The organism is Pedobacter sp. Bi27, assembly GCF_918698255.1.
In the GTDB taxonomy this organism is placed as follows: domain Bacteria; phylum Bacteroidota; class Bacteroidia; order Sphingobacteriales; family Sphingobacteriaceae; genus Pedobacter.
Window position 1 is genome coordinate 173,015 of the sequence record NZ_CAKKMW010000003.1, and the last position, 57,671, is coordinate 230,685.

General features: G+C 38.3%; 55 protein-coding genes (2 of these 55 running past the window's edge). 27 read left to right on the plus strand and 28 right to left on the minus strand.

What is annotated here, in order from left to right; all coding sequences use genetic code 11:
• The 6 genes from plsX to pdxA form a co-directional block, all read right to left on the minus strand.
• Positions 1-592, minus strand: partial view of a phosphate acyltransferase PlsX gene (gene plsX / locus LQ227_RS10855; protein WP_029274150.1) — the 5' portion only. 347 nt of this gene lie to the left of the window's left edge; only the first 592 of its 939 coding nucleotides appear in the window; its start codon is at positions 590-592; the stop codon falls past the left edge of the window.
• Positions 593-693: 101 nt separating this feature from the next.
• A complete protein-coding gene (gene rpmF / locus LQ227_RS10860) occupies positions 694-885 on the minus strand; it encodes a 50S ribosomal protein L32 (protein WP_025143959.1) in 192 nt (63 codons plus the stop codon).
• 15 nt (positions 886-900) lie between these two features.
• Positions 901-1,431: a DUF177 domain-containing protein gene (locus LQ227_RS10865; protein ID WP_230144388.1), complete on the minus strand. Its 531-nt coding sequence runs from the start codon at positions 1,429-1,431 to the stop codon at positions 901-903.
• A 159-nt stretch (positions 1,432-1,590) separates the two neighbouring features.
• On the minus strand, positions 1,591-2,433 hold the full coding sequence (locus LQ227_RS10870; protein WP_230144389.1) for a sulfurtransferase: 843 nt from the start codon (positions 2,431-2,433) through the stop codon (positions 1,591-1,593).
• A gap of 185 nt (positions 2,434-2,618) precedes the next feature.
• On the minus strand, positions 2,619-3,797 hold the full coding sequence (locus LQ227_RS10875) for a nitrate/nitrite transporter (protein WP_230144390.1): 1,179 nt from the start codon (positions 3,795-3,797) through the stop codon (positions 2,619-2,621).
• Positions 3,798-4,035: 238 nt separating this feature from the next.
• The gene (pdxA, locus tag LQ227_RS10880; protein WP_230144391.1) at positions 4,036-5,115 is read right to left on the minus strand and encodes a 4-hydroxythreonine-4-phosphate dehydrogenase PdxA; all 1,080 of its coding nucleotides are present in this window, start codon (positions 5,113-5,115) and stop codon (positions 4,036-4,038) included.
• 194 nt (positions 5,116-5,309) lie between these two features.
• Between pdxA and rsmA the strand changes: the two genes are divergently transcribed.
• Both rsmA and LQ227_RS10890 read left to right on the plus strand, forming a co-directional pair.
• Positions 5,310-6,095, plus strand: coding sequence for a 16S rRNA (adenine(1518)-N(6)/adenine(1519)-N(6))-dimethyltransferase RsmA (gene rsmA, locus LQ227_RS10885; protein WP_230144392.1), 786 nt, complete (start codon positions 5,310-5,312; stop codon positions 6,093-6,095).
• 79 nt (positions 6,096-6,174) lie between these two features.
• Positions 6,175-6,774 carry a thioredoxin family protein gene (locus tag LQ227_RS10890; RefSeq protein WP_230144393.1) on the plus strand — a complete coding sequence of 200 codons (600 nt, stop codon included), beginning with the start codon at positions 6,175-6,177 and terminating at the stop codon, positions 6,772-6,774.
• A 121-nt stretch (positions 6,775-6,895) separates the two neighbouring features.
• Here LQ227_RS10890 and LQ227_RS10895 read toward each other — a convergent pair whose 3' ends face one another.
• A complete protein-coding gene (locus LQ227_RS10895; protein ID WP_029274160.1) occupies positions 6,896-7,177 on the minus strand; it encodes an ATP-dependent Clp protease adaptor ClpS in 282 nt (93 codons plus the stop codon).
• Between the two features lie 154 nt (positions 7,178-7,331).
• Between LQ227_RS10895 and LQ227_RS10900 the strand changes: the two genes are divergently transcribed.
• The gene (locus tag LQ227_RS10900) at positions 7,332-8,378 is read left to right on the plus strand and encodes a 3-oxoacyl-ACP synthase III family protein (RefSeq protein ID WP_215124980.1); all 1,047 of its coding nucleotides are present in this window, start codon (positions 7,332-7,334) and stop codon (positions 8,376-8,378) included.
• A 138-nt stretch (positions 8,379-8,516) separates the two neighbouring features.
• On the opposite strand, the gene LQ227_RS10905 is transcribed toward LQ227_RS10900, so the two are convergent.
• On the minus strand, positions 8,517-10,973 hold the full coding sequence (locus LQ227_RS10905) for a hypothetical protein (protein ID WP_230144394.1): 2,457 nt from the start codon (positions 10,971-10,973) through the stop codon (positions 8,517-8,519).
• Positions 10,939-11,964 carry a hypothetical protein gene (locus LQ227_RS10910; protein WP_230149354.1) on the minus strand — a complete coding sequence of 342 codons (1,026 nt, stop codon included), beginning with the start codon at positions 11,962-11,964 and terminating at the stop codon, positions 10,939-10,941. The genes LQ227_RS10905 and LQ227_RS10910 overlap by 35 nt, the downstream gene beginning before the upstream one ends.
• Positions 11,965-11,994: 30 nt before the next feature.
• On the opposite strand from LQ227_RS10910, the gene dtd reads away from it, so the two are divergent.
• From dtd to LQ227_RS10925, 3 genes are all read left to right on the plus strand, one after another.
• Positions 11,995-12,447: a D-aminoacyl-tRNA deacylase gene (dtd, locus tag LQ227_RS10915; RefSeq protein ID WP_230149356.1), complete on the plus strand. Its 453-nt coding sequence runs from the start codon at positions 11,995-11,997 to the stop codon at positions 12,445-12,447.
• 89 nt (positions 12,448-12,536) lie between these two features.
• Entirely contained in the window at positions 12,537-14,078 is a 1,542-nt protein-coding gene (locus tag LQ227_RS10920) for a glycosyltransferase family 39 protein (protein ID WP_230149358.1), read from the plus strand.
• Positions 14,068-14,394: a nucleotide pyrophosphohydrolase gene (locus LQ227_RS10925; RefSeq protein WP_230144398.1), complete on the plus strand. Its 327-nt coding sequence runs from the start codon at positions 14,068-14,070 to the stop codon at positions 14,392-14,394. The genes LQ227_RS10920 and LQ227_RS10925 overlap by 11 nt, the downstream gene beginning before the upstream one ends.
• An 84-nt stretch (positions 14,395-14,478) precedes the next feature.
• Here LQ227_RS10925 and LQ227_RS10930 read toward each other — a convergent pair whose 3' ends face one another.
• Positions 14,479-14,781, minus strand: coding sequence for a DUF4286 family protein (locus tag LQ227_RS10930; protein WP_230144399.1), 303 nt, complete (start codon positions 14,779-14,781; stop codon positions 14,479-14,481).
• Between the two features lie 108 nt (positions 14,782-14,889).
• Between LQ227_RS10930 and LQ227_RS10935 the strand changes: the two genes are divergently transcribed.
• Together LQ227_RS10935 and LQ227_RS10940 are read left to right on the plus strand one after the other, a co-directional pair.
• A complete protein-coding gene (locus LQ227_RS10935) occupies positions 14,890-15,153 on the plus strand; it encodes a hypothetical protein (RefSeq protein ID WP_215124987.1) in 264 nt (87 codons plus the stop codon).
• Positions 15,146-15,727: a GNAT family N-acetyltransferase gene (locus tag LQ227_RS10940; protein ID WP_230149360.1), complete on the plus strand. Its 582-nt coding sequence runs from the start codon at positions 15,146-15,148 to the stop codon at positions 15,725-15,727. Before LQ227_RS10935 ends, LQ227_RS10940 begins: the two co-directional genes overlap by 8 nt.
• 95 nt (positions 15,728-15,822) lie before the next feature.
• On the opposite strand, the gene LQ227_RS10945 is transcribed toward LQ227_RS10940, so the two are convergent.
• Positions 15,823-17,646, minus strand: a complete 1,824-nt coding sequence (locus tag LQ227_RS10945) for a tetratricopeptide repeat protein (protein ID WP_230149362.1) — start codon at positions 17,644-17,646, stop codon at positions 15,823-15,825.
• A 228-nt stretch (positions 17,647-17,874) separates the two neighbouring features.
• Here LQ227_RS10945 and LQ227_RS10950 point away from each other — a divergent pair, with 228 nt between their 5' ends.
• The 3 genes from LQ227_RS10950 (at position 17,875) to LQ227_RS10960 (ending at position 22,216) form a co-directional block, all read left to right on the plus strand.
• Positions 17,875-19,758: a prolyl oligopeptidase family serine peptidase gene (locus LQ227_RS10950; RefSeq protein WP_230144402.1), complete on the plus strand. Its 1,884-nt coding sequence runs from the start codon at positions 17,875-17,877 to the stop codon at positions 19,756-19,758.
• A gap of 3 nt (positions 19,759-19,761) precedes the next feature.
• On the plus strand, positions 19,762-21,435 hold the full coding sequence (locus LQ227_RS10955) for a sensor histidine kinase KdpD (protein WP_230149364.1): 1,674 nt from the start codon (positions 19,762-19,764) through the stop codon (positions 21,433-21,435).
• A gap of 91 nt (positions 21,436-21,526) precedes the next feature.
• Positions 21,527-22,216 carry a response regulator transcription factor gene (locus tag LQ227_RS10960; RefSeq protein WP_029274172.1) on the plus strand — a complete coding sequence of 230 codons (690 nt, stop codon included), beginning with the start codon at positions 21,527-21,529 and terminating at the stop codon, positions 22,214-22,216.
• Positions 22,217-22,330: 114 nt separating this feature from the next.
• On the opposite strand, the gene LQ227_RS10965 is transcribed toward LQ227_RS10960, so the two are convergent.
• From LQ227_RS10965 to LQ227_RS10990, 6 genes are all read right to left on the minus strand, one after another.
• A complete protein-coding gene (locus LQ227_RS10965; RefSeq protein ID WP_230149367.1) occupies positions 22,331-23,581 on the minus strand; it encodes a metallophosphoesterase in 1,251 nt (416 codons plus the stop codon).
• Between the two features lie 59 nt (positions 23,582-23,640).
• Entirely contained in the window at positions 23,641-23,862 is a 222-nt protein-coding gene (locus LQ227_RS10970; protein ID WP_230149369.1) for a hypothetical protein, read from the minus strand.
• 37 nt (positions 23,863-23,899) lie between these two features.
• Positions 23,900-24,391 carry an AAA family ATPase gene (locus LQ227_RS10975; RefSeq protein ID WP_230149371.1) on the minus strand — a complete coding sequence of 164 codons (492 nt, stop codon included), beginning with the start codon at positions 24,389-24,391 and terminating at the stop codon, positions 23,900-23,902.
• A gap of 5 nt (positions 24,392-24,396) precedes the next feature.
• Positions 24,397-25,884, minus strand: coding sequence for a sigma 54-interacting transcriptional regulator (locus tag LQ227_RS10980; RefSeq protein WP_230144406.1), 1,488 nt, complete (start codon positions 25,882-25,884; stop codon positions 24,397-24,399).
• Between the two features lie 88 nt (positions 25,885-25,972).
• Positions 25,973-27,070: a VWA domain-containing protein gene (locus LQ227_RS10985; RefSeq protein WP_029274175.1), complete on the minus strand. Its 1,098-nt coding sequence runs from the start codon at positions 27,068-27,070 to the stop codon at positions 25,973-25,975.
• Between the two features lie 326 nt (positions 27,071-27,396).
• Positions 27,397-28,278: a carbohydrate kinase family protein gene (locus LQ227_RS10990; RefSeq protein WP_230144408.1), complete on the minus strand. Its 882-nt coding sequence runs from the start codon at positions 28,276-28,278 to the stop codon at positions 27,397-27,399.
• 93 nt (positions 28,279-28,371) lie between these two features.
• Here LQ227_RS10990 and LQ227_RS10995 point away from each other — a divergent pair, with 93 nt between their 5' ends.
• Positions 28,372-28,797: a DUF4440 domain-containing protein gene (locus LQ227_RS10995; RefSeq protein WP_230144409.1), complete on the plus strand. Its 426-nt coding sequence runs from the start codon at positions 28,372-28,374 to the stop codon at positions 28,795-28,797.
• Between the two features lie 220 nt (positions 28,798-29,017).
• Here the strand turns inward: LQ227_RS10995 and LQ227_RS11000 are convergent, their stop codons facing one another.
• From LQ227_RS11000 to hemW, 7 genes are all read right to left on the minus strand, one after another.
• Positions 29,018-29,632, minus strand: coding sequence for a sugar O-acetyltransferase (locus tag LQ227_RS11000; protein WP_230149373.1), 615 nt, complete (start codon positions 29,630-29,632; stop codon positions 29,018-29,020).
• Positions 29,633-29,733: 101 nt separating this feature from the next.
• On the minus strand, positions 29,734-30,612 hold the full coding sequence (locus LQ227_RS11005) for a cupin-like domain-containing protein (protein WP_029274179.1): 879 nt from the start codon (positions 30,610-30,612) through the stop codon (positions 29,734-29,736).
• 128 nt (positions 30,613-30,740) lie between these two features.
• Positions 30,741-31,526, minus strand: coding sequence for a DUF3050 domain-containing protein (locus tag LQ227_RS11010; protein WP_230144411.1), 786 nt, complete (start codon positions 31,524-31,526; stop codon positions 30,741-30,743).
• A gap of 135 nt (positions 31,527-31,661) precedes the next feature.
• Positions 31,662-32,543: a cupin-like domain-containing protein gene (locus tag LQ227_RS11015; RefSeq protein WP_230149375.1), complete on the minus strand. Its 882-nt coding sequence runs from the start codon at positions 32,541-32,543 to the stop codon at positions 31,662-31,664.
• 214 nt (positions 32,544-32,757) lie between these two features.
• Positions 32,758-33,309, minus strand: a complete 552-nt coding sequence (locus tag LQ227_RS11020) for a fasciclin domain-containing protein (RefSeq protein WP_230144413.1) — start codon at positions 33,307-33,309, stop codon at positions 32,758-32,760.
• Between the two features lie 324 nt (positions 33,310-33,633).
• On the minus strand, positions 33,634-34,416 hold the full coding sequence (locus tag LQ227_RS11025) for an SDR family oxidoreductase (protein ID WP_230149377.1): 783 nt from the start codon (positions 34,414-34,416) through the stop codon (positions 33,634-33,636).
• A gap of 113 nt (positions 34,417-34,529) precedes the next feature.
• Positions 34,530-35,663 (minus strand): radical SAM family heme chaperone HemW, encoded by a 1,134-nt coding sequence (gene hemW, locus LQ227_RS11030; protein ID WP_230144415.1) that lies wholly within the window; start codon positions 35,661-35,663, stop codon positions 34,530-34,532.
• A gap of 226 nt (positions 35,664-35,889) precedes the next feature.
• Between hemW and LQ227_RS11035 the strand changes: the two genes are divergently transcribed.
• The 8 genes from LQ227_RS11035 (at position 35,890) to gldN (ending at position 45,113) form a co-directional block, all read left to right on the plus strand.
• Complete coding sequence (locus LQ227_RS11035) at positions 35,890-36,150, plus strand: hypothetical protein (protein ID WP_230144416.1); 261 nt, start codon at positions 35,890-35,892, stop codon at positions 36,148-36,150.
• 307 nt (positions 36,151-36,457) lie between these two features.
• Entirely contained in the window at positions 36,458-37,804 is a 1,347-nt protein-coding gene (locus tag LQ227_RS11040) for a hypothetical protein (protein ID WP_230149379.1), read from the plus strand.
• Positions 37,805-38,458: 654 nt separating this feature from the next.
• A complete protein-coding gene (locus LQ227_RS11045; RefSeq protein ID WP_230144418.1) occupies positions 38,459-39,436 on the plus strand; it encodes a DUF4271 domain-containing protein in 978 nt (325 codons plus the stop codon).
• A gap of 14 nt (positions 39,437-39,450) precedes the next feature.
• On the plus strand, positions 39,451-40,221 hold the full coding sequence (locus LQ227_RS11050; protein WP_029274186.1) for a uroporphyrinogen-III synthase: 771 nt from the start codon (positions 39,451-39,453) through the stop codon (positions 40,219-40,221).
• Between the two features lie 225 nt (positions 40,222-40,446).
• Entirely contained in the window at positions 40,447-41,772 is a 1,326-nt protein-coding gene (locus LQ227_RS11055) for an SUMF1/EgtB/PvdO family nonheme iron enzyme (protein WP_230144419.1), read from the plus strand.
• Between the two features lie 40 nt (positions 41,773-41,812).
• The gene (gene gldL / locus LQ227_RS11060; RefSeq protein WP_230144420.1) at positions 41,813-42,616 is read left to right on the plus strand and encodes a gliding motility protein GldL; all 804 of its coding nucleotides are present in this window, start codon (positions 41,813-41,815) and stop codon (positions 42,614-42,616) included.
• Positions 42,617-42,658: 42 nt separating this feature from the next.
• Positions 42,659-44,191, plus strand: coding sequence for a gliding motility protein GldM (gene gldM, locus LQ227_RS11065; RefSeq protein ID WP_230144421.1), 1,533 nt, complete (start codon positions 42,659-42,661; stop codon positions 44,189-44,191).
• 7 nt (positions 44,192-44,198) lie between these two features.
• A complete protein-coding gene (gene gldN, locus LQ227_RS11070) occupies positions 44,199-45,113 on the plus strand; it encodes a gliding motility protein GldN (RefSeq protein WP_230144422.1) in 915 nt (304 codons plus the stop codon).
• Positions 45,114-45,330: 217 nt separating this feature from the next.
• On the opposite strand, the gene uvrC is transcribed toward gldN, so the two are convergent.
• From uvrC to LQ227_RS11090, 4 genes are all read right to left on the minus strand, one after another.
• Positions 45,331-47,133 carry an excinuclease ABC subunit UvrC gene (gene uvrC / locus LQ227_RS11075; RefSeq protein WP_230144423.1) on the minus strand — a complete coding sequence of 601 codons (1,803 nt, stop codon included), beginning with the start codon at positions 47,131-47,133 and terminating at the stop codon, positions 45,331-45,333.
• A gap of 107 nt (positions 47,134-47,240) precedes the next feature.
• The gene (locus LQ227_RS11080; protein WP_230149381.1) at positions 47,241-47,405 is read right to left on the minus strand and encodes a hypothetical protein; all 165 of its coding nucleotides are present in this window, start codon (positions 47,403-47,405) and stop codon (positions 47,241-47,243) included.
• 245 nt (positions 47,406-47,650) lie between these two features.
• On the minus strand, positions 47,651-49,870 hold the full coding sequence (locus LQ227_RS11085; protein ID WP_230144425.1) for a transglycosylase domain-containing protein: 2,220 nt from the start codon (positions 49,868-49,870) through the stop codon (positions 47,651-47,653).
• Between the two features lie 105 nt (positions 49,871-49,975).
• Positions 49,976-52,741 (minus strand): gliding motility protein, encoded by a 2,766-nt coding sequence (locus LQ227_RS11090; protein WP_230149383.1) that lies wholly within the window; start codon positions 52,739-52,741, stop codon positions 49,976-49,978.
• Between the two features lie 110 nt (positions 52,742-52,851).
• Here LQ227_RS11090 and LQ227_RS11095 point away from each other — a divergent pair, with 110 nt between their 5' ends.
• The 7 genes from LQ227_RS11095 to atpA form a co-directional block, all read left to right on the plus strand.
• The gene (locus LQ227_RS11095) at positions 52,852-53,076 is read left to right on the plus strand and encodes an AtpZ/AtpI family protein (RefSeq protein ID WP_230144427.1); all 225 of its coding nucleotides are present in this window, start codon (positions 52,852-52,854) and stop codon (positions 53,074-53,076) included.
• A gap of 293 nt (positions 53,077-53,369) precedes the next feature.
• Positions 53,370-53,759 (plus strand): hypothetical protein, encoded by a 390-nt coding sequence (locus LQ227_RS11100; protein WP_230144428.1) that lies wholly within the window; start codon positions 53,370-53,372, stop codon positions 53,757-53,759.
• Positions 53,760-53,773: 14 nt separating this feature from the next.
• Positions 53,774-54,904 (plus strand): F0F1 ATP synthase subunit A, encoded by a 1,131-nt coding sequence (gene atpB / locus LQ227_RS11105; RefSeq protein WP_230144429.1) that lies wholly within the window; start codon positions 53,774-53,776, stop codon positions 54,902-54,904.
• A 41-nt stretch (positions 54,905-54,945) separates the two neighbouring features.
• Complete coding sequence (atpE, locus tag LQ227_RS11110) at positions 54,946-55,161, plus strand: ATP synthase F0 subunit C (RefSeq protein ID WP_056087863.1); 216 nt, start codon at positions 54,946-54,948, stop codon at positions 55,159-55,161.
• An 88-nt stretch (positions 55,162-55,249) separates the two neighbouring features.
• Positions 55,250-55,744, plus strand: a complete 495-nt coding sequence (locus LQ227_RS11115; protein WP_057931912.1) for a F0F1 ATP synthase subunit B — start codon at positions 55,250-55,252, stop codon at positions 55,742-55,744.
• Positions 55,745-55,805: 61 nt separating this feature from the next.
• Positions 55,806-56,345 carry an ATP synthase F1 subunit delta gene (gene atpH, locus LQ227_RS11120; protein ID WP_230144430.1) on the plus strand — a complete coding sequence of 180 codons (540 nt, stop codon included), beginning with the start codon at positions 55,806-55,808 and terminating at the stop codon, positions 56,343-56,345.
• A gap of 141 nt (positions 56,346-56,486) precedes the next feature.
• Positions 56,487-57,671: the 5' portion of a F0F1 ATP synthase subunit alpha gene (gene atpA / locus LQ227_RS11125; RefSeq protein ID WP_029279568.1), read on the plus strand. It continues 390 nt past the right edge of the window; 1,185 of the gene's 1,575 nt are visible here — the first part of the coding sequence; its start codon is at positions 56,487-56,489; its stop codon lies off the right edge, out of view.

The window sequence follows — 57,671 nt, forward strand, 5'->3', positions numbered from 1 at the left end:
GAAAAGTAGCCATGCTTAGCATATTTCCTTTCTCATCTTCTTCGCCAATATTTATCAGGGCAACTTTCGGATCATTTATCTGCAAAAGATTTTCTGCATATAAACTGCCTAAAACACCAAATTGTAATAAAATATCGGGTTTGCAGTCGGCATTAGCACCTACATCTAACAGTAAGCCAGTACCACCTTTAATTTTTGGAAGAATTGTACATAAACAAGGGCGGATAATGCCCGGAATGGTTTTAACGCTAAAAACTGCGCCAACCAACATGGCTCCAGAGTTACCAGCACTTGCGAAAGAATCGATTTTGCCTTCTTTTAAAAGGTTAAAACCAACTGCTATGCTCGAATTTGGTTTCTGAACGATTGCTTTGGTGGGATGTTCGCCCATACCAATTACTTCATCAGTATGAACGTATTCAAAATGATCTGGATTAAAACCTTCTTCTGCAAGAATGGGTTTAATCTGTTCGGTATCGCCAATAAGAACTAAATGCTCTCCAGCGTTAAGCGATTGATGAGCAGCTATTGCTCCCAAAACAATTGCTTTGGGAGCATAGTCTCCGCCCATTATGTCGAGGCCTATTTTCATAGAAAAAATCTGTTTGTGTTAAGTCAGGTGTAATCCTGAATTTTTCAGTTGACTAAGGTATGACTAAAGCCGCTGAAAACACAAACAATTTTTTAAGAAAATTACCCTATCTGAGTATTTTCGATAACCAGTTTGCCGTTGTAGTATAAGTTACCATCAACGTTGTAAGCACGGTGAGGTACGTGAATAGCACCTGTTGCCGAGCATGTTGCTAAAGAAGGAGTAACCGCTTTATAGTGTGTTCTTCTTTTATTTTTTCTCTGTTTCGAGATTTTCCGTTTTGGATGTGCCATTGGTGTATAATCTAATTATTTTTTTAACTTATTAAGGGCTTCCCAACGTGGGTCGCTTGTTTGTTCATTTTCTTCAGCCTGCTTTTCGATCGATAATTGATTTAAACGGTCAATCATCTCCTGATCGCAATCTTTATCTGCCTGCTCGCAGTTTTTGATATAAGGTACCGCTACATTAATCATTTCGTATAGAGGACCCGATATATCAATCTCGGTATCTTTACGGCTTAGCGAAATAATTTCTTCGTCATCGCTCTCCAGTTCATCTTCAGCAAACTTTACAATCTGCCTTTCATAAAGATTTACAGGTAACGAAAACTCAGATAAACATTTATCGCAATCTAAATTAACTGTGCCAATAACTTTGAATTTTAGAAGCAACATGGTCTCTTGTTTCTCAAGTTCCAGGTCTACTTTTAAATTTCCACTTTTAATTAACGAATACTCAAATGCATTAAAAAAGGCGTCATCAAGCTCATAATCAAACTGATGAGTTCCCAATTTTAATCCGGTAAACGGTAATGAAAATTGTTTTAGTGGGTTCAAAGTACTGTAAAATTTTAGCCTGCAAATGTAGGGATAAAATAATTAGATTAAAAATGTTTTTTAAAAATTGTTGATGTTAATCGGACAGGTTTTCAGAATGTTAATCGAAATACTGAAAGACCTTACAGGTTTCTGAAACCTGTAAGGTATGTAAGAAGGTTAGTCTGCCAATACCATTTCCTTGTTATTTCTGCTCCACTCGCTCCAGGAACCAACATAAAGCTTAGGGATGGGTAAACCGGCATAATCCATAGCTAATAGCGTATGGCAGGCGGTAATGCCCGAGCCACAATGTACAATTACGTTTTCGGGTTTAACGTGGGCCAAAGCTTCAGCATATTTTTCTTTCAATATTTCAGGGGCCAGGAAAGCACCCGTAGCATCCAAATTTTCGGTATATGGAATATTTGCCGCACCAGGGATATGCCCTGCAATTAAATCGATAGGTTCGGTAAGGCCTGCAAAACGGTTGGCATCGCGCACGTCAATCACAATATAATCGTCGGTTTTGGCAACTTTTTCTACCTCATTGATATCTGATAACGGTAAGTTCCATGCTGTGATTTCGTATTTTTCGACAGATTTTGGAATTTCTACTTTATCTGTAGTCGGAAAACCTGCTTTAACAGCCGCCTGAAAGCCTCCATCAATTACCTGTATTTTTTCATGACCGATTGCTTTTAGCATCCACCACAGCCTCGCAGCGGCGTTACCGCCGTTTTTATCATCGTAAACAATCACATGGCTGTCTTTTGTGATGCCAAGTCGCTGTAAAACAGCAGAAAACTGGTCGAATGTTGGTAAGGGATGCCTTCCGCCAATGGCAAAATCGCCAATGTTGGCTAAATCGTTATTTACATCAGCAAAGAGCGCACCAGCAAGGTGTTGCTCGTCATATCTTGCTTTTGATCCGGCACTGGCATCGATAATTACGATTTCATCGTCTTGGTTTAACCAGGTTAATTCTGCTGGTTTTATAATGGGTGATAATTTTGTGTTCATCTATGTTTTTTAGGGATAACTAATGTAATTATAATTCCAGTAATTAATATTGGAAGCCATATAAAAGAATATTCTCCAGTCTTACTAACTTTAGTGTCTATTTCGTGGCGATAAGAAAAAGGCATCATAGCGAAAACCCCATCAAAACTCTTATTACAATTAATATAATCCCAAATAGGCGCATTTTAAGTTGTTTTTCTTATAAGTGCCCATAGCCCCAAAACTGGACCAACAGCCAAAACCATATAAAGATAATGCGAATTCATTTCTTTTGCCAAAAGATTAATCACCTGGATGCTAATAATCGTAATGGCAAAGCCGATACAATTTACCAGTGTTAACGAAGTTCCCCGCAGGCTTTGGGGGGCATGTTTGGCAATTAAAGAAGAAAACAAGGGCGAATCGGCCGTGCCAGACAAGCCCCAGCAAAATAAAAATACAAGAAAAGGATATATCGAGCCGCAGAATAGGAAAAGCGGCGAGAGCAGGCAGCATAAGCCCGAAATGGACAGCGCAATGGTGGCAATCCGTTTTGCACCAAATTTTTGTGAGAGCAAACCGCCGATCATGCAAGATAAACCTCCCGATGCGATAATTAAGAACGAAAACAGCGGTATATTTAAAGTTGCATGTGCATGTTTAGTATTGTAAAGCAACAGCATGCCGGGTAAAAAAGCCCAAAAGGTATAAAGTTCCCACATGTGCCCGAAATAGCCGAAAGCAGCAGATCGAAAATCAGGATTTTTAAAGCCATTAAAACAAGAGCGGAAATCGAATTTCTGTCCGGCAGTTCTAAATGGACCGTTTGGCACAAACCATAAAATAGCAATTGCACCAATCAGAGATAATCCCGAAGTAGCAAAGATTACGTAGTGCCAGGGAAAATTTGCTGTAAATGTTTTTAATAGATGAGGGAAGGCAGTGCCGAAAACCAAAGCACCAACTAAAAAACCCAACGATTTCCCTAGCCCATCTTTAAAGTAATCGGATGCTATTTTCATGCCGACAGGATAAATTCCAGCCAACATAAAACCAGTTAAAAAGCGAAAAAGCAACAATAAACGGACATCGGCTAGTTCTAAACAAATGCCCAGATTAAACAAGGCAGCTGCAATTCCGCAGATAAAGAACACTTTTGAGGGTGAAAAAATATCGGAAATGGCAAAAAAAGCGAAAACTAATGTTCCGCTGATGAAACCAAACTGTACCATGCTGGTGAGGTTGGCCAATAGATTTGTTTCTGTTGGGAAGCTTTTAACAAAATCTGGTAATACCGCATTGCCAGCAAACCACAGCGATGTACAGAGAAACTGTGCAATAACAATTGTGGGAAGAATGTAATTGGGTTTTTTAGTGCCGCTCATTTTGAATTTGATGCACAATTTTACCTAAAATAAACCTGATAGTAGTGGAAATATTTTTTGATATGGTGCTTCGACAAGCTCAGTATGAAAATCACAAAAAGATTGGAACGCATAGCAGGACTTTCGGAACCTATGAAACACAAGACCATGCTTTGCAAAAAAAAAAATGACCACCTAAGCTGCCTTACAGATCTGAGTTTAATAAAACTTTGGTCTTTCAGCTTTAGTCTTTCTACTTTTAAGAAGCATCATCTTTAATATCAAACTGCGTTTCAACCACTTTTCCACCTGTACGCAACTGATTGCCCAGCATTTCTTCTTGCTCCCTACGTTTTTTTACAATATGGATGGCCGAAAACAGTGCTTCGGTAAATGAAGTAGAATCAGCCAGGTCTTTACCCGCAATATCGTAGCCCGTTCCATGATCGGGAGAAGTACGCACGAAGTTTAAACCGGCGGTATAATTTACGCCATTATGGAAAGCTAATGTTTTGAAAGGAATTAAGCCCTGGTCATGGTACATGGCCAAAACGGCATCAAACTGTTTGTAGCTACCATTGCCGAAAAAGCCATCAGCAGGGTATGGGCCAAAACAAACAATACCTTTATCGTAGGCTTCCTGAATAGCCGGTGTAATAATTTCAGCCTCTTCGGCACCCAATAAACCATTATCGCTGGCATGTGGGTTTAAGCCTAAAACGGCAATTTTTGGTTTTTCGATCCAAAAATCTTTTTTCAGGCTTTCGTTAATCAGTTTTAGCTTACCGATAATTTTCTCTTTTGTAATCGAGGTTGGAACATCTTTCACCGGAATGTGACCAGTAACTACACCTACGCGTAAATTTTCGCTGATCAAAAACATCAGCACATCTTTACTGCCACTTTTTTCCTGCAGGTATTCGGTATGGCCGGGAAAAGCAAAAGTTTCTGATTGAATGTTATGTTTATTGATCGGAGCAGTAACCAGTGCATCGATATCGCCATTTACCAGATCGGCTGTTGCACGCTCAAGTGATAAAAGTGCATATTTTCCGCCTGTTGCCGTAACCTGCCCCAATTCGATTTTCACATCCTCTTCCCAGCAATTAATCATGTTTGCCTTTTTTGGCTGTGCCTGGTTGGCATGGCTAACTACATTAAAACTAAAATCGCCCAGGTTATTTGCTTTTCTATGAAAAGATGAAACCTTGGTATGGCCATAAACAATCGGTGTGCAATAATTTAAAATGGCAGGATTAGATAATGTTTTAATGATTACCTCTAAACCTATGCCGTTTACGTCGCCTATACTGATGCCAATTTTAAGTTTATCGCTCATAATTACTGGAAAATTTTAGCGCAAATTACTGATTTTCGTTTAAACAGGTGCTTACCGGATAAAAATTAGTTATTTTGTACAAAATAGAGTAGCCACAGAAACACGGTTTACACGGAAAAGAAATAGGATAATCTCATTCTTCGATAAAATTTTTCTGCGATTTCTGTGCCTCCGTGGCAAAATAAAAAGAAAAGATGAGTTTAGTAAAAGCGAAAAAACATTTAGGCCAACATTTTTTAACCGATAAAAGCATTGCCAACCGCATTGTAGAGGCATTGGTAAATACCGATAAATACAATCAGGTTTTAGAGGTAGGGCCAGGGATGGGAATTCTATCTGATTTTTTGCTGCAGCGTAAAGACTTAGAAACTTATCTTATCGATATCGATACCGAGTCTTTCCATTTTTTAAATGAAAAGTATCCCCAGCTTGGCGATCGATTGATTAATGGCGATTTTTTGAAACTCGATTTGAATGCTATTTTTCCAGGTCAATTTGCCATTATTGGTAATTTTCCATACAATATATCTTCGCAGATTTTATTTAAGATTTTAGATAACCGCAACAAGGTTGTAGAAATGGTTGGGATGTTTCAGAAAGAAGTTGCCCAACGTTGTGCTTCACCTGCTGGAAGTAAGGATTATGGAATTCTGAGTGTATTTCTTCAGGCCTATTATAAAATCGAATACCTGTTTACGGTTAAGCCGGGTACTTTTAATCCACCTCCAAAAGTACACTCTGCAGTAATCCGTTTAACCAGAAACGAAGTGGAGACTTTAGACTGTGATGAAAAATTATTCTGGCGGGTGGTTAAGGCGGGTTTTAACCAGCGGAGAAAAACTTTGCGTAATGCTGTTTCTGCGGTGATGCCTAAGGATAAAATGGACGATCATATTTATTTTGAGAAACGCGCAGAGCAGTTAACTGTTGCAGATTTTGTGGCTTTAACGCAGCATGTGAGTAAGTTGATGGAGGTTTAAATCCGCGAAGCGATTCTTGCAAATCCGTGATTATTTTCATTGAATTTCTCCTTTCCTTTGCGACATAATTTTAAACATCATGGTTAATTACAGCGAAATTTTCAGCACACAAGGAATGGATTATCAAACCTATCGTGCATTGATTGATCAACTTCTATTAGAGGGAAAGGCTACTGGTGATGTAACTTACGATTTGCACTATACTAAAATGAATGTGCAAAGGATGAATCGCGTGGATAAAACAGTTAGCTTAACCGATGAGTTGACTTCGACCATTGATCATCTTAAAGAAAATTATAAATTTTTAGTGATTACCGAAGGCTGGTGTGGCGATGCTGCCCAGATTGTTCCGGTGTTCAATAAAATCGCGACTGCGTCATTAGGTAAAATTGATCTGAAATTTGTGCTTAGAGATAAAAATTTGCCCTTAATTGATGCGCATTTAACCAATGGTGGAAGAGCTATTCCGGTTTTAATTGTGTTAAACGAATCAGCAGATCAGGTTTTAGGAACCTGGGGCCCAAGGCCACAAATTTTGCAGGAGCTTTTAAAAGAGTGGAGAAAAGAAAGTACTGAAATGCCAATTTTGGCAGAAAAACTTCACGGCTGGTACGCTAAAGATAAAACGCAGACTACACAGGCCGGATTAAATGAACTGTTGGAGGGGTTGGAAGGGTAATACCTGTGACTGCGTTCTTCGCAGGTCGTCATCCTGAATTTATTTCAGGATCTTAACAACTGGATAGATGCTGAAACAAGTTCAGCATGACGATTCGTAGAAAAAATCTTACTTCGTAAATTTAATCAACAGAAACAGTTAGTCCCTCTTGCTGTAAAATTTTACGATAAACTTCCATCTCAGTAAATGAACCTTCCAAAACAGGGCATTTTCCATCATTATGTACTTTCCAGGCAATTTTTTCAGCCTGCGATTCGTTATAATCGAGATATTTCATCATGCAGTAGATCACATGATCGAAAGTATTGATATCATCATTCCACAAAATAAGGCGATGTACGGTTTTTAGGGAAGTTAAAATTTCTTCGAGCGTAAAGGTCTCTTCTTTGGTTTCTGTAGACATGGCGCAAAAATAAACAATAATTTAGAAGATTTTAGGTATTGGACTGAGATATTAGATTTTAGGATATTGCGATGAAATCTCACGGCTCAAATCGCAGCGCTCATATCTTTTTTAATTAACTAACTTTGTTTAACCAAATTATAATAACACGAGTATGCACCAGTCTAAAATAGCCGGAATAGGTTACTACGTTCCGAAAAATGTATATACCAACGATGATTTAAGCCGTTTTATGGATACCAACGATGCGTGGATCCAGGAACGTACCGGTATTAAAGAGCGCCGTTTTGCCGATCGTAACGAGGAAACCACTACCACCATGGGTATTGAGGCAGCCAAAATCGCGATTGAAAGGGCTGGGATTACTGCGAAGGATGTCGATTTTATAGTTTTTGCCACATTAAGCCCCGATTATTATTTCCCGGGTTGTGGCGTATTATTGCAGCGCGAAATGGGCATGGGTGAAATTGGTGCTTTAGATATCCGCAACCAGTGTTCGGGTTTTGTTTATGCCCTTTCTGTGGCCGATCAGTTTGTAAAAACAGGTATGTATAAAAATGTGCTGGTAGTGGGAAGCGAGAAACATTCGTTCGCGATGGATTTCGAAACCCGTAGCCGTAATGTATCGGTGATTTTTGGCGATGGTGCTGGCGCTGTGGTATTACAGCCTACAGATGAACCCGGAAAAGGGATTTTAAGTACGCATTTGCATAGCGATGGTGCCGATGCCGAAATCCTGGCTATGTATTATCCAGGTTCTCACGCCAATAAATGGTTGAAAGATAAACCTGCCTATCCTGAACAGGAGTTGGGTGGCTTATTTATGACGCAGGAAATTTTGGATAGCGGTGCCGCTTTACCTTATATGGATGGGCCATCGGTTTTCAAAAAAGCGGTGGTAAAATTTCCTGAAGTAATTAAAGAGGCTTTGGCCGCAAATAATTTAACGGAAAAAGATATTGATATGTTGGTGCCACATCAGGCAAACCTGCGTATCAGCCAGTATGTACAGCAGTTGTTGGGTCTAAATGATGATCAGGTTTTTAATAATATCCAGAAATATGGAAATACCACAGCAGCTTCTGTTCCTATCGCCTTGTGCGAAGCCTGGGAAGCAGGCAAAATTAAAGATGGCGATCTGGTTTGCCTTGCCGCATTCGGATCGGGCTTTACCTGGGCCAGCGCACTGATTAGGTGGTAACCATAGATTCGTCATTTCGAGCGAAGTGCAACGCGGAGTGGAGAAATCTATATCTAAAGATCTCTCCACTCCGCGTTGCTTCGGTCGAGATGACGACCGTTCATTTGAAGCTCTTAATAGTGACGTAGTTCGAGGGGCCTAGTTTTGTGTTTTTGGCTTAATAAAATCTCCTAAATAACTACACTCGCCCGCCGCAACAGCATAAAAAGGCGTTTTGGCATAATTAAACCTTAATTCTTTAAGATAAGGATTATTGTAATTAGCCTTGATGAAATTTCTCCATTTCACATCTTTTTTATCGTAATAATAAAATGATAGCGGGTTTGCATTCATGATGATCTGTTTCTGCAAACATTTAGCCAACATAAATGTACATTTTGCTTTAAAATCGGCATTGGTGCTTAATGCCCTAGCTTTTAAATACCAGGCTTTTGCCGTTTGCGCTTTTTTATAATCGCCATCGTATACATATTTTGCGGGGTTGCTGTTGTCGTATGACGACCAGTCATAACTGATTAAAAACCAGCTGTTTCCAAAATAACCTGTTTGGTAAACTGCATTAGCCATTTTATAATAATAAAGCGCCGCGTTCTTTTTATCACTAATGGTTAATTTCTGCAAGCGGAGCATTTCGGCGGCAAAAGCTTTTTTCGTAATTGATGTTTTCGCTGTTACATATTTTTTAGGATAATCGTTTATCGTTTCGATGAAAGGATTAGCATAAAGTTTTGCGTTGGCTTCATCAGCGTACCAGTTATCAGGGTTAAAATATTTGTAACCTGGCGAAACCTTTGCAAACATTTGAACAGCCTTATCATATTGATGTGTGCGTAAATAAGTTGTCCCAAAAAGTTCATAAAAATCATCGTTTTTAAGCTGGTTTAAAGCCGATGCCAACAAAGCGGTAACATCATTGCCTGTTGCCCTGGCTTTATAAACAGCTAAGCCCTGCATGCTTTTCGGACTTAAGTTTTTCTGCCAAAAGGCAATACTTTGGTAACTCATATTCTGGAAAAGTGAATTCTCTTTTAACGTTTTATATTCCAGGTCGCCTTTAACCATTGCTAATGCCGCTTTTGCAGTATCGCCCATACTCAAATAAGCTGATGCCAATATTTGCTGATAAAAATTCCTGGTCGTTCTGCTAAAGCGTTTGCTGGCACGATCTGTATCATAATAATATGGTCCTTTTGGTTGCTCGCTGTTCTCTGCGAAACGTTTTTCGTCGAGCCATTTTAAAGTCGGCAATAAATCGTTCTCATTAAAAGGATTTCCTTTTTTGATGTTTTTTGCCTTGATTAATAAGTCGGTAATGCGGTATTGGTTGCGTAATCTTTCTGGCAATTTATCTGGTTTTAGAATGGCAAGATAATTTGTCGCCAGAAAATCTTTGTTCTCCATCCACGATAAATAAGCTGCTGTTAACGTGCCCAGCTCAGGCTGTGGATATTTTTTTTCGGTAGCCAGTTTTACTGCAAAATTCCTGATTTCATTTAGGTGTTTTAAATTGATGTTTTTTAAACTGTCTTTATATTTAGAATTGCCGTTATCCGAAAAATAATAATTATAGCCAATTTTAGCAATATCGTTCGCCTCGATAAGATCTTGTTCTAATTTATTTACTTCGCGCACCAACAGTGTTCCATTAAGCTGGCTTTTTGGTTCGTACTGATAAACTTTATTCAGACTTTCTATACCCGAATCAGCATCTCCAAAGCCGTTTATCGCCCAGATATTGGCTTTCTCGTTATTGGTTTTGGCATATTTTAACGCTCCGTTAACAGGCGAACTGGTGTAATAATAATTTTTATAAGCCTGTACCCTTCGCTCCGGATTGCTTGCAAAAACCTTCGAGAATAAAAAGGCTGATTCTTCCGGATTTCCCAATCTACGGGTCGATCCGGCATAGAGTGCCAATGCCCAGCCCTTAACCGCACTGTTTACCTTACTGGTTTTGATATACTTTTCGTAGGTTGATTTGCTTTCGGCATGCAATCCTGCAAAATGAAACATCCGTTCAGCTTGGTAAGCGTAGCGCAGTTTAAGAAAATCGTCTTTCTCTGCTTCTGTTAATTTTAGACCTTCCTGGGCTTTTGAACCCATGGCGGTCGTATCACGGGGATTAGGGTCCCAAAGACTAAAATCCACATTGGCCAAAGGTTCACAGCTTTTGGCGAATTGATAATACTTTAGTGATTCTTTGCGTTTGCTTAACGCCTTGATAAAACTATTCTGTTGTAAGCTATCGGGTAATTGCGAAACGTTACCTTCAAAATTAACGAGTTTTACGTCAGTGGCACTATCTGTTTTATACATTACTTTTAGCACATCTTCTTTTTTAACATTGAGGTATTTCGCCCATTCACGACTATTGATATCTGGCTCGCTTTCGATATCCGTTTCGCTGTTGAGGTAAACCATCTGGTTGTAGGCGAACGGCGAATATTCATCCCCTTCTATGTTGTTGTGGAAATAAGAAATGTAGTAATCATAAGGATCTATCTCGCCACCACAGGCAAGATTTACGGCAATTTCGCCGAAAAAAGTAATTAGGAATACACTAAAAATTAGCGATAACTTTTTGAACGTCTTCATTAGTAAAATGTTTTAAAAGGTCGGTGTCTAAATGGTAAAAAACGAGGTTCCGGTCTCTAGGGCTTAAATATCGGGATAAAAATTTGGAGGCCGAAAGTAAATCTTCAGTGGAAATCTCTTCCCACCTTAACACATCTCCTTTTTTTAATCCGGCTACAGGATAATCAGCCAAAAGATCATAGAGAATGGAATTTCCCCTCTGTTTAAAAAGTTTTTTATCCCCGATCTGGATTTTGCCTATTCGTTTGGAGATACCCGCATATTGCCCGTTCCTGAATACCACTGCCCATTCAAAAATAGGTAAGGCTACATCAAGTGACAAGGGATATCGCTCAAGGTAATCTTTAAGGTAAAGATCCATTTCGTGCTGATCCAATATGGAATTTTGTTCACCATATTTACGCAGATTACCCATGTTGTAACACATTAAAATGGCCTTTTCTACTGGCGGCACTCCGCTTGATACGATGTTTTTAACCTGATGCAACCGCAAGGTTACTGAAATGCTTTTGCCTTTTAAAAGCGGATTCGCCTTTAATTGTTCGAGAAATTTAAAATACCTGTTTCTGGTGCCTTTGGTCCAATCACAATCAATCTGTAATTCTGCATAATTTTGCTTTCCGGCCTGTTTTACCTTTGCGGCTATAAATTTGACAATTCGATCGGCCATAACCGCTGTTTGCATGGTGTCAATCTTGTTAAAAACCTCGTTAACGATAAACACAACAGGGATAATATCGATCTGTTTAGGTAACGGATCTGAAAATTTAATTGGCGAAATGGGTACAGGCAGCTGAAGATCTGGATTAAAATCTACATCCATAATCCGCACGTACAAAGATTTAGATTTAAATTGATCAAGATAACTGGTTTCTTCCTTTTTGTTCTGATAATCCGTTTTCCAATAATAAAAAGTAGGGTGAACAATTGATTTTTGCTTACAACCAAGGAAGAGAAACACAGAAATCACTAAAATACTTATCTTGCGCATATCAATTTTATTGAGCAAAAGTAGTATAAAATGCGAGCAGTTTTACAAAGAGTTACACAGGCAAGTTGCACGGTTGACGGTGAGGTAACAGGAGCGATTGATACGGGATTTTTAGTGTTGTTAGGCATAGAAGACGCCGATGCTTTAGAGGATTTGGATTGGTTAGCGCAGAAAATTATCGGTATGCGCGTTTTTGGAGATGAAAACGGAATGATGAATAAAGCACTTGCCGATGTGGGTGGAGATATTTTATTGATCAGTCAGTTTACCTTATTTGCATCTACCAAAAAAGGAAACCGTCCGGGTTTTACAAGGGCAGCACGACCAGATGTGGCGATTCCACTTTATGAGAAAATGATCGAAAAGCTATCGCATTTATTGGGTAAAAAAGTAAAAACCGGAATTTTTGGTGCTGATATGAAAATCGCACTTTTAAACGATGGACCAGTTACGATTTTGATTGATACAAAAGATAAGGAATAATTCAATTTAAAAAGTAGCGGCGTAACTTATGAAGTCTTAAATTGTCAAAAAACAATATTAATTTATTCCAAAATTTAACCTAAGCTAATATGAAGGATAAAAATCCGAACCGGCTAGCGGAATACAGTTGTCTTGCGTTTTTTCTGATTTTAAAGTTAGTGTTATCTTTTGTATTGGTCAATTCAGTTTACGAATTGCACCGTGATGAATTTCTGCATTTAGATCAGGCGAACCACCTCGCTGCGGGTTTCACCTCAGTTCCGCCATTAACCTCGCTATTTTCATGGCTTATTAAAGCTTTTGGCAATGGATATTTCGTGGTAAAATTTGTTCCTGCATTATTAGGTGCCTTCACTATATTATACTGTTGGAAAATTGTCGGTTTTTTAAAGGGTAACCTATTGGCAAAATGCCTGGTTGCTGTAGCCTGCCTGTGTTCTGCTCTGCTCAGACTAAATACCCTTTACCAGCCCAACTCTTTCGATGTTTTAGCTTGGACAGCTATATTCTATTATCTGTTAAAATATTTCGATAAAAACGAAGCCAGATATCTGTATGCCTTTGCCATTTTTGTCGCTTTAGGTTTTTTAAATAAATACAACATCCTTTTTCTCATCATTGGTTTACTACCAGCTATACTCATTACATCAAAACGAAAAATATTTACCGATAAATATCTTTATCTGGCCGTTTTGATAGCGTTTTTAATCATTTCGCCCAATATAATCTGGCAGATTAACAATCACTTTCCGGTGCTCGCCCACATGAAACTTTTACAGGAAACGCAATTGGTTCATGTAAACCGGATTGATTTTTTTATCGGACAGTTCCTCTTTTTTATCAGTTCGATCTTTATTCTTTTAGCAGGCATTGGCAGCCTTGTTTTTTATAAGGATTTCAGCAAATACAGATGGATTATTCTCTCCTATCTGTTTACACTTATTGTATTTAGCTATTTTAAGGCAAAAGATTATTATGCATTAGGTTTATATCCGGTTTTACTGGCTTTTGGTGCGCATTATTTAAGTCGGGTTTTAGCAAAGAAATATATATTAACGGGATTGCTGTTTGCTTTTAATATTGGCTCATTCATTTATTTGATACCGCTTATTATGCCAGTTTATAGTCCTGATGAAATTGTAGCACATCATAAGAGATTTGAACGGGTAGGTGCCTTGCGATGGGAAGATGGTAAAAATCACGAGCTGCCGCAGGACTATGCCGATATGCAGGGCTGGAAAGAATTGGCAGGACTTGTTGATTCGGCTTACGGAATGGTTAAGGATAAATCTACCGTATTGGTACGTGCCGATAATTATGGCCAAGCTGGTGCAATTAATTATTATTCAAAATATAAAAATATAAATGCTGTATCGTACAATGCCGATTACTTGTATTGGTTTAAAATGGATAAGCCGATCAAAGATTTCATTATGATCACCGAATGGAAGGACAAAGATCCACAGCGTAAGAGAGAGCAGCCCTATTTTGCCAAGATTACCAAAATTGGTGAAGTAACTACTCCATATACGAGAGAAAGAGGCGCAGGAGTTTTTTTGCTTGAAGGTGCCAATATCAAAGTGAGCAGCATTATAAAATCAGAAATAGAAGAAGAAAAACATGACCATTAACGAAGCACAGGAAACCGTAGACCATTGGATTAAAACCACAGGCATCCGCTATTTTAACGAACTCACTAATACCGCCATTTTGATGGAAGAGGTTGGAGAAGTAGCCCGTATTATGGCCCGTAAATACGGCGAGCAGTCGTTTAAAAAAAGCGACGAAGAGGTAAACCTCGCCGATGAAATGGCCGATGTGATGTTCGTTTTAATCTGTCTGGCTAATCAAACAGGCATAAACCTTACCGATGCTTTGGAAAAGAACCTGGAAAAAAAGAGCATCCGCGATGCAGATAGGCATAAGAATAATGAGAAGCTTAAGTGAATTATTGAGTAATTGAATTTTGACTGAGTGAATAAAGGGTATTTAATAACATTCAATCATTCAAAATTCAATCATTCTTTTGGCTTAGCCAACGAACTCCATCAAACTCCTATATGCCACAAAGCGGTTTTTGTATCTTTCGTTTAGTTCAGCCTGTAAAGCAGGGGCAAATATTTCCTGGTATTTATTGTAATGATCTAATGTTTCAGCAACATACTGTGCGCAATAGGTTACACCCTCGTTCGGTGAGTCTACAACCTTTAATAAACGGTTGGAAATAAACATACCCGTAGCCATCACTTCAGGGATATGAACATCTTGCATCCACTGTAACCACTCTTCAGCCGCTGCATCATCTAAGATGAGCGTAACATTATATAAAAACATGGCACAAAGGTAAATAATATATAAATGTTAAAAAATTGATGATAATGGATTTTATTCTTTAAAGTGGTGTCAATCTGTTAGATTTGACGAATCCCATTGTTTTTAAGCATGATACGAACTAACGACTCTCAAAAAATAGACAATTCCACTCGTAATTATATTTATACCGGATACCTAACTGCAATTTTCGGCGGCATTTTAGGGCTGGTGATTGGTTGGGATTTAATGAAGAAAAAGAGAACATTAAATACTGGCGAAAAGGTTTTTTCTTATTCTCTAACGGATAGGCAGCATGGCGCCAGAATTTTAATTTTGGCAGCAATTTGCTTCGTTTTGTTGCTAACCTTAACTATTATTGCACTAGATGCCTAATCCCATCTATCCAGAAATGATTATTATTACCAAATCTTCTACTACAAAAGAGCTTGAAGGCATTCTTGAGCTTCAGAAGCAAAACTTAAAGAAAGATTTAACTCCAGAACAAATAAAAGAAGAAGGCTTTGTTACCGTTTCGCATTCGCTTGATGATCTGGAAAAGATGCATCGGCACGAACCCAACATTATTGCAAAAGATGAAGAATTGGTAGTGGCTTATGTGTTAGCAATGACTGAGGAATCTAAAAATGATATCCCAAGATTGGTTGAAATGTACGAAAGTTTCGATCACATCCAATATCACGGTAAATCCGTTTCTTCCTATTCCTATATCGTTGTAGGGCAGGTTTGCGTTAGTCAGGCTTATCGTGGTAAAGGTTTGTTCGATCAATGTTATCAGGCTTATAAAGATTATTTTAAATCTAAATACGATTTCGCAATCACCGAAATTGCAAGCATCAATTTACGATCGATGAATGCACATAAACGTATTGGTTTCGAGGTTATTCATACTTATACAGATAACAGCGCGGTAGAATGGAATGTTGTAGTTTGGGACTGGAAACGATAGGTTGGTTTGGCGTTTAGCGATAGGCGTTTGGAGTCAATTAACCAGTTACAACAATTAACCATTACGAATGAACTAATGACTAATGAACCACTGAACTATACCCCATCTCCACGTAAATTCCTAAACCTTTTCCTGGCTTCGGCACTGAACATGCTCCCCGGGTAATCCGTAATCAGTTTTTGGAAATAGATTTTGGCCTGTGCGATGTCGTTCAATTTCTTTTCATAAAGGTCGCCCAATGTAAAAAGCGCATCGTCTGTCCAAATCCCATCTTTAAAATCTTCAGTTACCTTTTTCAAGATATCGGCTGCCTTTTGGAAATCGTTGGCTTTGATGAGAATTCTTGCTTTACTCATCATTATCGCATCGGTTAGGCTATTTTGTGGAAACGCCATCGCAATACTATCCATTTTTTTAACTGCTCGTTCAGGGAGGTTTCTGAATAAAAGCATCTCCGCATCGGCATACATTTTTAGCGCGTTGCTATCAGCAGGGGTTTGAATATTATCGTTAATGAGTAAACTCAGATTCAGCGCATCGTTTGCAATGAGTTGTGAAGTCGCAGCCTTTAAAACCAGGCATTGGCCATTGCTGTATTCGAAATTACCCTGATAAAAGGAAAGTTTAGCACTCCTGAAACGTGCCTCATTTCCTACGGGTTGTCCTTCAAATTGTTTGCTCACTTGCTCGTATACTAAAAAAGCTTCCCAGGGTTGGTTGGTTAAAATATAGATATCGCCTAAATCGAGTTTCAGTTGGCCTAACTCCTGATCGTTAATGCCTGGCATTTTTATGGCTTCTTCAAGCTCTTTTTCTGCACTACTGGGTTGATTTAAATAGTAAGCCTGCAAGTTTGCGAGTTTTTTTATCGCGAAAAGCGTGTTTCTGTTCTTGCCGTTTTCGTCCAGTAAGGCCTGATAATCTTTCGCTAACAGATCAAGATCGGCTACTGTATATTTCCCGTTGGTACGCAGGTTATACTTGGTATTCAGCATTTCTATTTTTGAAGGAAGATAATACTGGTTATCCTTTCCTTTAGTTAACAGGTAATCGTAAGCTTTAATCGCTGTTTCGTATGCGCCATTGTCAACAAAGGTATAAATGGCATTAAACAAGGTGCCTCCATCAGCTTTGGTGCGTTTATCGTATGCAATTAGTTGGCGCAGGGCCATATCAAATTCCTGTTGTTGAATATAGTTCCAGGTGAGTAACTGAATATAAATTTCGGCATCGGGCTCTTTCTGTATTTTCCTTAAAATGGCTGCCTGAAAGGTTTGGTAATCGTTTTTATCTTCAAAAATAGAGGCGAGTACGGCTTCAGCCTGTGGTAAAAGCTGAGGCATTGTTCCAAGCGCATCAAGATATTCCTGCATGAGCATGGACTTATCCTTTTTAAAACGGTAGATATTTAATAGCTCAAAGGCGAAGAGTTGATCGTTGCCCAACAGTTTTCTTCCCTGCTTAAAAGTTTGAACCGCAAATTCATAATTTTCGAAACGATAAAAACTATTGGCTAAATTCCTGACCTTAAATTCATCTTTTGGAAGTTTATTAATAACATCGGTAAAAATCTTGTTTGCCGCTTGTACATCACCCTTCTCTTGATAAAGTTTGCCCAATGCTATTGGATAAACATCACCCTGTGGATTTTTTTTAATTTCCCTTTTAACCACTTTCTCCGCAACATCATAACGCTTCAATTTTACCAATGTATTAAAGTAAATATCGAAATAGGCTTCGTTATTGGGTATGGCATAAAGTTTTTCCAGTAGCACAACTGCTTTTTCATAATCACCATCATTATAGTATTGAATGGCCAGGCTACTTTCATCAGGTGTAATCTGTTGATTGGGACGGAAGATTTGTGCATTGGCCCCGAGAGATAGAAATAAGAATATGATGAAAAGCAAGCGGTTCATAAACCCTAAATTATAAGTTTTAAATGTAACATTTTAATACATCTTTAGCTAAAGCATCAATTGGTATTAAACGTATTTTAAATGTTACCTGTATTTTATTTTGTAGGTATTTTATAAATACTAAATTGAACCACGACTTATTATTGATTGCATAAGTAACATTGTTGGTGTAAATCGCAGTTAAGTTGTTATGATACTTATTTTTGTCATCCCGTAAAGGATTTATTTATGCTAAAAAAGATTTTTCTATTGTTAATGGTTGCATTGATCTGGGCCTGTAAAGGTGCTAACAATGATACTATTCCTGTGGACGATTTTTTTAAAACGCAGGATAAGGCCTATTATCGCATTTCTCCGGACGGGAAAAGTCTTTCCTATTTAAAGCTTCATGATAAAAAACTTGATCTTTTTGTTGAAGATCTTGCTACCGGAAATAGTCTTCAGTTAACCCATTTGAATGGGAAGAATATCAGTTTTCATTTCTGGACCAGCAATAACGAGTTGATTTATTATGCTGAAGACGAATCTAAAGAGCGCAAATCGGATATTTTTGTGATCAATAAAGATGGAAGCAAGCAGGTTCAGCTGAGTGCCAACGAGAAAAGTAGGTTAAGGGTAATAGAAGATCAGTTAATTGATGATAAATACATTATTGTTGCATCCAATAAACGCGATTCGACAGTTTTCGATGTTTACCGCCTAAATGTTAGGAACGGTAAAATGGATATTGCAGCTAAAAACCCTGGAAATATTACCGAATGGATGACGGATAACAGAGGAGTGTTGAAAATTGCTGTTGCGAGTGATGGGGTGAACGAAACCTTGATGTACCGGGAAAACGAAAACCAGGCCTTTGCTCCGGTAATTACCAACAATTTCGAAACCACTTTACAGCCAGTTGCCTTCTCAGAAAGCCAACCCAATATACTTTATGCCATTTCAAATGTAAATAGAGATAAGAATGCATTAGTGGCACTCGATCTAAAAACAGGTAAAGAAAAACAGGTACTTTTTGCAAACGATACCTTAAACGTAGTAGATGCAAAATATTCGCGGCCACAAAAGAAAATGCTTTTTGTAACCTGCGAAACCTGGAAAAAGGAAAAATATTACCTTGATGACAGTACGAAGATTACTTACTCCAAAATAGATCGGCTTTTACCAGGTACCGAATGGAAAATTATGGATAAAGATAAAATGGACAAGGTTTTTGTGGTAAGAACATTTACCGATAAAAATCCGGGGTCTTATTATCTCTATACCGTTAGTGAGAATAAACTTAAAAAACTAACTGATATTAGCCCATCTATTAAACAGGGCGATATGAGTGCCATGAAACCAATCTGTTTTAAAAGTTCGGATAATTTAACCATTAACGGTTACTTAACCCTACCAAAAAATAAAAAGGCTGTTAATTTGCCTGTAGTGGTTCTGCCGCATAATGGCCCTGCAGGGCGAAATAGTTGGGGCTATAATGCAGAAGTTCAATTCTTGGCTAACCGTGGCTATGCTGTTTTACAAGTAAACTATCGTGGGTCTACCGGCTATGGTAAATCTTTTTATGCCGCTGGTTTTAAGCAGTGGAGCGATAAAATCCAGGAAGACGTTAACGATGGCGTAAAATGGTTAATTGCCAAAAAAATTGCCAATCCTAAAAAAATCGCCATTTATGGCAATGGTTTTGGTGGTTATATTGCATTAAATTGTTTGTATAAAAATCCCGATCTTTATAAATGTGGCGGATCAAATTCAGGAGTAATCAATTTGTTCAGTTACCTGAAAACCATCCCGCCGTTTTTAAAAGCGAATTTGCAGATGTATTATGAAATTGTAGGCAATCCGGTAACAGATACCGATTATATGCGGTTTGCATCACCTGTTTTCCATGCCGACCGGTTTAAAGCGCCTGTTTTTATAGCGCAGAATCCTAAAGATCCTCGTGTTAACGTAGCGGAAGGTGTTCAGTTTATTAAAGAGCTGAAAAAACGGAATGTTCAGGTTACCTATATCGAAAAGGAAGAAGGCCCAAACCCTATCGTACGTCAACAAAGTAGAACGGCTCTGTACAAAGCATTAGAAGAATTTTTACAGGAAAATCTAGGTAAGAAATAGGGTATGGCCTTAGATAAAAAAAGTGGATATCGTAAAAATTTCTCGCTCGGTATAACCTTCATTGTACTCATTTCCATTCTTTTTATTCTATCGCTTTTTTTGGCGTTTAACTACAGCAAGAAATCGATTGAGAACGATTTTGTATCTGAGAAAGTAAACGTGCTAGAGCAGAGTATTAAGCCTTATAATGATTTCTTTCAGAACAAAATGCCCGAGATTTCATATTATAGTGGCTTTTTAGATTCTTCTACAGCAGCAAAATTTGTAGATACCGTGATGTTAAAATATCCTTTTATCTCGAAGGTTACTTTTTACGATACCGAGGTGAAGAATGTTCCTGTGAAGGATGGGATCAATGCAAACCACTTAGGTATTGGCCCTAAATCTATTTTTCAGTTTGGCAAAGGTGTTAAACCCGATTCGGTAAAATTATATTCAGAAGATGATACCAAATCTTTTAATGTAGGGAGCGATTTTAATGCAATAGCCATAAAACTTGCCACTTTTGTTGAGGATCTGGATACAGCATCGGTACCTACACAAGAGGAATTGTTTACTAATTTTTCTATCGTTAACTCGAATGAAAATAAAATCACCTATTTAAATATTCCCCGTCGGGAAGATTTAAGGGCCTATAAAGATATGATCAGACGGAAATTAAATCCAGCGCCCATTTACCAACAGGATGTACTGGTTTTTAATCTCGATGCACATAAAATAAAGATCATCAATACCAGGCCATTGCTGTACCAAACGATCAGGATTGAGCCGTTGACTTACGATCCGATTGATACTTCTGAAGAAAATATTAATACCGAAATTGCTCTGCCGGGCGCATTTTCTGATTTTAAGCTCTACCTTATTTCATCAAGATCTTACATCAAGAAAGAAATTTTTATTTACTTCATGCCGATCGCCCTGGTGCTTTTATTGGTATACGGCGTACTTTTATTGGTTGCTTTTTTGATTTACCGTAACCTGAATATCAATAGCAAAATGTTTAAGCTGCAGTACGATTTTGTGAATAACCTTACGCATGAGTTTAAAACGCCCGTCAGCGTGATTAAGATTGCGGGAAACAATATTAAAAGTGCTACTACATTAAGCCAGAGGGAACAGCAGCTTTATGGCAAGATCCTGGATGAAGAAGCCGACAAGCTGAATGGCTTAATGAACAAACTATTAGCCTTTACACAGATTGAAAATAAGGCGATTAAACTGAATCAGGAAGAAGTTAATATTGTAGATTTTATTGAAAGTACCATCGAATCGCATACATTAAAACATCCCGATTTTAAGATTACCTACGAGGTGGTGGGCTTTAAAACCTTTATTACCGATCCGGTATTATTGGGGAGTTTATTCGATAATCTGGCAGAGAATGCCTACAAATATTCGAAGCCAGAACAGAAAAAATTACACATTAGTGCAAAGTTGATTAAAGGGGTGCTGGTTTTCCGGTTTGCCGATAAGGGAATAGGTATCGCAGCATCAGAATTAAACAATATATTTAAGAAGTTTTTCAGGATTCAGAACGAATATAACCAAATGGGCAGTGTAGGCCTGGGTTTGGCATTCTGCAAAGAACTGGTTAACTTTATGGAGGGAGAAATCTCTGTAAAAAGTAAAGTAGGAAGCGGTACTGAATTTAAGATTGTACTGCCTTATAATAGTTAAATTTTAGGAGTTGGAAGGTTGTAAGTTGAGTTTAACCCTTTAAACATTACAGCGTTTCAACATTACAACCGCATATAAAACACACATACAAATGTCAAAAGAAGTAAAAATATTAATTGTAGAAGATGATGAAAATCTTCGCTTTCTTGTGGCCCACCGTTTAAAGGCTGAAGGTTATACTGTGCTTGAAGCAAATGATGGCGAAGCTGGTGAAAGAATGATTGTTGCCGATCAGCCTGATATTGTTTTATTGGATTGGATGATGCCGGGTAAACAGGGCGCCGAAGTTTGCGAGAATGTGCGCAAGCAAGGATTCGAAAACCTGATCATTATGATGACTGCAAAAGCGCAGGATGTTGATAAAATTGACGCCTATAACTTTGGTGCATCTGATTATATCACCAAACCATTTAATATGGATGTTTTGGTTGCGATGTTGGAGAGTAAGGTGAAATTTATTGTGAATAAAGATACTGCCGAAATTCACCGTTTTGGTAATATGGAACATCATCCAAACATCCATACGTTGTTTAGAGATGGAAAGAAAATCGAATTAACGATATTGGAAAACCGTATCCTCCTTTATTTCTTGCGCAACCCAGGTAAAGTTATTAACCGTGACGAATTGATGTTGGTGGTGTGGGGTTACAACTCTGATGTGAATACCAGAACACTTGATATGCATATTGTGCGCTTACGTAAGAAGATAGAATTAAACCCTGATAATCCACAATTGTTACAGACTGTTAGGGGAGTAGGTTATCGCTTTAATGCGGGATAAATATAATTCTTGAATGAGAGAATGATTGAATTAGCGAATGTTTTAGGCCTGATGCCGATATTCTCTCATTCAATCATTCAAAACTCAATCATTCGAAATTCACTTATGTTTAGTCTACGCCCTCTTCAAAGTAAATATAGTTATCTCAGGTAAAATACCAACCCTGCCCGGATAACCTAAAAAGCCATAGCCCACATTAACGTAAAGCTGTTGTTTTTGCTCCTGGTACAAACCCGCCCATTCTTTGTAGATGTATTGCACCGGGCTCCATTGAACCTCTTTGAAACGAACGCCAAACTGCATTCCATGTGTATGGCCACTGAACATTGCATCTATTTGCGGATATTTCTTTAAAACTTCTCCACGCCAGTGCGAAGGATCGTGACTAAGCAAAAGTTTAACCGGTAAATCGTCTGTATGTTGAACTGCAAGCTCCATTTTTCCATATTTAGGGAAGCGGCCCATTCCCCAGTTTTCGATACCTAAAATTCCGATCTCTTCTCCATCTACTTTTAGTCTCCGGTTTTCGTTCATTAGTAAATCGTATCCCATTACCTTATGCACATCAACCATATCTTTCAGGTTTTTTACCTTGGCAGGAGAAGATTCTTTGCCAAAAAAATAATCACCATAATCGTGGTTTCCCAATGTTGAATATACACCTAGAGGTGCTTTTACTTTCGAAAATATATCCTGATAATCTCTTACCTCGTTGGTAAGGTTATTTACTAAATCGCCGGTAAAAAATACGAAATCGGGTTTCTCGCCCAATAGCATTTCTACACCACCCTTTACGGCTGTTTTATTGTAAAAGCTTCCAGAGTGGATATCCGAAATCTGTCCCATGGTAATGCCGTCAAACGCTTTGGGTAGGTTAGGGAGGATTAAATTTACCCGTCGCACCTGGTAATCGTATGCGCCAGAAATAATGCCCCAGCTTAATGAAGTTAAGGGTACCGCTGCTGCTACCAATCCGGCTTTAACCAGAAACTCAGAGCGTGAAATGGGTTCTGCTGGTGTACTTTGTGCTGTTGAAACTTCACTTTTTTTGTTCCTCCTGAAAATTTTAATGAATAACCTTCGTAAATCATCCAGGATCAAAAATGGAAGCATAGCCAGTTTACAGGCAACGGTTAAAAAGAAGGCAACCAAAATAATGGCCCTTAACGTAAGGAAAAGGTTGAGGTAAATGCCGCAGAAAACGCCGAAAATCAAAAGCAGGCTATAACTCCAATAGGCAATAGCGAATACTTTTTTAGTAGTCGGTTTCCATTTTTTAAAAACAGCGATTATGGCTTTGTAACAATAAATGTCAAAAGCAATGATGAATATGCAGGCGGCAATGATGAAAGGTAGTCTTCCCATACGATCGGGTTATTCGAGTTAAATTAAAAAATTAGACAGGTTCTTTTGACCTGTCTAAATTAAGTATTTGAAGTAAATAAATTATCTAATATTCGTTGAGGATGATCTAAAAAAGCTTTATAAACCCGATAAACTTCCGATTCCTCATATTTAACCTTGGCTATTTTATTTTCCGACATTTCGTATATCCAGGCATTGGGGTATGATAATAAGATCGGAGAGTGTGTTGCGATAATGAATTGGGCATTTTTGTTTACCAGACTATTGATTTTGGATAACATAGCAATTTGTTTTGTAGCCGAAAGGGCCGATTCGGGCTCATCGAGGATATAAACACCATGGCCCACTAAAGCGGTTCATAAACAGCGACCAAAAAGATTCTCCGTGCGATTGTTCATGTAAGGAAATGCCTCCGTAAGAATCTATTATCTTAGGAATATCTGGGTCATCTTCATCAAGTTTGTCAATCTCGCTGGCAACATTGTAAAAACTTTCTCCCCTTAAAAAGAAACCATCCTTAATTTGTTTGAAACTTTTAGTTATCGCTAGATAGTTATGCAATGCAGAATGTGTTGCTATGCTTTTAAAATTGAAATTTTTACCCCCGCCCTCTGCGTTAAAACCCAGATAAACCGCTATCGCTTCAATCAGGGTCGATTTTCCAACTCCGTTTTCGCCGGTAAAAAATGTAACATTAGGATGGAAGTCTAACTTTTCAAAAGATTTTAAGCATGGAATATTAAACGGATACCCATTAGGAAGGTGCTCTTGTTTTAACCTTCGCGATAAAAGATATCCGTTAAACTCCATTAATTTTATCTGAAATCGTCTTCATCCTCTTCTTCGTCAAATTCGGCGTTAAATAAACTGCCAAACATATCAGAGAAACCAAAGCCGCCATTTAAATAATTTTTGCTCAATTGCGAATATTCAGCTAAACCATGCAATACGAACTCCATTAACAATAAAGTTTGATTTTCGCTTAATTTAGGATGAAACTTCTTTACCAGATCGTATAAACTAGGTACCAGCATCAGCGCTTTTTTATACTGTGCATTGGTTAAAGCATCGGTAACATCTACATTGTTGCCTTCCGTAAACCATTCGGTTACTTCGGTATAAGGATTTGCCGTTTTGCTTTTCTTTGCCTTTTCAGGATCAGGGAAGTAACGCGCAAACAACGTTTTAACCGCTTTGCCGATTAAGGTTGTAGCTACATGCGCTGGCCCTTCAAGTTCGCCTTCGTAAACCAGTTCTATTTTACCTGTTATTGCCGGGATAATTCCTGCAAGGTCAGATAGGCGGACAAAAGTGTTTTTCTCGCCTGCAATCAGCATTCTTCTTTCAGCCGTGCTGATTAAATTTTCATAGGCAGAAATGGTTAATCTGGCCGAAACACCCGATTTCTGATCGATATATTCGCTTTTACGTGCCTCAAAAGCAATCTGTTCAATTAAATCCTTTACCAATCCATCGGCCTCAATATTGGCTTTTTGATCGGTGGTTAATTTTGCCTCCTGAAAAGTAATTTTGCGCGAAATTTCGATGGTTTTAGGATAGTGGGTCAAAATCTGACTTTCAATCCTATCTTTCAAAGGTGTAACAATACTTCCACGGTTGGTGTAATCTTCAGGGTTTGCGGTAAATACAAACTGGATATCCAGGGGTAAACGCAGTTTAAAACCACGGATCTGGATATCTTTCTCTTGCAACATGTTAAATAATGCCACCTGGATACGTGCTTGTAAATCCGGAAGCTCATTAATCACGAATATGCTGCGGTGTGCACGCGGAATTAAACCAAAGTGGATTACACGCTCATCATTATAGGTTAATTTCAATGTTGCAGCTTTAATGGGGTCAACATCGCCTATTAAATCGGCAACAGTAACATCTGGTGTGGCCAGTTTTTCGGTATACCTTTCGCTACGGTGCAACCAGGCAATTTCGGTATCATCGCCTTTTATGGCAATTTCGTTTTTAGCATACCATGAAATCGGGTTCAATGGATCATCAAAAATCTCACTCCCGGCCACGTATGGTACATATTCATCCAATAAGTTTACCATTAAACGGGCAATCCGTGTTTTTGCCTGCCCACGCAAACCTAAAAGTAAAATATTGTGGCGCGATAAAATGGCAGTTTGTAATTCAGGAATCACCGTTTCATCGTAGCCGATAATGCCCTCAAATTCGGTTTTTTTATCGCGGAGAACTTTAATCAGATTTTCCCTGAGCTCTTCTTTTACAGATCTCGATTTATATCCTGTGGTTTTTAATTCGCCTAATGTGGTGTTTTGCATCTTTTTTTGTTTAGTCTGGAAGTCCGAAAAGTCAGAGGTCCGGAGTTTGAGTGCTTAGATATAAACTATAATATCTTCTGACTTCGGACTATTTTACTGTTTTACGTCTGTTTTTAATGTAATCTTCAAAAATGTATTCGCCCAAGCCATTTAACGAGCTATAAAAAGCCCTGCCGCCATTAATTTCGGTAAACTGGCGCACAAACTGTTGCAGGTAAGGGTCTTTGGCAATCATAAATGTAGTAATCGGGATCTTCAGGCGCTTACATTGGGCAGCCATGTTTAAGGTTTTATTAATTACCTTCCTATCCAAACCCATACTGTTTTTATAGTATTTGCCATTTTCTTTTAAGCAGGTTGGTTTTCCGTCGGTAATCATGAAAATCTGCTTGTTATGCGTTTTTCTGCGACGGAGTAAATCAGCAGCCAATTCTAATCCCGCATAAGTATTGGTATGATAAGGGCCAACCTGTAAATAAGGCAGGTCTTTCACGCTAATTGGCCAGGCATCATTTCCGAAAACCACAATGTCTAAAGTATCTTTAGGGTATTTCGTTTTAATCAGCTCGGCCAAAGCCATCGCAACTTTTTTTGCAGGGGTAATCCGGTCTTCGCCATATAGGATCATCGAGTGCGAAATATCGATCATCAATACAGTAGATGTTAAGGTTTTAAAATCTTTTTCCTCTACTTCCAGATCGCGATCAGTTAAGGTAAAATCACCAATCCCATGGTTAATCTGCGCATTGTGGATGGAAGCCGTCATATCAATCTGATCCAAACTATCTCCAAAACTATATTCGCGTCTATCGGCATTTTTTTCTTCACCGACTCCTGACTGGTTACTGTTGTGATTTCCCCGTCCTGATTTTTTTAGTTTCCCGAAAATTTCATCAAGGGCCGATTTGCGGATAGTCTGTTCGGTTTTGGCTGTAATTTTAAATTCCCCAGATTGATTGTCTTCCGTAAGATAACCTTTGTCTTTCAGGTCGTCGATAAAATTACCAATCCCATAATCATTATTGGTTAGTTTATATTGTTTGTCGAGCTCATTCAGCCAGCTTAAAGCCTCTGCTGCATCTCCAGCTGTATAATTCAGCAGTTCGCTAAATAATTTCAGCAACTCATCAAACCCACCCTTTGGCGCATCGCCCGGCTTATAATCAGAAAAACGAAAACCTCTCATGTGCTTGTATTAACGATTTATCGAAGATAAAAGTTTCGCTTTGTATTAATTTAAGCGCGGTGTCATATTTGGAACAAAGCAGAAAGGTAAAAGCTGAAAGACCAAAGCAGATTGAATTGCCAACTGAAAACTGTCAAACTGATCTGGGCGTTTCCCAATCCCGTGAAAAACGGGAAAGGGGCGGGCTTTTCAGGGCTACGCTTCGCTTCGGTACCAATGAAATATTGGTACTGAACCCTTACAATCCCTAACGCAAAACCCACCGTTTTAGATCAGATCTAAAATTCCGTGTTAATCCGTGTCTCCGTGGCAACAAAGCAGAATGCTTAACCCAATGCCATATGGTAAATCTTTTTATTGTAATTAGGGTTTGCGCCAGGCTGAGAGGCTACAAATGCCCCAACTTTGCAGGCGTTATCTAATGTGGTCTCCATAGGGTAACCCTGTAGATAACAGGCAATAAATGTAGCCAAAAAGGCATCTCCGGCACCAACTGTATCGGCCACTTGTACTTTGTAACCAGCATGTTTAAACAACTTGCCATCTTTTAACACGCAGGCACCTTTATCACCAAGCGTGAGACAGATCATTTCAATGTTAAACTGACCGGAAAGTTGCTTTAAAAGTTGCTCATCCGTATTGCCAGTTAAAGCAAACGTTTCTTTTACCCATAAAATTTCATCTTCATTTATTTTTAGGATATCTGCTTTTGCCAAAAGTGTTTCAATTAGTTCTTTTGTATAAAAAGGCGCACGGAGGTTTATGTCGAATATTTTAGTCTTGGCATTTTCTAAGAGTGTAAGAATAGTTTTTTTAGATCGTTCATCCCGGCAGGTTAAGCTGCAATATACCAATGCATCTGCCTGTTTTACAGCGGCCATGCTTTCCTCGCTGATTTTGATTTCATCCCAGGCTACAGGCTGTTTAATCGTATAAGTGGCTTGATGGTTTTCATCCAACTGCACTACAACCGTACTGGTTGGTAATTCGGCGTTTACTTGGATCAAATCAGTTGCAAAATGATTGCTGGTTAGAAAATCGAATAGTTCTTTTCCATTTTCATCATCACCAATTGCGCTAATAAAACTGCTGTCTATACTTTGTTTGTGCAAATTAAGCGCAACGTTCATGCTCGAGCCGCCAGCTTTTTTACCTTCTGGGAAAACATCCCAGAGTATTTCGCCAATTGTGATTACTTTATTTTGCATAGGAGATTTATAGATATGTAAATAAAGAATTTTTATGCATGGAACAAAATAATTTGTTTCATATCTTTAATTTTTACCTCAACTTAAATAACCATGAAAAGAATACTTGTAATTGCATTGTTTTTAGCTTCCTTTAGTGCTTTTGCTCAAAATGCAAATGATAAACAAGCCATACTTAATTTACTCGAAAAGCAACGCGCAGATTGGAACAAAGGCGATGTTGAAGCCTTTATGCAGGGTTATGAAAAATCGGATAGTTTACTTTTTGTAGGTAAAAACGGACCAACTTATGGCTGGCAAAAAACATTGGATAATTATAAAAAGCGCTATCCGGATAAATCGGCAATGGGTTTTTTAGTGTTCGGAATTAAGAAAGTCGATTTTTTAAAGCCTGATCTGGCTTTTGTATTGGGCAGCTGGAATGTTAAACGCGAAAAGGATGAACTTAAAGGATATTTTACCTTGTTAATTAAAAAAATTAAGGGCGAATGGAAAGTGGTTGCTGATCATAGTAGCTAAGGATGGAAGGTTTTGATTAAATCGTCATTCTCAACTTGATTGGGAATCGTAATGCAATAGGCTTTAAGATTCCCCGCTTGCGCGGGAATGACGGCCAACTTTATAGTCCTCGTTTGTAACGAGGATTCGTGTGATCAGCATTTTTAATGCTGTTTAAATTAATTTAAGGGCGATAAAATCGCCCTTCTCATGCGTCCCGATTGCAAATCGGGACGATTATTTATTCTCCCAACTTAAAATCCTTATAATAATAATCCCTATCTGTATCTGTTAACTGGCGGATTACCCTGCATGGATTTCCTGCGGCAAAAACATTATCCGGAATATCCCTGGTTACGATACTACCTGATCCGATGACCACATTTGATCCGATTTTTACCCCTGGATTAATCACTACATTTCCGCCGATCCAAACACTGTTGCCAATGGTCACTTCCTGTGCCCATTCATATTCCTGATCGCGTAAATGTGCATGAATAGGATGTCCTGCGGTATAAATAGCCACATTTGGTGCAATAAAAACGCTATTGCCAATGCTTACCTTGGCACAATCTAAAATGACGAGGTTAAAATTTGCGTAAAAATTATCGCCAATTTCGATGTTGTAGCCATAATCGCATCTAAACGGAGGTTCTACGTAAAACATCCGTTCTGTTTTCCCGAATAACCTTTTTAATAGCTCTTTCCGTTGTTTGATAAATTTTGGCGCTAGGTTGTTAAACTCGAAAACAATTTCACGCGCTTTTAATCTTTCTTTTGATAGTTCTTCTCCGCCAGCCTGATAAGCTTTGCCGGCCAGCATTTTTTCTTTTTCGCTAAGGATATTGTTTTCCATCTTAGGTATCTGATTTTTTAATTCCCGGTGTTAAGCGCAATTATAACAAAAAAGGGGCTATCGTAACCGATGCCCCGTTGTATTTTAATTTTCAATAATTTCTATGGTCTGCCTTTGGCTAAAGCCCTTTCGGCAATTTTAACTGCTTTTTTCTCTCTCCAATGGGCGTATTTCTCTTTGAAAGTCATTTTGATTAAACTATCAATCGCACCGTGGGTGAATAAGCTCCAAACGCTGGCTACTTTGCGCGTAATTGATTGATCCCAGGCTCTCAAGCTTAAAGAGAACGATCCATCCAGGTATTTCATCCAGTGCCACATTCCGGTTGGCATAAATAAAGTATCGCCATGCTCCAGGAAAACTTCATAACCTTCTACACCATTCAGTGCCGGGAATTTTTCAAAATCTGGGTTGGCCACATCATAATCTTCTAAAGCATAAGTTGCATTTGGCAGGCAATACAATCTGTCTTTCCATTTGTTGTCGAAAAGAACGATGTGCTTTCTCCCGCCAAAGTGCGTATGGAAAATATGCGGTAAATCGATGTCATAATGTAAAAAGGTTACCGAGTTAGAACCGCCAAAAAACATAGCAGGCATACTTTCGATAAAACCACCCATTAAATCTTTTGGGATTTTTACATCATTGATTAAACTGGGTACTTTTTTAAACAGGTTAAAAAAGAATATACGCAGTTCAGTTGGCTCACGTTTGATCAGGTCAAGGTAATCGCCAAATTTCATATGCGCCGTAGCTGCATTGATCGGTTTAGATGGATCGGCTTTAGAGTTATCGTAAAGTGGAACTTCGAGCTCACCACCAATTTCCTTTAAATATTCAGTCGTCCATTTTTCTCTGGCAGGCCAGTCTTTGGTTAGGCCCCTGATTACTAACGGACGTTTAGTTTTCAGATAATTTTTCTTAAAATCTTCGGGAGTGATGCTCTCAACGATATCAACAGGTTTTAAAATGAAACTCATGCGCTTAAAATCGGTTATTTGTGCCGAACAACAAATGTGTAAATTTTATTTTACAAAATTGATGTTAACAGGTAAATGTGACTAAAATCACGTAATCTAAAAGTAGTAAATACTTAACAATTTAATAATTACGCCTCAACTTTATTTTTAACAATTTCGGTATAGGCAGCGTCCCACAGGTCGATCCTTTTCTGCAAGGCTTGTATTGTGGTCTCTTCTGCTTCGGCCCAAAAGACTTCATTTTTTTCACAAAGCTTCTCCGTCATAGAGAGTGCCAAATGGCTGTGGTGATCGCCATCTACTTCGATATGGCGCTCCAGGTAATATTGAAAAATCGAAACTTTATCAGCCTGGGTACTGTTCAGGTCATTTACCATGCTAAAAAACATGTTTGGAATTAAATCCTCGCGGCCAAAAGTAAAACTTGCGGCCTGTAAATGTGTTTTTCCACTGTTGATGGTTTCGAAGGTTGCATTTACAAAATCCTTTGCCGCTGCAGGAACACTCGCTTTCGTGAAAGCCTCATTAAAACTTTTCCCGTTTTTTAGTTCCTGTAAAAAGATATTGATGGGTTTGGTATTGGCACCGCATTGGTCCATGGCATCTAAATATAACTCGAAGTGGCTCTTTATGGCTCCATTGGCATCCACATCCGATTCTTCGCCGGCTACAATTTCATTGATCAGTTGCCTGGTAACAGGATCGCCTACCGGGAACCAAGGTAAAGTAGTGCAGGTTAAATTAATTTGTAGGGCTTTAAGCAACGACATAAAATCCCAAACGGCGAAAATGTGGTGTTCCATAAAAACCCGGAGATCTTCTATTTCACTAATGGCCGAATAAACTTTATGGTTGATGATTTCTTGCCTAAGCGGCGCTATTCTTTCCTGGATTTTTATAATGTTAGGATGCATATATTGAATGAGTGAATGATTGGATGTTTGAATGGGGCATTTAAATTATGAGGGAGAGAATGATGGAATTAGTGAATTAGCAGGGTTAAACACCTGTTCATTCAATCATTCAAAACTTAATCATTCAATCATTATTTATTTTGGTAAATTCTTTTCAAGTGCTCTACTTGCTCTTTTAACTGCAAGTTCTTCTTTCCATTGCATGTATTTTTCGCGGTAGTTTGCTTTCATAAAGTCGTCAAATTTACGCTGTAAAGTTAAGTTATACAAGCTTTTTGCTTTTACTGCCCAGCTTTTGTCCCATGCCCTTAAACTAATTGAGAAAGAACCATCCAGGTATTTCATCCAGTGCCAGTATCCGGTTGGCATAAATAAGGTATCGCCATGTTCTAAAAAGGCTTCAACGCCCTGAACGCCCTTTAAAGCAGGGAATTTATCAAAATCGGGGTTCTCTACATCATAATCTTCTAAGGCATAAGTGGCGTACGGGATTTGATATAAACGTTCTTTCCATTTGTAATCGAATAAGATCACATGCTTGCGGCCGTTAAAGTGCGTATGGAAAATGTGTGCTAAATCAATGTCATAGTGTAAAAACGTTACTGATCCCTTACCGCCAAAGAACATATTTGGATAACTATCTAAAAAACCGCCCATTAAATCTTTCGGTGCGATATAATCTTCAAGTAATTTTGGTGCAAATTTTATCGGATCGAACAAAAAAATACGCAGGTCTGTAGGTGTTTCCTTAATCAGATTTATATAATCGCCAAATTTCATTTCGGCAACAGAGGCATTTATTGGTTTAGAAGGATCGGCTTTAGAACTGTCGTAAAGCGGAACAGTTTTATCGCCAACAACTTCTTTCATGTATTCCATCGTCCACTTTTGGTAAGCAGGCCATTTTTTGGCCATATTTTTTATTACCAATGGTTTACGCGGTTTAAGGTAGTTCAGTTCGAAATCTGATTTAGATATGTCTTCAACTACATCTATCGGAGATAAATTGAATTTCATGTTAAAAAACTATTAATACCGCAAAATTAAATAGTTAAAAAACACTAAGCATTACAAATGCAAAAACTTGAAAAAAAACTGACAATTCATCAAAAAAAGTCAGAAAGTACGATGTTTGACAACGAAAAACGCACTTGCTAAATGAGCAAAGTGCGTTAATGTTAAAATCACTTAAGGCGTGATTTTTGGTTTTAATAAGGATATCTTTTAAATGTTATTTCGGCATTAAAACAGTATCAATAACGTGGATTACACCATTTTTCTGGTAAACATCTGCAATGGTTACTGTGCTCATTCCGCCTTTTTCGTCTTTTAGAACTAATTTTTTGCCTTCCATCCATGCCCAAAGTTTACCACCTTGTACCGTTGTAAGTTCAGCTTTGCCGCCACCAGCTTTAATTGCTTTTGCAATTGCTTTACTATCCATTTTACCAGCAACAACATGGTAAGTTAAAATGGTCGTTAGGGTTGCTTTGTTTTCAGGTTTAACAAGATTGTCTACCGTTCCGGCAGGAAGTTTATCAAATGCAGCGTTAGTTGGTGCAAAAACTGTAAAAGGGCCAGCACTTTTTAAAGTTTCAACCAAACCTGCAGCTTTTACTGCTGCAACCAGTGTAGTGTGGTCTTTTGAATTTACAGCATTGTCTACAATATCCTTAGTCGAATACATGGCTGCGCCACCAACCATTGGATTTTTCTGAGCGTAAACTTGAGTAGTGAATGCCATGGTAATTACGGCAAATGCGGATAAGATTAAATTTTTCATTATTTCTAATTTTAAGTTTCTGTTATTTGATTCCATTTACGATGGCTTACAGATACTTGGTTTTTAGAAATAAAAAATAATTTTTAATGTGCTGATTGTTAGTATTTTAATTTTTATTTTTTTTGATTTGTAAAGGTGCTGTGGTGCTTCTTCGGATGGGCTGGTCCCGTTTTTCGCTTAATCTTTTGGCTTTCTTCGACTACGCTCAAAATGACCGCCAAAAGGATAGCGCTTCAACCGGGTTTAGATCAATTGGGTTCGTCCCTTAGTCGCATCCTTTTAAACTTGGCGGATCACGCTTAACGCCAACCTCAAAACGCTTCTCTAATTAACCTTCGCCGTTCTTACCTTTTTAGAAAAAAGCTTAGGGAAAAAGCGTTTCAATAATACGGCTCTGGTTTCTTTCCCGCCAATATAAACCTCTTCTTTTTTGTTGTTAACAGCCACTACAATTTGTTTGGCACATTCGGTCGGAGTCATGGCGTTTTCATGCGCATCGCCCATCTTATTAAGTGGATTACCATCTCCCGTCAGTGCATTGTAGGTAACATTTGTTTTGATAAAACCTGGACAGATGATGGTAATATCGATGTTTTTATCGTAAACTTCCGATCGGAGTGAATCGAAATAACCATGCAGTGCATGTTTTGATGCCGCATAAGCAGAGCGGAATTTCGTGCCGAATTTTCCAACAAGGCTACTAATTACAACGATCTGTCCACCACCGTTAGCGATCATCAAAGGCAGAACTGCTTTGCTCAGTACCACTGTTCCCCAGAAATTGGTGTCCATAATCTGTTGTTCTGTTTGTAGATTGGTTTCGAGCGCCAAACTCCGCTGACTTACGCCGCCACTATTGATCAGTAAGTCTATTTTTCCGAAAATACGAATAGCATCGGCAGCTTTGTTTTCGAGGGTAGCCGTTTCGCTTAAATCGAATGGTAAAACATGTACATTAAAAGAGTTTTGGCAGTTTCCTTTTACACGGAAAAGCTCATCTCGATTTCTTCCAGAGATGATCAGTTTATTGCCCGCTTTAAAATATTCATATGCCAAGGCCTCACCAATACCTGATGATGCACCTGTAATCCATACAATTTTTGACATAAATTTATAATTATTGAATTAAGGAATGATTGAATGAGAGAATGGTTGGCTCTGCGATAAAACCAATTCATTCATTCAAAACTCACTCATTCTCTAGTTTGTTCTCAATTCACTCATTCATCTCCTACTATAAACAATTCTGAAGCAATATGATCGGCAAATAATTTTCCGTTCTGACTTAGACAAATCTTATCTCCGTCAATCATTAGCCAATCTTTATCCTCGAAATTTTTAAGGTTGTGTTTTGTTTCCGCTAAAAAGTCTTTCCCGAAATCGGTATTTATTTTTTGTAAATCAGTTCCCCACATCGTTCTTAACGAAGTCATGATGTACTCGTTAAATCTGTCGTTTAAACTCAGTTCTTCAATAATTTCAGGAAGTTTGTTATGGCCTAACGTTTCCATATACAGGGCGTTATTGGCGGGGTTCATATAGCGGTTCTGGCCATTAAAGCCATGTGCTGATGGGCCTATGCCAATGTAATCTACGCCTTTCCAGTAATTGGTGTTGTGCACGGCATAATGATTCGGTTTGGCAAAATTCGAAATTTCATAGTGTTCAAATCCGGCATCAATCAGTTTATCCATTAAAATTACAAACTGAGCAGCGCTTTGATTATCGTTTACTGGCGTTTGTTTTTTGTTTTTAATGGCATGAGCTAAAGCCGTCCGTGGTTCTACTGTTAGGGCATAGGCCGAAATATGTGGAACCTCAAGCTCAATTGCCTTTTGGATATTACTTAACCATTTTTGATCGGTAAGCAAAGGATAACCATAAATTAAATCGAGGGTAAGATTTTCAAAACCGGCATCCTGACTCCTTCTGATGCAATCTTCCGCTTCTTGGGCCTGGTGTGCCCGATTCATCCAGGTCAGATCTTCATCATAAAAAGATTGAATACCTACACTAAATCGGTTAACAGGCAACTGCTTCAGTTCTTTTAATTTCTGGGCGGTTAAATCATCTGGATTGGTTTCGATGGTAATTTCAGCATTTGCATCAACCGAAAAAGTGTGGTTAATGGCATCGAAAATCTTTTGTAAAGCTACCTGCGATAAGATAGATGGGGTTCCGCCGCCGAAATAAATGCTTCCAACCTGCCCTGTAATCCGGTCTTTCTTCATTTTGATTTCTTTGCATATCCCATCAACCATTTCATCAGCATATTTTAAAGAAGTGCTGAAATGAAAGTCGCAATAGTGACAGGCCTTTTTACAAAAAGGAATATGAATATAGATACCGGACATTTGGCAAAAATAAGGTATAAAAATGACTTGTGTGCAGAAGATAATGTCATTAGTCAGAAATATGGCGACCATAAGGAGCTGATCCGATTAACCCGAAGAGATGCTATTTTGAGATTATAGGGGGGTAGTAAATGAGTCTACGACGATCCCTCTCATTCTTTATATTTTAATTGCCTTTAGCATGGATATTCCGTATTTTTGTTAAACAGCGTAGGAAAGAAAGATTATGTATTTTGGTGACTATAAAAATTTTCCTGATGTAACCCTTAATCCAAAATTGCTCTGGGAGTTTAACCTCAGTGATTTTGATTATAACGAAATGCGTGATGTAGTCGTTCAAAGGGTAATTGAGCGAGGGTGGCCAAAAGACTGGTATTTTATATTAAACAAATATGGGGTTGCAGGGGTAAAATTGGCCATTAAAAACTTGACTTATCTGAATGATAAAGATATGAGCTTTGTAAGCCATCATTTAATATACCCTTAACTTCAATGAAATGCTACGAAAAGAAACTGTCAGTGAATCTACACTGGAACTCCTAAACACTTTAATGAATAATGAATTGCTGAAGGCTTTTTTCCTGGTCGGCTGAACGGCTTTGTCTTTGCAAATGGCCGTCGGATAAAGCATGATGATATTGCTGCATTGGAACTTAATGCCATTTCTGGTAATGGAACGAGATTAAAGGACTTTATTGATATTGTATATCTTCAAAAAGCAATGAGTGAAATCGATGTTGCCCACAAGTTTTATAAAACTGGGCGTTTTGCTATCTTTACCAAAAAAAAATACCATGCGCTGCTCCCCATTCTTTTACCTATCAGTGATACTAGCTGTTAGTTTGTCTTCCTGTAAGAAAAACGATATTGTTCCTAGTCCCATTACTCCGGAAAAGAAGCCTGTACTTGTCGATACAAGCAAGATAACAGGCTGGTGGCTGGCAACAGGAACTGATAGGTTGTTTAACTCTCTATATATTTTCAGTAAGACAAATGTTATTGCAGACTATAGCGCAATGTATAGTTATGATCTGGAGAGCGATATGGAGCTTGGACCGGATTCTCTGGTACGATTCGGACCTAGTCACGGGGTGATTAGAAAGCTAACGGATGATTCACTCACCCTCTATTTAGGCAATAAGGTTTACAGGCATAAAAGACTGAAAATTCCGCAGAGTGAATACGGCATCAAAACACTTGCCAAAAGTTCGGTTGAAGCAACGGCTTGCCTGAATTCCAAAGGAGATGCTTATTCGTATTCGCCGGGACTGGGCGGTTTGGGTTATACTTCTATTAGAAAAACAGGTGTTGACGGCTCTGACAGCTTTATTCGGATATATGAACCCCGTTTGTACAATGTAGGCGCAATGACGATGGAAGATGATGACCACATCTTGTTTGGTGGAGAATATTACCTGCTTCGCTATAGTATTTCCAATAATAAAGTTGAATTGCTTATGGGCGGAAGTCCAGTGCCATATCCTGCTTCATTGGATATCCCCGATAATGTTCCCTATGGCAAATCGTGGCTGGATACCTGGAGTTTTCAGGGGCTTGCTGTTGCAGGCAACGGTGATATCTACTTTAAACAGGGTTATGTGATTCGCAGGATTGAGAAAGCGACCGGAATCATCAGGACGGTTATCGGAAAAGACAAGGCGGGAGCAGGGTATGTTTCAGACCCGAGTGATCCGTTAAAAATGTCCAGCATCGGCGGTCTATTGTATGGATGGACGGGTGGCATCTATTTTCAGAGCGCGGGTTATATCTGGAAATATATTGCATCAAGCAGACAGGTAGAGCGCATTATAGGGGAAAATACTTATCTACAAAAGCCTGAGTCGGCAGATAATACGCCGGCTGAGCAGGCAGGGGTGTCTACGCCATCTGCTTATGCACTTGCTGGAAATGGCGACTTGTTTATTTCATCATTCAACTGGCGCATCAAAAAAATTAAGGCCAATGATAATCGGATGAGGATCATAGCCGGAACCATTTCTGATTATTTTCCGATAAATGGTGTTGATATCGATAATGCACTTATGACCAGGTTATCTCCTGCTCAGGCGATGCTGGTACTGCCAAATGGTAATGTGGTTATGGTTGTAAACAAACGTTTGCGCATGCTTTATTTGAAGTAAGGCCATCGATTTTTATTTTTGAGAAGGTTACCATAATTAGGGTCAAACTGTTTTTAAGTTGGACTGATATTGTTGAGAATCGGCGGCTAAAATTCCCTTTTAAAAAGGCAGCATTTTATTACGTAAAAATATACTGCTAATGTTGGCAAAAGCAGTATATTTTTACGGATAAATATTTGGAAAATCTCTGCTTTTAGTATTGTGTACGGAATATTATCAACATTGTTCGAAGTACAAAAGGTCGTTTAACTACTCTCTCCGTGCTAATTATTTTTTATTCTTAACTCTTTGATTTTCAGTATTTATTGGTGTTTCATGTATTGGGGCAAAGATAGCAAAGTTAGTTTTTCTTTATTGTTATAATTAATAACCAATCGATTATAAAAGGATCATTATAAATTACATAATTAAAGTAATAGCTTTACTTTAATTGCTATGGGAAAGAAATCATTAGTGCCACAACAACTAAATAGCAAGCTTTTAAGTTTTGCCACTTTAAGCAGGGTTGCAATTCCAACAAGTGGTTGGATTAAAGCAATCCTTAACATGAATAGGATCTTGCAGAAATAATGGCTATAATCTGGATTGATTAATTTCTTTAGGTAAACCATGATTATTCGACTACTTTTGCATCCTTAAGTTTTGATTAACAGCATGCCGAAATTTATTTTCTTTTTGTTCGCGTTTGTATGGTCTGCTAATTTTGTAGTAGCACAAGAAATTCCTGTTCAAACAGATAGTGTAGCTGTAAATCAATATCATTATAGAAGATACCGGCCCGATTCGGCAACCCTTGCCAGACAGAAATTTTCGACCGATTCGCTTGTTCATCACACCTGGGTGCTTCCTGACAGTTTAATTAACAAGGGGGCGCTGCTTGATACCATTGAAAAGGAATATCTTTTTCCTAAACTCGATCTACTGGCCTGGCAAAAGAAATATCAGCACTTAAAGAAAAAGGCAAATCCCTATCAACTGGGAACAAGAATCCCAAAAGGCAATGTTGGTTTACTTGGATTTATTTTTGGTATGCTTATCATCTTTGCCATTCTAAAAAATGCTTTTTCGAAACAATTATCGGCAATCGTTCAATCGTTTTTCAGCAACAGGATTTTGAATAATATTAACAAGGAAGACAACCTGTTTAGTTCATGGCCATTTTTGTTGCTTTTTGTGCAGTTTGGTTTCGTTTTTGGCATGTTCTTTTTTCTGGTAGCGCAGTGGAATGATATGTATCAGGCTAAAGATGGGTTTAAATTCTTTTTTAGTATATCGATTACTATAATTGTTTTTTATGCCCTCAAATTGGTTCTTTTACGCTTTTTGGGTTATCTGTTCAATGTGCAGAAACCAGTGGGCGAATACATCTCAATTTTGTACCTCAGCTACTTCAATGCATCTCTACTATTTATTCCTTTAGTAGTTGCTTTCGCCCTATCGCCACTTAAATACGGTGGGGTGTATATCGTGTTGGCATTCTTACTGTTAGGCATTATTTTTGCTTTTCAGCTATTGCGGGCAGGTATAACGATACTTTCTAATAATAAGTTTTCTAGAATGCATTTATTTTTGTACTTTTGCGCCCTCGAAATATGTCCCATCCTAATACTAATTAAAACGATAGGACTGTAGCAGGAAAAAGGAAAATGCAAGAAAAGAACGACTCTAGAATCCGCAAAGTAAAAAGTATTTTGGTTACTTTACCAAAACCTGAAACAGAAAAATCTCCTTACTACGATTTGGCCAAAAAACACAACTTAAAAGTTGATTTTAGGTCTTTTATTCATGTTGAAGGTGTGCCCGCAAGAGACTTTAGAAAGGATAAGATTAACCTGGCCGATTTTACGGCAGTAATTTTTACCAGCCGTAATGCAGCAGATCATTTTTTTAGAATCTGCGAAGAAATGCGTTATGAGGTGCCGGCAGAACTGAAATATTTTTGTCTGTCTGAGACTATTGCATTGTATCTGCAGAAGTATATCCAGTATAGGAAGCGTAAAATCTTTTTTGGTAAACAAACTGCAGCAGATTTAGCAGAAGTGCTAAAGAAGCATGCAAACGAGAAGTTTTTATATCCTTGCTCTGATATGGCTACCGAAGACACGATGAAGTTCCTGGAAAAAAGTGGGTATAATTTTACGCCTGCAGTTTTGTTTAGAACAGTAGTGAGCGATCTATCTGATTTAGCTGAAGTATTCTACGATGTTATTGCATTTTTTAGTCCATCAAGTATCCAGTCGTTGTTTAAAAATTTCCCCGATTTTAAACAGAATAATACACGGATTGCTGCTTTTGGAACTAACACAAGTAAAGCTTGTACCGATATGGACCTGATAGTGGATATTGCTGCGCCAACCCCTGGCGTTCCATCTATGACGATGGCTATTGAGAATTACATCAAAATATCTAATAAATAATACGATAAATAATTTATTTTAAGTCAATACAATAAATGCGTAACTTTACTGTTAGTAAGAGAGTTACGCATATTTTTGAACAAAATATAGGGCTGTTGGCGAAATGTTAATGTAACTTTAATCGCCTTTCAGTAATGATTTAACGTAAAATATTTGCTTTTGTTGATAATTTCAGTGATTTTTGATAAAATTGCTCCTAATCGTGCTGTGCACACTATAAAAAATATGAAGAAAATCTACCTTCTAGCTATTGTAGGTATAACTGTAATGCTAGCAAGCTGTGGCCATGGCGGTCAAGGCGAGCTGGTTGGTGCTTATAACCGAAAATTCAAAAACGATAGAATCCCACTAGGAATGGTTTATGTGCCGCCGGGTCATACTCCACTGGGAGGATCGGATGAAGATATTACTTTCTCTCAGAATGGACCAAGTAAAATGGTTACCATTAGTGCGTTCTTTATGGACCAGACTGAAATTTCCAATGCAGAATACCGCCAGTTTACCAACTGGGTACGCGATTCGATTGCAATTGTGATGATGGGCAATCCTCAACAGTTTATGGTTACGCCCAAAGGAAATGCCGCAAATGCTGTTGGTGGGGAGAAATACATCGACTGGAGAAAAGTTGGACCAAACGGTGCCAACATTTGGCGCAATAAAGGTAAGGGTGCAGCTGCCGCTCAGGTTAGCCAGTTAGATGGCATGTATTACTCAGGTTTAGATGCGCTTCCAGGCAAAAAAGAACTGGATGTTCGTAAATTCGAATATTCTTATGCCGAATTAAATATGGAGAAAGCTGCTCTGGGGCATAAAGACCCAAACAGCAAACGCCAGGATTATATCGATCGTTATACCGTTGCTATTTATCCTGATACCATGGTATGGAAAACAGACTATTCTTATTCACAAAACGATCCTATGGTACGTGGTTACTACAACCACCCTTCTTATGATGATTATCCTGTAGTTGGTGTAAGCTGGGAACAGGCAAAAGCATTCTCTCATTGGAGAACAAGATTGTACGATGGAGTTGCTACAGCAAGAAAATTGCCCGCAGGATCAAGATCAGATTATAGATTACCAGCTGAAACTGAATTTGAATATGCAGCAAGAGGTGGCAATACCAAAACCAAATACCCTTGGGGCGGTCCTTACATTAGAAATACAAAAGGATGTTTACAGGCTAACTTTAAACCGGGCCGTGGCGATTATTCAAGCGATGGAGGTATTTATACAGTAGGTGTTAGATCGTATTTTCCTAATGATTATGGTTTGTACAACATGGCAGGTAATGTTTCTGAATGGACATTAACTGCTTACAATAAAGGTGCAAGTCCATTATTGCACGATTTGAACCCGAATTTTACTTATGATGCTGGTGCAACCGACAGCAAATACAAAAAGCGTAAAGTAGTAAAAGGTGGTTCTTGGAAAGATACAGGCTATTTTCTACAAAATGCAGTAGCTACATATGAATATCAGGATACACAAAGATCATACATTGGTTTCAGGTGCGTTTCATCTTATCCTGGTACCGATTTAAGACATTAAACCAAACAAACTAAAAACTAAAGAAAAACATCAAAATTTTATGGCAGCAAAGAAACAACCAGGCTGGTTACACGTAGCGATTTCATGGGGAGCAAGTATTGTAATTATCGGAGCGTTATTTAAAATTCTACACATTGGTGGAATTGTAGGTAGCTATATGATTGGGCTTGGTCTTGGAATAGAGGCAATTTTATTCTTTTTAACAGGGTTTTTCCCACCAGAGCCAGAACCAGCTTGGGAAAGAGTATATCCTGAATTAAAACCAGATTTTAAAGGAGAATTACCAACTGCATCCGCAAGACCAGTTGCAGCAACAGCATCGAACACAGCAGCTTTGGATAAAATGTTATCAGATGCTAAAATCGGTCCTGAATTGATTGAAAGCTTAGGCTCTGGTTTGCGTACTTTTGGTGATAAAGTAGCAACAATTTCTAATGTTGCAGATGCATCTACCGCAACCAACGAATTTACAGGCAAAATTAAAACAGCTTCAGCTGGTTTCGATAATTTAAGTGCATCTTTTGATAAAGCCACAGCTAATTTGAAAGCAATGGGTGAGAGCACTGTAGATTCTCAGGCTTACCACGATCAGGTTAACAATTTGGCTAAAAATTTATCAGCTTTAAATGCGGTATATGAATTAGAATTACAAGATTCGAGCGCGCATCTAAAATCGATGAATAAATTCTATTCAAACTTATCATTAACCATGCAGAACTTTAACGAATCGATGGAAGATTCGAAACAGTTTAAAGAAGAGGTGAATAAGCTGGCTAAAAACCTATCATCGCTTAATGCAATTTATGGCAATATGTTATCGGCTATGAACGGCCCACGTGTATAATTTGTTTAGTTTTTAATTTTTAAAGGAAAAGCTACATCAAACATGGCAGGCGGAAAAGAAACAACAAGGCAGCGGATGATCAATATCATGTATTTGGTATTGTTGGCTATGCTCGCCTTAAACGTATCAGATACCATTTTAGATGCATTCAAAAATATCAACGATAGTTTGGATACTTCTAAAAACAATGTAAATACAAGTATTAATCAGTTATTTTCTGCCTTCGAAAATTCGAAGTTGAAAGAAGAGCCAGCACGTGCACAGCCAATTTACGATAAGGCAAAACAGGCACAGAAGGCGGCTGATGATTTGAATAATTATATTGAAAGCATTAAAAAAGAATTTACCCAGGCAGGTGATGGAATCGATCCGGAAACTGAAGATTTGGTAAATAGATCAAATCAGGATATTGCACAGAATATCATGATTAATCAAAAGAAAGCAGATGAGTTGAAAAAGAGAATTAACGCCACACGCGAAAAATTAATCTCTTTGTTAGACCCGGCTGATAGAGCGAATGTTTCATTCTCTCTCGAAGCTAAAGATCCTGTAAGAAAAAGAAAAGGAAACTGGCAGGAAACATATTTTGGTGAGGGAACGCCATTAACTGCTGCAATGACGATTTTAACCAAACTGCAAACAGATACTAAAAATGCTGAAGCAGAGATAGTTAAGAAATTGTTCGGAAATATGGATAAAGCACAGGTTAATCTGGATCAGTTTGCAGCAGTTGCAGTAGCACCTACTTCTTACGTAATCCAAGGTCAGCCGTATACTGCTGAGGTATTTTTAACAGCCAGCGATTCGAGATCAACTCCTGATATTACCGTTAATGGAAGTAAATTATCCGTTAAAGATGGTAAAGGAACTTATAGTGGTGGTACAAGTAGTGTTGGCCAGTTTACCTGGGTAGGTACTGTTCGTGTTCGCCAAACCGATGGTCAGGTAAAAGAATATAAAACCCAACCACAAACTTATCAGGTAGCGAAACCTTCAGCATCTGTTTCTTCAACAAAGTTGAATGTAATTTATGCAGGTATTCCGAATCCATTTACGGTATCGGCAGCAGGTTTTCCATTAGAGAGTGTTCGTGCTTCCATTTCAGGAGGTTCAATGTCTGGTGCTAACGGAAATTATAATGTTAACGTTCCAGGAAGTATGGTTGGCCAGGAAGTATCCATTAATGTATCTGCAAATAACGCTGGTAAAACAGTTAGCTTAGGCTCACAAAAATTCAGGGTTAAAGCTATCCCTGCTCCGGTGGCTAAGGTTGGTGGCCGCGCTGGAGGTGATGTAGCTTCAGTACAGCTAAAAAGCGAAACTGAAATTGAAGCAGATCTGGATGATTTTCCTTTCGATGTTAAGTTTAAAATACAACGTTATAAGTTAACCATTATAAAACCTCGTTCTGATGCTGTTACCATTGCAGGTAGTGGTGGAAGTTTCGCAGGCGCAGTTAAGGGTGCAATAAACTCAATTACGCCTGGTACAAGGGTGTTTTTTGAAGATATTGTTTCTGTAGGGCCAGATGGTCGTCAAAGAATTTTGCCTTCATTAGCGTTTAGTGTAAAATAAGAAGAAGATGAAAAGGATTTTAAGTATTGCTATTTTAGTTTTGTTAACCTCGTTTGCTTTTGCACAAAAAAAGCCAACCAAGTTAGCACCAAAGAAAGCTGCACCAGTAGTAGCCGCACCCCCTGTGGCAGATACAGTGAAAGCCCCTGTTAAAACAGCTAAAAAGAAACTTAAGGTACCACCTAAAGATGGTTTTTATGCCCGTAAGGACATTGACAGTACTGAAATGGTTCCTTTGGCTGATGTGAGGGAAGAGGATGTTTTTTATGCAAAACGGATCTGGAGAGAAATTGACTTACGTGATACGGTTAACTCAGCCTTAAAATCGCCTAAATCACGCCTAATTGATGTATTAATTGCCGCAATTAAGAAAGACGAACTAACCGCGTACTCACCAATAGATAGTGCATTGAACGAAGATGATGCTTTTCTTAATCCAATGTCGGCAGATTCTGCTTCCAAATCGGCTTTAGGAACAGCAGAGGTTTCGAACAACAAAACCGGAACGGTTACTACTGTAGTTAATGATTTTAATCCAGAGTTATTCTTGAAATTCAGAATTAAAGAAGACTGGATTTTCGATACCAAACGTTCTGTTTTTGAACCGCGTATTGTAGGTATTGCGCCATTAAAATACAATGAGGTTTCTAAACAATGGCAACCGGTATTTTGGGTGTATTATCCAGAAGCTAGAGAGATTTTAACGAAGAAACGTTTAATCAATACCAATAACGATGCTTCAGCATTAAGCTTCGATGATTTCTTTATCCGCCGCTTATTCAGCAGCTATATTGTAAAAGAATCAAATCCTGGCGACAATAAGATCAGAGATATTATTACCGATCCTAGAGAAAGGTTGTACGAATCAGAAAGGATTAAAAAATCTGTTCTTGATTACGAACAAGGTCTTTGGGAATATTAACCTTATTAAAAGGCTTCGATGATAAATCGGAGCCTTTTTTGTTAAACGTCATATTGTCATTGAAAACAGAAGCGCTGGTAAGAAAGGTAGAATGAGGCATCTTATTGGCTATGACAGGTTCTATAAATTGGTCGTCATTTCGATCGTAGTGTTCCAAAGGAACTCCTTCGGAGGAGAAATCCTAATTCCTCCTCAAAGAGAATCTGGGTTGAAATAGCTATTCCTGTTTGAAATAGGCCTGAAGGGTAATCATCTGTTTTTTATTCAGCACCTCTGCCAGTTCTTTTTCGGTAGCCTCTTTAATTTTTTTAACCGATTTGAAATGGGTTAACAGTTTATCTGCGGTAGTTTTGCCGATACCTTCAATCTGCTCCAGTTCTGTTTTCAGTGTCCCTTGATCGCGTTTCTTGCGGTGGAAGGTAATCCCAAAGCGGTGGGCCTCATCACGGAGCTGTTGGATCACTTTTAAGGTTTCCGATTTTTTATCCAGATACAATGGATAGGAATCGCCAGGATAGAACAGTTCTTCCAAACGTTTGGCAATACCAATTACGGTAACTTTGTTTTCTATACCCAATAACTTTAAACTCTTTACAGCCGACGAAAGCTGCCCCTTACCGCCATCAATGATGATGAGCTGAGGCAACGTCTGGTTTTCATCCAGCATCCTCCTGTAACGACGGAAAACCGCTTCTTCCATGGTCGCGAAATCGTTAGGACCCTCTACCGTTTTCACGTTAAAATGGCGGTAGTCTTTTTTCGATGGTTTAGCGTCTTTAAAAACAACAATCGCAGAAACCGGGTATTTACCCTGAAAGTTGGAGTTATCAAAGCATTCTATATGTTTTGGAAGCTGGGTTAAACGCAGGTCTTTCTGCATCGTAGATAAAATACGATCGGTGCGTAAATCGGGATTTAATTTTTCGTATTGATTAAGTTTCTCTTTTTTGAAAAACAAAACATTCTTTTGCGAAAGCTCCAGGAGTTTTTTCTTCTCGCCGAGCTTAGGTACAGTAAATTTTAAACTTTCATCCTCTAACGAAGGCTCAAAAGGAACAATAATCTCTTTGGAGGTGCTGCTGAACTTCGTTCTGAACTCTAACATGGCCAATGTTAAAATCTCATCGTCACTCTCGTCCAACTGCTTTTTAACCTCGATGGTCTGCGTCTGGATAATGGTTCCGTTCATCACCTTCAGGTAATTTACAAAAGCATAACGTTCGTCCGATGCAATACTCACCACATCAACATTGGTAATGGCGCTATTTACCACAGTAGATTTACTCTGGTATTTCTCCAGTACCTCTAATCTCCTTGCATATTGATGCGCCAGTTCGAAGTTCAGGTTTTCTGATGCCGATTTGATAATTCCTTTAACATCCCGGATTACATTTCCGATTTTGCCATTCAGGATCTCTTTAATTTCACCTATATTTTTATCGTAGTCGGTTTCGGTCTGGTAATTCTGACAAGGGCCTTTACAGTTGCCAATTTGATATTCCAGGCAAACTTTAAATTTCCCTTCAGCTATATTTTTTTCTGTTAATGGTAAGCTGCAGGTACGTAGGGGATACGTTTCTTTAATCAGATCCAAAATAGTATGCATCATGCCTATTGATCCATAAGGGCCAAAATAGGTAGAGCCATCTTTAATCACTTTCCTTGTCCAGTAAATACGGGGATAATTCTCGTTTTTAACAATAATCCAGGGATAGGTTTTGTCGTCCTTTAGGTTTATGTTAAATTTTGGCTGATGTTTTTTGATTAAGCTATTTTCGAGTAACCAGGCATCAATCTCGGTATCAACAATGGTGAATGTAATTTTGCGGATTTTGGAAACGAGTACCCTTGTTTTGCCATTAAACTGGTTTCTGTCGCTATTAAAATAAGAACCTACACGGTTGCGCAGGTCTTTCGCCTTTCCAATATACATGAGCTTTCCATCAGCGTCCCAATATTGGTAAACACCGGGTTTATGTGGAATAGCTGTTAATGCTGTTTTATGGTCGAAACTGCTCATGAGGGATTAATGGAGCAAAATTAGGTGATTTTAATAGAGAATAATATTAGGTATGAAATCGAAGTCTTTTTTGTCGTAAGTAAACAATTGCGGTTGCTTCAATAATATCAGTTTTTGAAATCCCAAGATCCACTCCTTATGTCTTTAAGGTTTTTGGGATTGTTTTTCCAAATACCGAAAAGTTCTTTAGGATTAAGTGATTTATTCCCTTTTAGGATATTAGGTTTAAGATCGTCTTGCGAAGAAACAATTTTAATGTTCTGTAATTTCATAACCTAAGTTCTATTAGTACTTGTTTATAATGCTTAATTTTTAACTCCTTTATGCAGAGCGATCGTCATGCTGAATTTATTTCAGCATCTTTTATGCAAAATAGACACTGAAATGAATTCAGGGTGACGATTTTACCTCTCAAATATTTGAAGAACACTCCCTAAAATGCAATTACAATTTTCTATTACAAATTTAATGTTTATCCCCTAAAATTTAGGAGAAAACTTTTGGTTGTAAATAGTGTCTAAAATCCCAACTTCTCATCCAATTCGGTTGCGCCTTCTTCCTGTTGTTGATATTGGTTGCAATCGTAGGTAATCGAAACACCAGATTTTGGTGCCTCAAAATCAGCATGGCTAATTTTTAAGGCCGGATTGGCGTATACTCTTTTGATAAAACCTGCAAAAATTGGCAAAGCCGTATTAGCACCTTCACCCTGGTTGGTACTGATAAAGTGGAATGCCCTATCTTCGCAGCCAGTCCATATACCTGTCACCAATTGAGGAGTAATGGCCATAAACCAACCATCTGAGTTATTTTGGGTAGTACCCGTTTTAGCTCCGATAGGTGCGTTTACTTTGTATTTATAATTCAGCCTCGATCCGGTTCCGTTAGTTACTACACCTTTTAACATTCTGGTCATTACATAAGCCACCTCTTCGCTCATGATCGGTTTTGGTATTTCCTTTTGTGAAAATAATACCACCCCATTTTTATCTTCAATTCTTAACAAATAAATTGGTTTGGTATAGGTTCCTTTGTTTGCAAAAGCGCCATAAGCCCCAACCATATTAAAAATTGATGAATCGAATGTCCCCAAACAAATAGATGGAAATGCCGGAACATTAGGAATGCCCATTTTAGTAGCTAATGTAGATACGGCCACAGGACCGACCTGTTTCATTAAATAAGCGGTAACAAAGTTTTGTGAATAAGCCAGAGCTTTTTGTAAAGTAATGCTGCCTGGCAGTGGTTTACCCGAATTTCTTGGCGTCCATGGTTCTCCATAGCCATCTATCGTTACTGGTACATTTGGCACAGTGTAACAAGGAGAATAACCATTTTCAATTGCTACGGCATAAGTGAACGGTTTTGCTGTCGAACCCACTTGTCTGGTCCCCATTTTAACCTGATCGTATTTAAAATGTTCGTAATTAATCCCCCCAACCCATGCTTTTACATGACCATTGGTCGGATCCATCGTCATCATCGCATTACGCAGCAACATTTTGTAATAACGTACCGAGTCGATCGGTTTCATTACCGTATCAATATTACCCTTCCAGGTAAAAATGCTCATTTCTGTTTTGGTATTAAAATCATTTTTAATTTCATCGTCTGTTTTACCTTCTAGTTTTAAGGATTTATAACGGTCTGATCTTTTAATCCCCTGTTCAATCTGTAAAGCTTTATCCTTAAAAGGGTTTCTGCCTTTCCAGCTGGCGATAAACTGCGCCTGTAAGATCTTCATATATTCTTTTTGCGCCTCTTCGGCATATACCTGCATATCATAATTTAATGTGGTATAAATTTTCAAACCATCGCGGTCTAAATCGTAAGGTGTGCCATCGGGTTTGGTAATCGACTGTTCCTGAAAAATGTTTTTAATATCATTCTTAAGTACCGAACGGAAATATGGTGCAATACCATCGTTAACGGTTGCCGCATTAAAATGCAGGTTTAAGGGCTTTTCTTTTTGTTCGTCAAATTCTTGCTGGGTTAAGAGTTCCGATTTGACCATCATGGCCATTACGGTATTTCTGCGGTCTCTTGATCGTTCGGGGTGGCGGGTTGGCGAGTACATGGTTATCCCTTTTTGCATCCCTACAAGCGTTGCAGCCTCTGTTAAAGTAAGTTTATCAGGGGTAGTGTTAAAGTAAACCCTGGCTGCCGATTTTATGCCATAAGCCTGGTTACCAAAATCAACTGTGTTTAAATACATGGTAATAATTTCTTCCTTGGTATAGTTGCGTTCCAATTTAACGGCAACAATCCACTCTTTAAACTTGGTTAACACCAGCGAGAAAAAATTTAAGTTCGATTCTCTGGGAAAAAGATTTTTAGCCAATTGCTGTGTAATGGTACTTGCACCTTGTTTTTTACCGATTAAATTATAACCGATAATGGTGAAGGTACGTTTGAAATCTATGCCCGAGTGTTCTTTAAAACGGGTATCTTCTGTCGCGATCAGCCCGTTGATTACATTTTCGGAAATATCTTTATAAGTAACATTCGATCTGTTTTGAACAAAATAGGTGCCTAATGGCCGGCCATCCTCGGCAATAATTTCTGAAGCCTGGTTGCTTTTTGGATGTTCGATATCCCTGAAAGAAGGTAATGCACCAAAAAGGCCCAAGCCTACCATCGAAATGAAAATAGCAAACAGGGCAATTCCCCCGATCAGTAATTTCCAGATGACTAAACTATATCTTTTTGTTTCTTGTGCAGAAAGGGACTTGTTCATTTTGTGTTGTTATTTTCCAATCATCTCCAGAATAGAAGATTTTGGATGCAAATTTATTAATTTTTTATAGAATAGATTTTTCTCCACCAGCTTAAACCATATTACTTATTTGTAATTGTCTTTTAAAAACTCCAGATACTCGTCAATGCGCGAGCGGTCTGTTAGCTTTTCGAAGTTTTCTTTGCTGATGATAAAGCCTTTATATAAGTTGGCTGGAACTTTCATAATGTTCTTTAACTGGCCTGTAATGCTTGATTCGTAAATTTTGGCGTCTTCAAGATCGATAAAACTCGTAATGTAAATCAGCTGATCATTATCTAACTCTACCAATTTATGTTCCAAATCATTATCGGGGTAATTGCCACGGTTAAACTGCCCTATTCCAAAACGTGAGGAACTTAAGGTTAAAGTTGCGTCGGCAACGTCGATCACATAATAATACTCTTCTGATTTAGCTGTACTAAAAATGCTCGCCGGTTTGGTAGGATCGGCCGGTTTAACCTCAGCAGGTTTAGATACAGTGGTAGGCTCTGCTGTTTTAACAGTGGCATTATCAGTTACTAAAGGTTTTGTTGGAACGGCAATTGGTGTAGCCTGACTTACAAAACGTGGCGCATTTGGATCAAAATCGATAAGGGCAAGTGGCCGTTGTTTAAACTCTTCCAAATTTGCCTCAATATATTTTAAATGATCGCGGACCAATGGGGTAATAATTTTATCGTTTGGATAAAGCGTGGTAATCAAATTAAATTCAGTAAGCAGCGCATCAACCTTAGCGGTGCGGCCAACAGCAATTGCTTTTAAATAGGCATACTGTGGTGCTAAATCATTGTTAGGAAAAGCCGTAATGTTATCATCCGCCTGTTTCACTACCCCTGGATAATCTTTTTTCGCGTAAGCATTAAAGGCCACATTATAATTGTTAATGGCAATGTTTTCCATTTCTGTTTGTTTGGCCGAGTACGATGGATCTAAAATATTCTTTGCAAAATTAGATTCAGGGAACTTAGTGAGCACCAATTGTTTATACTGATCTGATTTTACTTCATCAACACCCTTGTAATTTAGATGTAAACTGTAGTAAATGGCAACTAAATGGTTATTATCCGGATATCTTTTAATCAGTTCCAGGTAAATCTTATTTGCTTCTGCTTTGTCGTTTAGCTCTTGTTGATAGAAGCTGGCGATTTCGAAATAAGCATCAATGATTTTTTGATCGGAGGTAGCCAATAATGCGGGAGTGGTTGGCAAACCATCCAAAAACTGTTTTTCTAATGTGGTTTGGTCTACAGCCGTTTGATTCGTTTCTCCATTTGCAGGCGCGATTCCGGTAGCTACATTCCCACCTGCCAAAACCTGATTGGTTTCCTGTGCCGATGAACGGATGCTTTGACGCCAGTTATCTTCCAGCTGTCTGTTGCCCCAGCGTTTTTTGAAATCGCCGAAACCATTGCTTATTGCAGCATTGTTATTAAAATAAAAGGTGTTCCCCGCAGTATTATTCGAAGCATTTAACGATCGATTTGGGAAGTCAGGATCATTTAAATATTGATTACTGATTACCCCTCCAGTATTGCTCACTTCAACTTTAGGTGTTAAATAGGCTTTAACCTTAGCCTCGCGCTCGCCTGCAGGAAGTTTGGCAATAGCCTGGGCGGTATCTTCCTTTGCAATAATGGTATACCTATCCGTTAAATATTTCAGGTTATCGGCCTTTTTAACAATGTTGTCGTAATCAGGGAAGTTTTTAGGTAAAATCATCACCGTACTATCGTAATACAGTTTTGCTTTAATGTAGTTGTTAAACGCCTTAAAATTTAAGTCGGCAATCCTTAAATAGGATAAGGCCTTTTGAGTTTGGTTCCTGGTGCTTTTTGCAACTGATTTGTGGTAGCTCTCTTCAGCTTTTACAAAGTTTCCTTCTGCAGAAAAGAGCTCTCCAACCTGATAATAAATCTGATCGGTATAATCGAAATTCTTATCATCTTTTAACAAAGCAAGCAGCTGTTCTTCCTTATTCAGTTTTACGCCACTGAGCAATGCTCTTAGTTTAATGCGGTTTAAATTGGCGTGAAAATACATTTCAAATGGAGCGTTGCTTTTTTCAACCTTGGTAAAATTGGCATAAGCATCCTGAAGATTTTTCTCTTTCTCCTGCAATTGGGCAAGGATAAAGCGCCAGCGTATACGCAGCTGTTTTTCGGCCGGAAGGGCAATTGCCGATTCTAAAAAAAGAATAGCTTCTTTATTGCGTTTTTGATAAATACGCATCTGGGCAGCAGTTGCCAATGGCTCTGCCAGATCTTTTTTTAACTCATCAGAAGCACGCAACATGGTATCAATAATTTTATCGGCAAGTACCATATTGTTCAGTTGCATTTGGCTACGGGCTTTCCAGTTCATGGCCATAATGAATGTTTTTAAATCGCTGTTATAGGTTTTTGCCGTATAATCGAAATATTCTGATGCGATAAAATAATTGCCTTTTAAATAATTTGCTTTGCCCAAAAGCATATAGGCATCATCAATATAATTACTAAAACTTTTATCGTTTATAACAGTTTGTCCTTTGGCAATAACGTCATCGAGCTGTTTATTGGCAACCCCTGGTGTAAGCACCAGATTTACCTGTGGCTCAGGATCGAGGTAAACAGGCAGTGTTTTTTCATAATTATCGGCATAACTTTGTAGTAGGCTCTCATTGTACTCAGTTAGTAAAACATTGGAGTTGTAGATATAGTTATACCTTGCCGTTAAGTTTTGAAACCTGCGATCTACTGCTGTATCTTTATTTGCGACACAGCCATAAATAAGGAGGACACTAAAAAAGATGAAGAAGGGATTTAAGTTTTTGTTAGCGTAATTTTTCAAGTATGATAAATCTCTTAGGTGGATATACAATAAACAATATATGTAGAAAAATATTTTATTTAGCAACAAATTTTAATTATTCAAAGTTAATTTAATTATTGCATTAAAAAATGGAAAATCCGAAAGAAGAAGATACAAAGAAAAAGGTAAATGCGGCCACTAAATATTCTGCTATTGGCTTCCAGATGATTGCTACCATTGGCCTGCTCACTTTTATTGGCTATAAGATTGATGAGCACAGAAACAGCAAAACTAATTTAATTACGGCTGCTTTTGCTTTGGCAGGGGTGGGGATTGCATTATACCAGGCCATTAGGCAGGCCACTAAGCCGTAAGTTTCAGTTGACGGTTTCCAGTAGGCAGTTTTCAGTAGGCAATTCTCGGTTTTCAAGCGACAGTTTGCCATCAGCAGTTACTATAAAACAATTTAAATTAGAAGTTTTGTTTCGCTTAACTAATTAACCAATTTAAAACAATTAAGCAATAGAACAATTTGCTGTTTGCTTCAGTTAACCGATTAATCAATTTGAACATTTAACCAACCTTCATAATAATTATCTCCCACACTACTTAATGATACTAAAAACCTTATCTTTGCAAAAGTTTTTATCTGCTAAGAAATTATACATTGACGCTAGCCAAATTTACCAGTATCTATTTCATTTTTGTAGGCCTTTTAATAGGTGTAATTGCCGTTTTACCTGTCGTATTTCCTGATCAACAATTGTTTGTAAATAACTTTTGGGTGATGTTTGGCTTTTTGGCCGGCATAACTTATGTAGCCTATATGCTTGTTGATATCGGTATAAAACGTGATCCTGAAGTGGGTATTATGGCAATTATGGGATCAATTGCAGTGAAGATGATTTTTTGTATGGCTTTTGTGTTGATTTACAGTATAAAAGCGAAGGGGATTGGGCTAATATTTCTGCTTAATTTTTTTTCTTTATATTTATTGTTTACGGCCTTTGAAATTTACTGTTTGTTACGTAACTTGCGCCACCAAAATTTAAAGTAAAAAACTGCCAATAAATGGATTGTAACCAAGTTTTTGTGTCGAAAGTTAAAAGACTAATTGTTGTTTTTACGCTTTTAATCGCGTTTTTATCTATCAAAATTGATACTTTCGCTCAGGTTGATAGCGCTGTTGTTCCTGTTGATAGTGTTGTAGCCGGATCTGCCGAAGCAGTTTCTGGTGAGCATGGCGCTGCTAAACATGGTGAAGAAAAATTCGAGCCAACTAAGGTAATTATGGAACACATTGCCGATTCGCATATGTGGCATCTTTGGGGGCATACTTCATTGCCTCTTCCAGTAATTTTATATACTGCTAACGGTTTGGAGGTTTTCTCTTCTGGTAACTTCCATCATGGAGAGCATGATTATAACGGTAAATACAATAATTATCGTTTAGAAGAAGATCATATAAAGGTAGTTGGTGCTGATGGAAAAATCGATGAAGAAGCAAGTAAGTCTGTTTTAGATTTCTCAATTACTAAAAACGTTGCTGCGATGTTCGTGGCGATTTTGATTATTTTAATTGTATTCATTTCAGTCGCTAGGGCGTATAAAAAACGCGTTGGTAAGGCACCAAAAGGTTTACAGTCTTTAATCGAACCGATCATTGTTTTTGTAAGGGATGATATTGCTAAGCCAAACATCGGTCATAAGTATGCTAAATTTATGCCTTACCTGTTAACCGTATTTTTCTTTATCTGGTTTAACAACTTGTTGGGATTGATTCCGATTTTTCCAGGTGGTGCTAACGTAACCGGTAACATTGCCTTGACTTTTGTGATGGCATTGGGTACTATGATTATTGTTAATATCAACGGTAATAAATATTACTGGAAACACATTTTAACACCTGATGTGCCTTGGTGGTTATATCCGATTATGATTCCTGTTGAATTAATTGGTATCATTTCTAAACCTTTCGCTTTAATGATTCGTTTGTTCGCAAACATTACAGCTGGTCACATTATCGTATTAAGTTTAATTTCCTTAATATTTATTTTCGAAACGGCTTGGATTTCTCCTGTTTCAGTGGCATTCGTAATATTTATGGATGTGTTAGAATTGCTGGTGGCATTTTTACAAGCCTTTATTTTTACATTATTAACTGCCTTGTTTATTGGTATGGCAGTAGAGGAGCATCATTAATAGAAAACTATTTTTTACAAATTAATATAAATAAATTAGTTATGGTAGGTTCAATCGCGGCAATTGGTGCCGGTTTAGCAGTAATCGGTGCAGGTATCGGTATCGGTCAAGTAGGTGGTAAAGCAATGGAAGGTATTGCTCGTCAACCAGAAGCTGCATCAAAAATTCAGACTGCAATGATTATCGCTGCTGCCCTTATCGAGGGTGCTGCTTTATTCGGTGTGGTAGTTGCATTATTAGGAAACAACCCTCAGTAATTCACCTGAAAAAATTAGGTTGGGTATTTAACGATTGGTTATTTACCCAATCTTATTAAAGAGATTAAGATTAAAAAAATTAGATAAAATGGATTTAGTAACCCCAAGCATAGGATTAATTTTTTGGACTGGAATATCGTTCATCTGCTTATTGATATTACTTAGAAAATTTGCATGGAAACCTATTTTAGGTGCTATTCACGAACGTGAGCAAAGCATTGATGAGGCACTTAACAAAGCTGAATTAGCCAAACAAGAAATGGCTCGTTTAACCAGCCAAAATCAAGATTTGATGCAACAGGCTCGCGCAGAACGTGATGAGATTTTAAAGGAAGCTAAAACTTTAAAGGATGGTATTTTAAACGAAGCTAAAAAACAAGCCCAGGTTGAAGGTGCTAAACTGATCGAGAAAGCTAAAATCGAAATCGAGAACCAAAAGAAAGCAGCTTTAGCTGAAGTTAAAGACCAGGTTTCTTCATTATCATTGGAAATTGCAGAACGTGTTTTACGTACCCAATTGGATGATAAAGCAAAACAAGAAACTTTAGTAGCTAACTTGTTAAAAGACGTTGAATTAAACTAAGCGTATTGCGTAAAGCGACGGGCGTACTAAACGCTAACCGCTAAACGCCAACCCAAAAGATATGTCAGAAATTAAAGTTGCAAGCAGATACGCCAAATCATTAATAGACTTAGCCGTTGAAAACAACGCGTTAGAGGATTCTTATAATGATATGGTTTTGTTTGAGAAAGTGGTTGATGAAACCCCTGAACTAGAAGCAATATTAAAAAACCCGATTGTACCTTTAGATAAAAAGACGGGTATTTTGAACGGTATTTTTGCTGATAAAGTAAGCAAGCTAACCATCTCGTTTTTTAAGATTGTGGTAAACAAAGGCCGTTCGGCGATTTTATTTGCCACTGCTAAACAGTTCGTTCAACAATATAACTTAATTAAGGGTATTGTTACTGCTGATGTAACTACTGCAAGTGCTTTAAGCCCTGCAGCTAAAGAGCAGATTATTGCGATTGTTAAAAGAGAATTAAACGCCAACCAGGTTATTGTTAACGAAAAAATTAACGAAAAATTAATTGGTGGTTTTATATTAAAAGTTGGTGATAAGCAATTTGATGCAAGTATTGCCAGCGGTTTAAGTAAACTAAGAAAAGAATTTGCGCAGTAAGCGCGAGGCGATAAACGTATAGCGGAAAACGCCATGCGCCAAATGCCAAACAAAAAAGTATTGCGATAAGCGGATGGCGAATAAATGCCAAGCGCCATGCGCTAAGCACTAAACATTTACAAAAAGATATAAAGTAAAATTATGGTAGAGGTAAGACCAGACGAAGTATCGGCAATTATCAGACAGCAATTGGCGGGCTTCAAATCAGAAACCGAACTGGAAGAAGTTGGTACCGTGTTGCAAGTGGGCGACGGTATTGCCCGTGTTTACGGTTTAACTAAAGTTCAATCGGGAGAATTAGTTGAATTTGCAAACGGCCTACAAGGGATCGTATTAAACCTTGAAGAAGATAACGTTGGTGTGGTACTTTTAGGTGCTTCAGATGAGATCAAAGAAGGTGATACGATTAAACGTACCAAAAAAATTGCCTCTATTAAAGTTGGTGAAGGTATGCTTGGCCGCGTAGTGAACACTTTAGGTGAGCCTTTAGATGGTAAAGGTCCAATCTTAGGTGAAACTTACGAAATGCCTTTAGAGCGTAAAGCACCAGGTGTAATTTATCGTCAGCCGGTAAATGAGCCTTTACAAACCGGTATTAAAGCAATTGATGCGATGATTCCAATCGGTCGTGGTCAACGCGAGTTGGTTATTGGCGACCGTCAGATTGGTAAAACTGCCGTTTGTATCGATACTATTATCAACCAAAAAGAATTTTATGAAGCAGGCCAGCCTGTGTTCTGTATTTATGTTGCTATCGGTCAGAAAAACTCTACTGTAGCTAACATTGTACGTACATTGGAAGAAAACGGCGCTTTACCATATACAGTTGTTGTTGCTGCTTCGGCTGCAGATCCTGCTCCAATGCAGTTCTATGCGCCGTTTGCAGGTGCTGCAATTGGTGAGTTTTTCCGCGATACTGGCAGACCAGCTTTAATCGTTTATGATGATTTATCTAAACAAGCTGTAGCTTACCGTGAGGTATCTTTATTACTTCGTCGTCCACCGGGCCGTGAAGCTTATCCAGGTGACGTTTTCTACTTACACAGTCGTTTGTTAGAAAGAGCTGCGAAAATCAATTCTAACGATGATATCGCAAAAGCGATGAATGATTTACCTGAATCGATCAAACATATCGTTAAAGGTGGTGGTTCATTAACAGCTTTACCGATTATCGAAACTCAGGCAGGTGACGTATCAGCATATATCCCAACCAACGTAATTTCGATTACTGATGGTCAGATTTTCTTAGAGTCGAACTTGTTCAACTCAGGTATCCGTCCGGCAATTAACGTAGGTATTTCGGTATCACGTGTAGGTGGTAATGCG

Excerpts from the sequence above, each read along its gene's own strand:
- rpmF (WP_025143959.1), bottom strand. The coding sequence starts at position 885 with ATGGCACATCCAAAACGGAAAATCTCGAAACAGAGAAAAAATAAAAGA.
- LQ227_RS10870 (WP_230144389.1), bottom strand. The coding sequence starts at position 2,433 with ATGAACACAAAATTATCACCCATTATAAAACCAGCAGAATTAACCTGG.
- LQ227_RS10875 (WP_230144390.1), bottom strand. The coding sequence starts at position 3,797 with ATGAGCGGCACTAAAAAACCCAATTACATTCTTCCCACAATTGTTATT.
- pdxA (WP_230144391.1), bottom strand. The coding sequence starts at position 5,115 with ATGAGCGATAAACTTAAAATTGGCATCAGTATAGGCGACGTAAACGGC.
- rsmA (WP_230144392.1), top strand. The coding sequence starts at position 5,310 with ATGAGTTTAGTAAAAGCGAAAAAACATTTAGGCCAACATTTTTTAACC.
- LQ227_RS10890 (WP_230144393.1), top strand. The coding sequence starts at position 6,175 with ATGGTTAATTACAGCGAAATTTTCAGCACACAAGGAATGGATTATCAA.
- LQ227_RS10895 (WP_029274160.1), bottom strand. The coding sequence starts at position 7,177 with ATGTCTACAGAAACCAAAGAAGAGACCTTTACGCTCGAAGAAATTTTA.
- LQ227_RS10900 (WP_215124980.1), top strand. The coding sequence starts at position 7,332 with ATGCACCAGTCTAAAATAGCCGGAATAGGTTACTACGTTCCGAAAAAT.
- LQ227_RS10905 (WP_230144394.1), bottom strand. The coding sequence starts at position 10,973 with ATGAAGACGTTCAAAAAGTTATCGCTAATTTTTAGTGTATTCCTAATT.
- LQ227_RS10910 (WP_230149354.1), bottom strand. The coding sequence starts at position 11,964 with ATGCGCAAGATAAGTATTTTAGTGATTTCTGTGTTTCTCTTCCTTGGT.
- dtd (WP_230149356.1), top strand. The coding sequence starts at position 11,995 with ATGCGAGCAGTTTTACAAAGAGTTACACAGGCAAGTTGCACGGTTGAC.
- LQ227_RS10920 (WP_230149358.1), top strand. The coding sequence starts at position 12,537 with ATGAAGGATAAAAATCCGAACCGGCTAGCGGAATACAGTTGTCTTGCG.
- LQ227_RS10925 (WP_230144398.1), top strand. The coding sequence starts at position 14,068 with ATGACCATTAACGAAGCACAGGAAACCGTAGACCATTGGATTAAAACC.
- LQ227_RS10930 (WP_230144399.1), bottom strand. The coding sequence starts at position 14,781 with ATGTTTTTATATAATGTTACGCTCATCTTAGATGATGCAGCGGCTGAA.
- LQ227_RS10935 (WP_215124987.1), top strand. The coding sequence starts at position 14,890 with ATGATACGAACTAACGACTCTCAAAAAATAGACAATTCCACTCGTAAT.
- LQ227_RS10940 (WP_230149360.1), top strand. The coding sequence starts at position 15,146 with ATGCCTAATCCCATCTATCCAGAAATGATTATTATTACCAAATCTTCT.
- LQ227_RS10945 (WP_230149362.1), bottom strand. The coding sequence starts at position 17,646 with ATGAACCGCTTGCTTTTCATCATATTCTTATTTCTATCTCTCGGGGCC.
- LQ227_RS10950 (WP_230144402.1), top strand. The coding sequence starts at position 17,875 with ATGCTAAAAAAGATTTTTCTATTGTTAATGGTTGCATTGATCTGGGCC.
- LQ227_RS10955 (WP_230149364.1), top strand. The coding sequence starts at position 19,762 with ATGGCCTTAGATAAAAAAAGTGGATATCGTAAAAATTTCTCGCTCGGT.
- LQ227_RS10960 (WP_029274172.1), top strand. The coding sequence starts at position 21,527 with ATGTCAAAAGAAGTAAAAATATTAATTGTAGAAGATGATGAAAATCTT.
- LQ227_RS10965 (WP_230149367.1), bottom strand. The coding sequence starts at position 23,581 with ATGGGAAGACTACCTTTCATCATTGCCGCCTGCATATTCATCATTGCT.
- LQ227_RS10970 (WP_230149369.1), bottom strand. The coding sequence starts at position 23,862 with ATGTTATCCAAAATCAATAGTCTGGTAAACAAAAATGCCCAATTCATT.
- LQ227_RS10975 (WP_230149371.1), bottom strand. The coding sequence starts at position 24,391 with ATGGAGTTTAACGGATATCTTTTATCGCGAAGGTTAAAACAAGAGCAC.
- LQ227_RS10980 (WP_230144406.1), bottom strand. The coding sequence starts at position 25,884 with ATGCAAAACACCACATTAGGCGAATTAAAAACCACAGGATATAAATCG.
- LQ227_RS10985 (WP_029274175.1), bottom strand. The coding sequence starts at position 27,070 with ATGAGAGGTTTTCGTTTTTCTGATTATAAGCCGGGCGATGCGCCAAAG.
- LQ227_RS10990 (WP_230144408.1), bottom strand. The coding sequence starts at position 28,278 with ATGCAAAATAAAGTAATCACAATTGGCGAAATACTCTGGGATGTTTTC.
- LQ227_RS10995 (WP_230144409.1), top strand. The coding sequence starts at position 28,372 with ATGAAAAGAATACTTGTAATTGCATTGTTTTTAGCTTCCTTTAGTGCT.
- LQ227_RS11000 (WP_230149373.1), bottom strand. The coding sequence starts at position 29,632 with ATGGAAAACAATATCCTTAGCGAAAAAGAAAAAATGCTGGCCGGCAAA.
- LQ227_RS11005 (WP_029274179.1), bottom strand. The coding sequence starts at position 30,612 with ATGAGTTTCATTTTAAAACCTGTTGATATCGTTGAGAGCATCACTCCC.
- LQ227_RS11010 (WP_230144411.1), bottom strand. The coding sequence starts at position 31,526 with ATGCATCCTAACATTATAAAAATCCAGGAAAGAATAGCGCCGCTTAGG.
- LQ227_RS11015 (WP_230149375.1), bottom strand. The coding sequence starts at position 32,543 with ATGAAATTCAATTTATCTCCGATAGATGTAGTTGAAGACATATCTAAA.
- LQ227_RS11020 (WP_230144413.1), bottom strand. The coding sequence starts at position 33,309 with ATGAAAAATTTAATCTTATCCGCATTTGCCGTAATTACCATGGCATTC.
- LQ227_RS11025 (WP_230149377.1), bottom strand. The coding sequence starts at position 34,416 with ATGTCAAAAATTGTATGGATTACAGGTGCATCATCAGGTATTGGTGAG.
- hemW (WP_230144415.1), bottom strand. The coding sequence starts at position 35,663 with ATGTCCGGTATCTATATTCATATTCCTTTTTGTAAAAAGGCCTGTCAC.
- LQ227_RS11035 (WP_230144416.1), top strand. The coding sequence starts at position 35,890 with ATGTATTTTGGTGACTATAAAAATTTTCCTGATGTAACCCTTAATCCA.
- LQ227_RS11040 (WP_230149379.1), top strand. The coding sequence starts at position 36,458 with ATGCGCTGCTCCCCATTCTTTTACCTATCAGTGATACTAGCTGTTAGT.
- LQ227_RS11045 (WP_230144418.1), top strand. The coding sequence starts at position 38,459 with ATGCCGAAATTTATTTTCTTTTTGTTCGCGTTTGTATGGTCTGCTAAT.
- LQ227_RS11050 (WP_029274186.1), top strand. The coding sequence starts at position 39,451 with ATGCAAGAAAAGAACGACTCTAGAATCCGCAAAGTAAAAAGTATTTTG.
- LQ227_RS11055 (WP_230144419.1), top strand. The coding sequence starts at position 40,447 with ATGAAGAAAATCTACCTTCTAGCTATTGTAGGTATAACTGTAATGCTA.
- gldL (WP_230144420.1), top strand. The coding sequence starts at position 41,813 with ATGGCAGCAAAGAAACAACCAGGCTGGTTACACGTAGCGATTTCATGG.
- gldM (WP_230144421.1), top strand. The coding sequence starts at position 42,659 with ATGGCAGGCGGAAAAGAAACAACAAGGCAGCGGATGATCAATATCATG.
- gldN (WP_230144422.1), top strand. The coding sequence starts at position 44,199 with ATGAAAAGGATTTTAAGTATTGCTATTTTAGTTTTGTTAACCTCGTTT.
- uvrC (WP_230144423.1), bottom strand. The coding sequence starts at position 47,133 with ATGAGCAGTTTCGACCATAAAACAGCATTAACAGCTATTCCACATAAA.
- LQ227_RS11080 (WP_230149381.1), bottom strand. The coding sequence starts at position 47,405 with ATGAAATTACAGAACATTAAAATTGTTTCTTCGCAAGACGATCTTAAA.
- LQ227_RS11085 (WP_230144425.1), bottom strand. The coding sequence starts at position 49,870 with ATGAACAAGTCCCTTTCTGCACAAGAAACAAAAAGATATAGTTTAGTC.
- LQ227_RS11095 (WP_230144427.1), top strand. The coding sequence starts at position 52,852 with ATGGAAAATCCGAAAGAAGAAGATACAAAGAAAAAGGTAAATGCGGCC.
- atpB (WP_230144429.1), top strand. The coding sequence starts at position 53,774 with ATGGATTGTAACCAAGTTTTTGTGTCGAAAGTTAAAAGACTAATTGTT.
- atpE (WP_056087863.1), top strand. The coding sequence starts at position 54,946 with ATGGTAGGTTCAATCGCGGCAATTGGTGCCGGTTTAGCAGTAATCGGT.
- LQ227_RS11115 (WP_057931912.1), top strand. The coding sequence starts at position 55,250 with ATGGATTTAGTAACCCCAAGCATAGGATTAATTTTTTGGACTGGAATA.
- atpH (WP_230144430.1), top strand. The coding sequence starts at position 55,806 with ATGTCAGAAATTAAAGTTGCAAGCAGATACGCCAAATCATTAATAGAC.